The sequence below is a fragment of the Myxococcus sp. SDU36 genome, assembly GCF_030168875.1.
GTDB classification, from domain to species: domain Bacteria; phylum Myxococcota; class Myxococcia; order Myxococcales; family Myxococcaceae; genus Myxococcus; species Myxococcus vastator.
This window is the reverse complement of record NZ_CP077414.1, coordinates 171342-229012: the sequence shown is the minus strand read 5'-3', so window position 1 is coordinate 229012 and position 57671 is coordinate 171342. Positions and strand designations below refer to the sequence as shown.

The window sequence follows — 57671 nt, the reverse complement described above, 5'->3', positions numbered from 1 at the left end:
ACTTCAGCGCCTTCGCGGCCCGGCTCATCACCATGCCGTTCCATGAGCTGGGCCACGCCCTGACGGCCTGGTTCTGTGGCCGGTCCGCGTTCCCCTCGCTGTGGGTGACGGCCATCTTCGGCCGCTCCCATGTCCTGGCGCTGATGCTCGCCGCGGCGCTGGGAGCGTGGGTGTGGTGGGGGTGGAGGCGCCGTCAGTGGCTGTGGGTGGCCTGCGGCGCCATCCTGCTGGTGCTTCAAGCCGTCGGCACGCTGCTGCTGTCGCCGCAGACGGTGGACATGCTCATCACCTTCAACGGCGATGGCGGGATGATGGTGCTGGGCACGGTGATGATGCTGACCCTCTACGCCCCGGCGGGCAGCTACCTCCACAAGCAGGCCCTGCGCTGGGGCTTCCTGGGGCTCGGCGCGTTGTCGCTCATGGACGGCTTCCTGACGTGGTGGAAGTCGAAGAAGGACTTCAGCGCCATTCCCTTCGGCAGGATGGAGGGCGTGGGCCTGAGCGACGCCAGCAAGCTGGTGGGGATGCCCCACGACTGGGGAGAGCATCAGCTCATCGGCAGATACCTGACGCTGGCCACCGTGTGCTTCGCGGTGGTCGCCGGGGTGTACGTGGTGCAGCTCGTGCGCGGCAGGGCCCGGCTCGCCGCGCGCTGAGTGCCCGCGCGGCGGACACATCACGCCGCGTCGCCGAAAGGCCACACGAAGCCGGGGTGGCGCACCACCTCCGGCGTCCGAGCTCCCTTCCAGCGCAGCGACTCTCCCGGCCGCAGCACCAGGGGCTTGGGAGCGGCCTTCATCGTCCGCCGGACCTCGGCGAGCCGCTCCGGATAGGGGTCGGCGTCCGGGTTCTCATCCAGGTGGCTGGCGCCGCTCACGGGCTCGCCGGGGTAGCCCGCGTAGCGAGGCCCCATGCCCTCGCGCCAGTACCAGGGCGCCCCACCATCCGCGCAGGGCACCACGTAGCGGGCGCCCAGCAAGGCGCCATAACGCAGCGCCTCCTCCGGCCCGGCCATGAGCCGCTGCGGCGCCTTCAGCATCGCGCGGGGGACGTTGACCAGGAACGCCTCCAGCGTGGTGAAGCCGAAGAAGATGGGCGCCAGCCGGAAGCCGCGGACGCCGCAGAAGAGCACGTCCACCGGAGCCTCGCGGAGCACGCGCCGGCACACCGCCGCCATGTCCCCACGCACGTCATGCCCTGAGTCCGCGAAGAACGCCGCGGAGAAGCCGGGCGCCCGCACCAGCCACGCGTTGCCCTCGTTGAAGAGGTCCGGGTACGGGCCTTCACCGTCCGTGGGCTGCTCGCCGTAGAACGGCAGCGCGCGCACGGTGACGTCGCCGACCTGCCGGGACTCGCCCCAGCGCAGGGGCTCCACGCGCGTGAAGCCCAGCTGCGACAGCCGCAGGGCACAGTCCGTGGAGAAGAGACTCTCACGCGCCACCGCCGGCACGAAGATGCGCGTGTCGCGAGGCAACTGCAGCAACGAGCCCAGGTGGAAGTGGTCCCCATGTGAATGGGTGATGACCACCGCGTCCACCCGCCCCACGTCGCGCGGCTGCATCGCCGCATAGCCCGGCAAGTCCACCGCGCCCTCGGGCCGGAAGTACGGGTCCACCAGCACGCGTCCCTCGCGGCCAGTGACGAGCACCGTGTTGTGCCCCACGAAGAGCGCGCCGGGCGAGGGCACGTCCACGGGCGCTTCATGGCGCACGAGCCAGCCCGCCTGCCCCAGGTCCGCCACCAACTCCGCCAACACGGGCAGCGCCGCGAAGGTCCGGAGCTCCGCGCGTGTGGCGCCGCGCGCGAGCGCCGCGAAGAAGTCCGCCACGGCGGGCCACTCGGACGCACGCACGGGCACGTCCAGGCCCAGCGCTTCCTGGCGAAGGTGCAGCACCCGCGGCCGGTGTCGCGTGGCCTCCGGGAACAGCACGTCGGGACGCAACACGCGGCGTCCCATGCGCCGCTGCTTTCCCACGCACAGCGCGGCATAGCGTGGGGTGTCCTCCAGCCAGCGCACCAGCGCCTCCGCGTCGTGCAGCGCGCCCTCGCGTCCCAGCGTGGCGACGTGCCGCTTCAGCGGGAGGAAGGCACGGCGGACAGGCCGGGCGGTGGGCCCCTGGATGCTGCAGCCCAGGTCCTCATGGTGGTCGGCCTCCGTCCGGGCCGAGGCGAGCACGGCCAGGCTGACGCCCCGGTGCAGGGTGAATCGCATGGCGGCGGATGTTGCCACGCGTCACGCGCGGCGCGGCGTTTCTCCAACGTCCGGGCGAGCCCGCGGACCGTCCCCCTCACCCGACGGCCCAGGTTGTGACAGGAGCGTGGAAGGCCGGTACCCTTCGGCGCCGAATGTCATTATCAGCCCCCTCGCTCCCTCCGGAGCCCCCTTCCCCGTCCTCGGGTGGCGCCCTCGCGGAGCCCGCCCAACGTCGCTTCCACTGGTTGCCCCCCGTGGGGACGTGGAAGTACCACCTGCTGCTGAGCGCGGTGGCCCTGTTCGTCCTGGGGCCCCTGGGCGGCATCGCCGCCTCGTACATGAACTTCAGCGTGGGCTTCTTCGTCGGCGGCCAGGTGCTGGCCGGCATCCTCGGCAGCGCCGTCACCTACGGGTACGGCGCGGAGGGCAAGCACGGCGCCAACTACATGCAGACGATGGCCGCGTCGGTGGCCTCGCTGTGCGCCATGTCCGTGCTCATCCAGTCCATGGTGTGGCTGGGCATGGAGATGCCCGCCGACTGGAAGCTGATGCTCTTCGTCGGCTGCGTGGGCATGTTCGCGGTGGGCGTGGGCATGCTCTACACGCCGCTGCTCGTGGACAAGCTCCAGCTCGACTATCCGTCCGGGCTGGCGGTGGCCAACATCCTGCGCGCCCTCACGGACAAGCGCCTGCTCAAGGCGTCCATCTCCAAGCTGGGCGGCGGCACCCTGCTGGGCGCCCTGGCGGCGTGGATGACGGAGAAGGTGGCCTTCGTCGCCTCCATCGGCACCAGCGCGGCGACGCTGGGCGCGGGCATGATTGTCGGCAGCCGCATCACCGTGCCCGCCATCGTGATGGCCGTCATCGGCGCGCTGATGCTGCCCACGCTGCGTGAGATGGGGTGGCTGGGTCCTCAGGACCCGTTCCGTAAAATCGGCTTCGTCATTGGCCTGGGGATGATTTGCGGCGCGGCCGTGGTGGACCTGTCGCTGCTGGCGGTCCAGGCGGCGAAGCGCATCCGCGAGCGGGCCTCAGCGGCGGACGAAGCGGCGGAGGAGTCCTGGAAGAAGGTCAACATCCCCCGGCTGCTGGCCTGGGTGGCTGTCTGGGGCGGCGCGACGCTGGTGGTGGGCACGCAGGTGCTGAATCAGCCCGTCGGCTGGCTCCTCTTCGGCATGGGGCTGGCCCTGCTGTTCGTGCTCATCAACGGCATCTCGTTCGGCATCACCGACCAGAACCCCATCTCCAGCGCCTTCGTCATCTCCGTGCTGATGATGTCCATGATGGGCCTGCGCGTCCCGCTGGTGGGCATGATGGCCGCCACCATCCTGCTCATCTCCACCTCGGTGGGCTGCGACATGCAGCAGGACCGCTCCACAGGTTGGCGCCTGGGCACCAACCGCGTCACCCAGTTCCGCTACCAGGTGCTGGGCGTCATCATGGGCGCGCTGCTGTGCGTGGGCCTGGCGCGCGTGTTCATGACCGCCTACCCGGCGCTCACCATCAACCAGTTGGACAACCCCAACGCCGAGGTGGGCCAGTGGGGCTCCGCGATGACGTACAAGCTGGTGGGCGCCATCCGCGACCTCGGCTCGCTGTCGCAGGCCGTCGTGAGTGCCCTGCTCCTCGGGCTGGCCATCGGCTTCACCTACGAGCTGCTGCGCAAGGTGGTGCGAGGCAACGCGCGCTACCAGCGGTACGTGAAGGGTTCCCGTCAGGGCTTCGCCGTCGGCTGGACGGTGGACGCCCTCCTGCTGCCCAGTCCCTACGCGTCGTCGTTCGGCGGCTTCGTGGCGTTCCCGGTGTCGCTGTGGTTCGGCGCGGGAGGCATCGTGACGTCCGTCTGGAACACGTTCTCCAAGCGCGGGCAACCGGCGGTGAGTGGCAGCCCGGGTGAAGGCGAGGCCCTCCCGGAGGACATGAGCACCATGTCCCTGATGGGCGGCGGCCTCATCGCTGGTGAGTCGCTGTTCTTCCTCATCGCCGGCCTCATCGGGCTCGCGTCGCTGTTGGCGTAGCAACACCTGCACGGGCCCTCGCGGCGGCGCGGGGGCCGAGTTGACAATTCCCCGCGCCGCTCGCATCTTCTTCGCCGTGAGCTTCGTCATCACCACCACGACCACCGGCACCACGACTCGCTTCGGCGGGCGTGGAGCCGTGCGCGTCATGGGGTGAGCTGACGAACGCACGGTTCCCTGCCCCGCCTTCTCCGGCCGGGGCAACCGTGCGCTCGCTCAGCGCTCCGACCGGATGGCGTTTCACCCTTCCGAATCGGAGACGAAGCCATGCTCGACGAACACGACCACCGCGCGCTGGGCCAGCGCCTGGACCTCTTCCACCTGCAGGAAGAGGCCCCCGGCATGGTGTTCTGGCACCCGCGTGGACTGCTGCTGTACCGGCTGCTGGAGGAGCACGTCCGCCAGCGCATGCGGCGCGAGGGCTACCAGGAAGTCCGCACCCCACAGCTCTACGCGCAGCCCTTGTGGGAGCGCAGCGGCCACTGGGACAACTTCCGGGAGAACATGTTCCTGGTGGAGGACGGCGCGCGGCACCTGGGCGTGAAGCCGGTGAGCTGCCCCGGCCACATCGAGCTGGTGCAGCGCATGGCGCCCAGCTACCGGGACTTGCCGCTGCGCCTGGGTGAGTTCGGGCTGGTGCACCGCGCGGAGCCCGGCGGCGCGCTCCACGGCCTGTTCCGCCTGCGGCAGTTCACCCAGGATGACGGCCACATCTTCTGCGCCGAGCCGCAGGTGGTGCCGGAGGTCGTCCGCTTCGCCCGCTCGCTGAAGGACTTCTACGCGGGCTTCGGCTTCGACGACGTCCAGGTGGCCTTCTCCGGCCGGCCCGCGGCGCGCGCGGGGCGCGATGCGCTCTGGGACAAGGCCGAGTCCTGGCTCCTCCTGGCCGCGAAGGAAGCGGGGCTCCACTGCCACATGCAGCCGGGCGAGGGCGCCTTCTACGGACCCAAGCTGGAGTTCGTCTTGAAGGACCGGCTGGGGCGCGCGTGGCAGTGCGGCACCATCCAGTTGGACCTCGTGCTGCCGGAGCGCTTCGACCTCCACTACATCGACGCCTCCGGGGCCCGCGTCCGTCCGGTGATGCTTCACCGCGCGCTGCTCGGCAGCCTGGAGCGCTTCATCGGCGTCCTGCTGGAGCACCACGGCGGCGCGCTGCCGCCCTGGTTGGCGCCGCAGCAGGTGGTGGTGGCCGCCGTGGGTGAAGGCGCGGGCGACTACGCCGAGCGCTTCGCCGCGAAGCTCCAGGCGGCGGGCTGCCGCGTCAGCGTGGACCGGCGGGGCGAGTCCCTGTCCCGCAAGGTCCTGGATGCCCACGCGGCGGGCGTCCCGTGGCTGGTGGTGGCGGGCGCACGCGAGCTGGCCGCGGGCAAGGTCCGCTTGCGGCAGCGAGGCGGCGCGCAGCGGGACGTCCCGTGGGAGGACGCGGCGGCGGAGCTCGTCGCGTCGTGCCGTCCGGCCCCAGACGCCTGAGGGTGACACCGGGGCGCGGGCGGTGAAGCGTGCCGCTCGCGCCCCAAGGCCTCAGCCCTGTTGGAGCCGCTCCAGCACCTCGCCCGCGTGCAGGACCTCCTCCGGCACCGTGGCCAGGTCATCCAGGCTCAGGAGCCCCACCGGCCGCCGCTCGCCGTCCACCACCACGAGGCGACGCACCATCTTCTCCTCCATCGTCCGTTCCGCCACCTCGAGCGTCGCGTCCATGTCGCAGGTGATGACCGTAGCCGTCATCACCTCGCGCACGGGCGTGGTGTTCGGGTCCTGCCCCAGCGCCGCGGACCGCACCGCGATGTCCCGGTCCGTCAGCATGCCCACCAACTGCCCCCCTTCCAGCACAGGCAGGGAGCCGATGTTGCACGTGCGCATCCTCAGCGCCGCGGCCCGGATGGGCTCGCCTGCTTCGATGGTCTCCAGGTTCTTGGTCATCAGCTCGCCAATACGCATTGCACGCTCCTTGCCTGGCATGACGCGTCTACCCACTCCCGTTGAAACCCCGGCGCCCCGCCGCTGCCTCCCGGATTGCGCCTGGCGCTGAAGCGAGGAGCCGGACAGGCCTTCTAACACCTTGCCGCCCACCAGGCGCGACGCTGGGGCAGGATGCGCATCTGAAGTGCGCGTGGGTCCCGGTCCGGGCCCGGACAAGGAGCAGGAAGGAATGGTCGACAAGCTCACCCTTAGCGACGACGAGTGGCGCAAGCGCTTGAGCCCCCAGGAGTATGAAGTCCTCCGCCGCCACGGCACCGAGCGGCCTGGCTCCGGGTGCTTCCTGGGCACGAAGACGCCGGGCACCTACGTGTGCGCGGGCTGCGGCAATCCCCTGTTCAAGGCGGGCACGAAGTTCGAGTCCGGCACGGGCTGGCCGTCCTTCACGCAGCCGGTGGCGGCCGACGCGGTGACGGAAATCCAGGACGTCTCACACGGAATGGTTCGCACCGAAGTCCGCTGTGCGCGCTGCGACGGGCACCTGGGCCACGTCTTCCCCGACGGCCCTCCGCCCACCGGCTTGCGCTACTGCATGAACTCGGTGTCCATGAAGCACGTCCCCGATGGCCAGCCGCTGGAGTTGGTGAAGGCGTAGCCTGCAGCCATGCAGCCCCGCCCTGGCGCATGACGTCATGCGCCGGGGCGCTTGAACTCAGCCCCTGCGTCCAAGCCTGTAGGCCGAATCCCAGCGTTCGCGGTTCGTTCGGCTGCAGCCAGGCTCATGAGCGGTGCCGCTCCGCCTCCCGGAAGAACTGGGTGAGCGAGTAGTCGAGCAGCGCCTGGCGGGACTGCATGTAGCGACGGGCGCGGAGGAAGGGCAGCCAGACCCGATTGCCGACACACACCTGGGACTCCTCCAGTTTCGACCGCGGCACCCATGTCCCGCCCAACCGCCGCACCAGCACGCCACCCAGGTAGGCCCCTAACGCCGGGGCGGTGTGACTGTCGATGAGTTCGCGCGTGTACCTCTCCGGGAAGTTCTCCCTCCAGAAGTAGAAGTCCAGGTCCGTGAGGGACTCGGGCGTCTCCTCCGTGATGCCAGGCACCTTGGTATGCAGCGCCGCCATCAGGCCTTCCGCCAGGTCGTCATAGTGGCTGCGAGTTCGTTCGGCATTCTCCACGTCTGATGGCAGAGCGGCCGGAAGCCACTCCTCCGGAGCAGGTGGTCGGAAGGCGTTGAGCTCGGCGATTCTCCGCTGCCGCTCGCTGTTGGCGAATTCGTCCGGAAGCCGGGAGAGGAGTGGCGCCAGGTCAGGGAGGAAGTGCGGCTCCACGGGAGCGAGCGCGGCGCTGCGCTCTCGCAGCGAGTTCAGCACCGTGTCGAAGTCGAGGTCGGGCCGCAGATGGACATGGGCACGGGTCTGCTCCGCGCGCGCTTCCTCACTGGCGAAGTCGGCGGCGGTGGGCCGTACCACCAGAAGAACGGAGCCGTTGGGGAGTTCCTCCACGAGGTGTGCAGGGGTCGAGAGCATCCGCTCGCGGCCTACACCTTCCACGAGCCTGGGGCCGAAGATGTTCAGCCAACACACCTCGTAGACCTTGTCGAAGCCATCCCGCCGAGACACCTCCGCTTCGCGACCGAAATGGGGGAAGCCCGCCAACTCACGGTCAGCCATGCTGTGGGCGGAGGCGTATGGAACGGGGTAGTGGATGGCCCACGCCCGGACCATGTCGATGAACCTTCTACACTCCCCTGCCTCCCCAAAGAGAGAGAGGGGCTTCACGTCGATCCAAATTCGTAACTTCGGGGCGAGCGGGGGGAATCCAAGACGGAGCGACATATCCAACTCAGGCGAGTGCGCACGATAGAGCCCAATGGACGTGCCGTTCTCGTCGCGACGCTCCTTCAGCGCTTCCCAAACAGCCTCGCGGGAGAACTTCCGCCTGCGCTTTCCCCTGACAATATCCGGCATCCATTGACCCGCGCAGGCATCGAGAGCCTGAAGGAAAGGCTCCACCTCACGCTCGACTTCGGCCATCTGATCGAAGGCGCCTTCGAATGAGAGCAGGAGATTGTCGTCAACACTTGAGCCGTGAGCATCCAGCATCTTCATTGGACCATCACCTCCACCCCAACGACCTTTTCCTGCGCGTCGCTCATCGCGGCCTCCAGCGTCTCTGCCTTCTTCGGCTTGAGCCCTCCGCCCTCATATACGAGGCGGACCCTTTGGACCTGCGCGCGCTGCCGAATCTCTTTCCGCAGGACCTCCAGAGTCCCGCCGTAGAACCTCAGCGCGCTCCTCGCATCCGTAGTCATTTGCGCGACGAGCGCATCATTATCCAGTCTCTGTAGGTCCCGGCTCTTGAAGCTGAACGTCTCCACGCGCGGCCTTGGGCCTGCGGCGGGCCCCTCCTCGATGACGAGCACGTCCGCGAAGCGCAGGTCCGCCTTCGCCACGCCCACGTGCGTCTCGATGCGGGGCCGGTCGAAGTCCCTGAGCCACCGCCGCTGCGCCCGAGGGAGCGCCGCGTCCGCCTCCAGAATGGCGACCATCTTCTGCTCGAAGGCCAGCCCCCGTGCGTACCTGGCGCGCACAAGCTGGTATCCGGCCCACTTCAGCGGCCCCTGCTCCGCAATCCCCTGCTTGAGTTCAGCCGCCCTCGTCTCCAGGTAGGCCACGTAGTCGGCCCAGAGAGGCTCGGCCTTGAGCTCGACGGGAGCCGCCTTCCGCAGGGCCTGGCGGTGCCGCGTCAACTCCGCCACGTCCATCGACAGGCGCGCTCCCGGGAACTCCGCCTCCCACTGCTTGAACTTCGCCTCCGCCACCGCCGCGGGGAGTCCGGCTGGCTCGGGTGGCACGGAGGGCCTGCTGCCACTGCTTCTCCCTGCGCCTCCGCCGGTGGACGCGGCGCGCGGAGGCTCGCGATACCGCACCGCCAACGTCGCCTGCGCTTGAGCGACGTTGCCGCGCGCCTCATGCAGCGCCAGCGCGCCGGCCTCGCCCCACTCCGCCACCAGAATGGCCGCGTCCCGGCGCTGCTGGAGGTGCCGGGCCAACTCCCCCACGGCGCTCTCCCCAAGTCGCGCCTCCAACCGCTCCAGCACGGCCTTCAGCGCCTCCACGCGGGGCACCACCACCTGGAGCCGCGCACCCTCCTGCCTGGAGAGGCCGACTTCACGGAAGGAACGTGCGCCCTTCCCTCCCGCGTACAGGCCCACCATGAGGGCCGCCGGCGCCAACTGCCGCGTGGCCTCCTCGTACTCCCCCTTGGCGAGGGAGGCCCCGCCCTGCGCCGTCCCTGCCGCCAGGTGGTAGAAGCCCAGCGGCACGCCGAAGGTGAGGGTGTCGAAGGATGCCAGGGCCACGTTGCCCGGCGCGAAGGCCCCCAGGTACTGCGCCCTCTCCACCTCCTCGTACGCGGCCCGGTAGGGCAGAGGAAGCCGCGGGGGCAGCGCGGACGCGTCCACGCTCCGGCTCCCGCTGACGAGCGGAATGGAGGCGGCGACGTCGTCCGCGGCCCGTCCCAGCCCGCGCGCGATGTCGCCCGCGCGGAAGTCTCGCTCCGGGAAGTCAGCGAGGGCCAGGCCTCGCTGCTTCAGCTCCTCGCACACCACCTCCATGGCCCCCAGCGTGCGCGTCAGCAGCTTGTCCTCGGCCAGCAGGCGCAGCAGGTGTCGCACCTCGTCGTCGTGGGTGGTGTGGAGGACGAAGAGGGCGAGGACTTCCGCCTTGGCCAGGCCGTGCTTCTGGGCGGCGGTAGCGAGGAAGGCCGCGCGCTTTTTGAGGAGGACGCGGGCCGCTTCGGCCTCCAGGGGGCCCAGGGCGCCAAGCCGGACGGCATTCCAGTCCGAGAGGGCCTCCACCAGCCGGGGCATGTCCGCCCGGCGCTGCAAGGCCAGGAAGGCCGCTGGCGTGGTGCACGCAAGGAAGGGTGCCAGCACCTCCTCCTCCGAGTCCAGGTGCGGCCAGCCCGAAGGCACCTCCCCGCACGCGCCCACCACTCGCAGGGGCGTCGTCTCGCCTCCGCCGGGGCTCGAGGGCGACGACATGACTCGGCGGCGGTGAAGGAGCGGCCCGGCGTCGGCCTCCTCGTCGGAGAAGTCCTCGGGCACGGCGGCCTCGGGAGGACTCACGACGGCACCGCGCCCAGGGGCCGCCAAAGGCGTCGGGCCCGCTCCGGCAGCCAGGGTGCCTCCAGGGCTGGTCCGAGATGGCAGCGAGGCACAGCCCGACGTGAGGAGCGCCAGGGCCAGCACCAGGCAGCCACCACCGCGCGGCAGTCGCTCAGCGCGCAGTGTCCACCCCCAGGCCCCTGGCCGCGAAGGCCCCCGGCCGCGTCGTCCCCTCTGGCGTGGGATACAGCAGCGTGCAGCCCTGCCCCAACGGATGAACATCAACGCCTCCTGCCAAAGGCCCGAGCGTCTCTCTCAATCAAGGAGATGAGCGCCAGGCGATTTTACGACAGGACCATGCGAGGTGAATGGGCGCGGAGCATGGACAGACGCCATGCTGAGACGCAAGGTGGCCCTCAACGGGCCTCCCGTCGAACGCCTTCCAAGAGGGTCTGGATTTACATGAGGGAAGGGCTCATCCCAGCCAGACGCGGGCGTTGCGGAACATGCGCATCCAGGGGCCGTCGTCGCCCCACTCGCGAGGCCGCCACGAGTGCTGCACGGAGCGGTGCACGCGCTCCGGATGCGGCATGGTGATGGTGAAGCGCCCATCCCGCGTCGTCAGGCCGGCGATGCCGTGGGGCGAGCCATTGGGGTTGGCCGGATACGTCTCCGCCACCCGCCCGTGGTTGTCCACCCAGCGCGTCGTCACCAGGCCCTCCCCGTTGACGCGGGCGGCGTCCTCCGCGCTGGGGAACTCCGCGCGGCCCTCGCCGTGCGAGGTGACGATGAGCATCCGGCTGCCTTCCATGCCCTGATAGAAGAGCGACGGCGTCTTCGACACCTCCACCAGGGACAGACGCGCCTCGTACTGCTCGGAGGCGTTGCGCACGAAGCGGGGGAAGTGCTCCGCGCCCGGGATGATGTCCTTGAGCTGCGACATCATCTGGCAGCCGTTGCACACGCCCAGGCCGAAGCTGTCCGGCCGCGCGAAGAAGGCGGCGAAGGCGTCCCGCGCGCGCGGGTTGAAGAGGATGGACTTCGCCCACCCGCCGCCCGCGCCCAGCACGTCGCCGTAGGAGAAGCCGCCGCACGCCATCACGCCCTTGAAGCCTTCGAGCGACACCCGCCCCGACAGGATGTCACTCATGTGGACATCCACCGCGGCGAAGCCCGCCCGCGTGAAAACCGCGGCCATCTCCTGCTGGCTGTTGACGCCCTGCTCCCGCAGCACGGCCACGCGAGGACGGGCCCCCTTCGAGATGAACGGCGCGGCCACGTCCTGGGCCGGGTCGAACGTCAGCTTCGGCGACAGGCCCGGGTCTGCCGGGTCACACCGTGCGGCGGCCTCCTGGTCCGCGCAGGTGGGATTGTCGCGCAGCTTCTGCAGCTCATGGCTGACACGGGACCACGTACGGCGCAGGGCCAACGTCTCCTCCGCCAGCAACGTGTCGCCCCCGTGGCGCACGCGCACCTGCAACGCCGTCACCGGGCGGCCCAGTTCGTGGACCTCCCGCGACAGACCGTGCTGCGCCAGCACCTCGCGCACACGCGCCACGTCCGAGGCGCGCACCTGCACCACCGCGCCCAGCTCCTCGTTGAAGAGGGCCGCCGTCACGTCACCGCCCAGCGGCGCCATGTCCACGTCCAGGCCGCAGCGTCCGGCGAAGGCCATCTCGCACAGCGTCGCCCACAGGCCGCCGTCGGAGCGGTCGTGGTACGCCAACAGCGCGCCGTCCTCGCTCAGCGCCTGCACCGCGGCGAAGAAGCCGCGCAGCAGCGCGGGGTCCTCCACGTCCGGGCTCTCCGGCCCCACCTGCCCGTGGACATGCGCCACCACGGAGCCGCCCAGGCGCTGCTTCCCGCGCGCCAGGTCGATGAAGAGCAGCCGCGTGTCGTCCGCCACGTCCACGAGCTGCGGCGTCAGGGACTTGCGCACGTCCAGCACCGGCGCGAACGCGGAGATGATGAGCGACACCGGCGACGTCACGGCCTTACGGGCGCCGCCCTCCTCCCAGACGGTGCGCATGGACATGGAGTCCTTGCCCACGGGGATGGTGAGGCCCAGCGCGGGGCACAGCTCCATGCCCACCGTGTGGACGGCGGCGTAGAGGCTGGCGTCCTCGCCCGGGCTTCCCGCCGCGGCCATCCAGTTGGCGGACAGCTTCACGTCGGACAGCTTGCCGATGCGAGCCGCGGCGATGTTGGTGAGCGCCTCGCCCACCGCCATGCGCGCCGAGGCCGCCGCGTCGATGAGGGCCAGCGGCGTGCGCTCGCCCATGGCCATGGCCTCACCCGTGGTGCTCGTCACGGTGGACAGCGTCACCGCGCAGTCCGCCACCGGCACCTGCCAGGGACCCACCATCTGGTCCCGGCTGCTGAGCCCGGACACGGTGCGGTCGCCGATGGTGATGAGGAAGCTCTTGTCCGCCACCGTGGGGTGGCTCAGCACGCGCTCCGCCAGCACCGCCAGCGAGCCCTCCAGCGACAGCGGCGCGAACGACACCGGGCGCGACGTCACGTCGCGGTGCATGCGCGGCGCCTTGCCGAACAGCACGTCCATGGGCAGGTCGATGGGCGCGTTGCCGAACTGCGTATCCGTCAGCGTCAGCGTCTGCTCGGCGGTGGCGTCTCCCAGCACGGAGAAGGGCGCGCGCTCCCGCTCGCACAGCGCGGCGAAGCGGGCCAGGTCCTCCGGCGCCACGCCCAGTACGTAGCGCTCCTGCGCCTCGTTGCACCAGATTTCCACCGGCGACATGCCCGGCTCGGCGTTGGGCACCGCGCGCAGCGCCAGGCGTCCGCCCAGGTCGTTGTCGTGCGCCAGCTCCGGCACCGCGTTGGACAAGCCGCCGGCGCCCACGTCGTGGATGGAGCGGATGGGGTTCTTGTCGCCCAGCGCCCAGCAACTGTCGATGACCTCCTGACAGCGCCGCTCCATCTCCGCGTTGTCCCGCTGCACGGAGGCGAAGTCGAGGTCCGCCGCGCTCGCGCCCTGCGCCATGGAGGACGCCGCGCCACCGCCCAGGCCGATGAGCATCGCGGGCCCGCCCAGGACGATGAGCTTGTCGCCCGGCTGCAGGCGCCCCTTCTTCACGTGCGGCGCGCGGATGTTGCCCAGGCCGCCGGCAATCATGATGGGCTTGTGGTAGCCGCGCACCTCCACGCCAGCGGGCGTGGGGACCTGCACCTCATAGCTGCGGAAGTAGCCCGTGAGGTTCGGCCGGCCGAACTCGTTGTTGAAGGCCGCGCCGCCCAAGGGACCGTCCACCATGATGTCCAGCGCGGAGACGATGCGGTCCGGCTTGCCGTAGGGCTGCTCCCAGGGCTGCTCGAAGCCAGGGATGCGCAGGTGGCTCACGCTGAAGCCGGTGAGGCCCGCCTTGGGACGGGCGCCACGGCCAGTGGCCCCCTCATCGCGAATCTCGCCGCCCGCGCCCGTGGCGGCGCCCGGGTATGGGGAGATGGCCGTCGGGTGGTTGTGCGTCTCCACCTTGATCATGATGTGGGCTGGCTCGCGCACGGAGCCCCACTCACCGGTTTCAGGGGACGGGAAGAAGCGGTCCACCTCGAAGCCTTCGATGACGGCCGCGTTGTCCTTGTACGCGCCGAGCACGCCTTCCGGGTGCTGGACGTAGGTGTTCTTGATGGCCTGGAAGAGCGAACGCTCCTGAGGCTTGCCGTCAATGCTCCAGCTCGCGTTGAAGATCTTGTGCCGGCAGTGCTCGCTGTTGGCCTGCGCGAACATCATCAGCTCGACGTCGGTGGGGTTGCGCTTCAGCTCGGTGAATCGCGCCACCAGGTAGTCCATCTCGTCGTCGGCCAGGGCCAGGCCCAGCTCGCGGTTGGCGGTCACCAGCGCCGCGCGGCCTCCACCCAGCACATCCACCGTCGTGAAGGGCCGGGGCGTGTGCCCGGCGAACAGGATGGCCGCGTCCTCCAGACGCCCCACCACCGCCTGCGTCATCCGGTCATGCAGCACCGGCTTCAGGTGCTCCAGCTCCGCGGCCCGCAGCGCCTGCCCGTCGGGGCCCGCGATGAAGAAGGCGGTGCCGCGCTCCATGCGCCGCACGCGCTCGCCCAGGCCACAGTTGTGGGCAATGTCCGTGGCCTTGGAGGACCACGGGGAGATGGTGCCCGGCCGAGGCAGCACCAGCAGCAGGCCGCCGGTGCGCGTGCCCGTGGCCACGCGGGGCCCGTAGTCGAGCAGGCGGCCCAGGGTGGCCAGGTCCGCCTCGGAGAGGGGCACCGGCGCGTCGATGAGGTGCACGAACTCCGCATAGACGGACGAAACGGAGGGCACCCGCTCGCGGCACTGGGCCAGGAGCTTGGCGAGCCTGAAGTCAGAGAGGGCCGGAGCCCCACGCAGGGTGTGCATGCTGGACATGGGTCGAATTCGTGGCTCTGGGTAACAGCGGGGCCGTCCTTATCACCGTGCGTCGGCCCGGCGCGTGAAGAGTTCACGCCGGGACGCCTGCCGGACGTGCGGCCAGGAGCCACGGTAGGTGTCAGCCGCACGTCAGAGCCTGCGCGGCGCTCGCGACAAAGCGGGAAGCACCGCCAACGGCCTCATCGAGCAGGCAGGTCGTCCCACCAGGGGAGGCAACCGCCGCGCGCGATGCTCCCTCACCAGGGGTGCGCGCGCGCCGCTATGCGGCCTCGCGCTCCGGGGCCTCCGGGGGCGGCGCTTCCAAGGTCGCCAGATGGGCCCTGGCCAGCGCGAGGTTGTCGTTGTCCAGCGGGTGGAAGGAGGGACGCAGGTACTCCCGCAAGCCCCGCCCCAGCACGCGGAACAGCACCGGGTCCTTCCGGTGGGCGCGCCACAGCTCGCGCAGCAGGCCCGTCCACCCCAGCCCGCGCTCCTGCCGCAGCAGCGTCACCGTGGCGGCGAACCACAGGACGAAGAGGGACACCCCGCCCAGCACCATGCCCAGCACGCGCAGCCCATAGCCCGGTGCCACCTTCCGCAGCACGTCGAAGGCCACCGCCTTGTGCTCAATCTCCTCCGCGGCGTGCCACTCGATGAGGCTGCGCATCGCCGGGTGGCCGTCCGCGAACACGCCCAGCGTCAGCGTGTTCTCGCCCATCAGCGCCGTGTAGTGCTCCAGCGCGGCGGTGATGGACAGCCGCAGCGACGGCGGGAGCTTCGCGTCGATGACGCCCCACAGGAATGAGTCGTACCACCGCATGAAGCGGTGGACGTCGTAGCCCTGGGACTCCAGCAGCTCGATGTAGTCCTGGTGCTCGCGCGCGTGCTGGCCTTCCTGCGCGAAGAAGGCCTTCACCTGCGCGCGCAGCGCGGGCGTGTCCGCCAGCCGCGGCATGTAGTGGTTGACGCTGCGCACGAAGAACCGCTCGCCCTGGGGGAAGAGCAGGTTGAGCCCGTTCCACAGGTGCGTGGTGCCAGGGCCGTTGGGGTGCCAGATACGCGGGAAGCTCGCGTCGAAGGGGAACTGGAGGTGCGGTCGCGGCCGGATGCGTCCGGGGTCGAGGGGGGAGACCATGGGGAGCTCTCGTGACGGAAGACCAGGAAGGTTCAAGGAAGTGCCGGACGTCGCGGCTGGAGCCTGCTGACGGCCTCCGCGACGAGCACGTCCCGGAAGGACAGCAGCTTTTCGCGCGTGCCCAGGGCACCACTGCCCGCGAGCGCCGCGAAGTAGCGCTTGCGCACGCCCGAGGGCGTCGCGTGGAGGACCTCCGTCACGCAGAGGGCCACCCCGCCCCCCACGGCACACAGCGGCCGCATCGTGTTGAAGAAGAGCGGGGAGTGCCGCGCCAGCGCTTCATCATCGTCGACCTCCAAGGTGATTTTGGACAGCAGGGCATTGCCGCCCAGGGCGGCGGGCACCTGCCGCAGCAAGGGCGTGAAGGCGAAGCCGTGCGTGGTGAGCGAGGGCATCCACCACGGCAGCGCCGGCGAGTACAGCGTGGAGAAGATGTCCTCCAGCACGCCGCCGCCCCGCCGCGTCTGCTCCAGCAGGTGCGCGACGTGCGCGGGCGTCATCGGCCCCGTGCGCGTCCGCGAGGGCACCACCGCGATACCAATGCGCCGCCACTTCCGCGCCACGGCGTGCGGCGACGCGGGCAGCACCGGCACCAGCAGCGTGGGATTGTCGACGGGGAACACGCCCTCGCCGGCCCGCTGCACCGCCTGGAGCATCGCGCAGGTGAGGTTCCGGAAGTCGAGCCCCTCCGGAAGCTCCACTCGCAGCAGCGGCGACGGCTCCTCGGGGCCGGTGAGCCACTCGCCCGGCGCCGCGCGGACGTCCCGGCGCGGCAACCCCTCCGAGGCGGCCAGCGAGAGCTCGGCCATCGCGGTGCCATCCATCACCAGGTGGTCGAAGCTCAGCTCCAGGGCGCCCGTCGCCGCGTCCACGCGCGCACCGAACCAGGCGCTCGACGTCAGCAGGTGGGACGTCCAGGCGCTGTCGCCTCGCGAGGCGCGGTCCACCAGCACCTGCGGGAACAAGCCATCCCGGCGTGCCTCGGCCAGCGAGCGGCTGAGCGTGCGCGCCAGCAACGCCGCCACCGCCTCGGGCGTCAGCGCCGCGTCGTCCAGGGACATCCGCACCACCTGGACCCCTCCGTCCTCGCAGGTGACGGCGGCGGTGAGGACGTCCGCGTCCTGGGCGCGTTGGCGTGCATCAGCGCCTTCCCGGCCCAGGCGCGCCACCCAGACGTCCAGGGGCTGGTTCTGCCGGCGCACGCCGCGGCTGTCGCGGTACCAGCGCGCCACACGCGCCAGCAGCACCGGCGCCCACGTCCCGCCTTCCGTGTCCACGCCCAGCGGCTGCACCGTCACCATGATGCGGCGCGAGCGGGGCTCGGTCGTCAGGAACTGCTCCCACGTCGTCAGCGCGGGCACCACTTGCGTCGGCTGGCGCGCCGGGAACGCACGCCGCCACCCGTCGCAGAAACGCACGAGCCCGCTGATAGCGTGACGCGCCACCGGATGCAGGTGCGGAAATTGATGCGTCAACGCCGCATTCACGCGTCCGACGACGCCAACGTCCTGGGCTTCAACCGGAAACGGGAGGGGACCGGATCCGTCCATGGCACACCTCCGAGTGGTCAACGGGGGGATGACCCACGGCATCGGCTCCGTAGCCTACCGGACATGCCACCTGTCCCGTCAGGTCATCACGCGATTTCACTGACAGCCATGCTTTTTGGCCTGCCTGCGCGGGGGAAACACGACTCACGACCGCGCCCCTCACGGAGCGCGTGAGGAGGTCACGCAGCGGGCGTGGGACGCAGCGCAGCAGTCGGAACGGAATCTTCGCGCGACGTGCCACGTCGGTCGGAAAAAATGTCTGACATTGAATGCAAGCGAGCAAGCGCGCCTGCATTCATCCCAGACGTCTCCTTGCATTATTTGACAGTCCAGTATTCCCGTGCGCTGGCGCGGCGATGTCCGTGCGGCGACCGTCAGGGCTACTGCGGCGTCGACTCCATCTGCTACTTCTAGGCCGCTCGACGCGTCGTTCCGCGTCCCTGCGCTGCGGCTACTACTCCGCGGACAGCGGCGGCTGCACCATCTGGCCCTACCGCGAAGCCGTCTGCTCCACCTTCTTCTGCAAGTACGTGGCGGGCGCGGACGGCCGCAAGTTCTGGATGTCCCTCAAGACGTACCTGGCGCTGGCCGAAGTCCAGCTGTCGCGCTGGACGGCGCTCCAGCTCCTCCCCGACTACGTGCTGTCCGGCAGGGACCGCGCGCAGACGCAGCCCGGGCCGCTCACCGTGGAGGATCTGGATGACACCGCGCCGCCCGCCAGGGCCTACGCGGCGCTGTGGCAGGGTTACGAAGGCCTCGAGCTCGACTACTTCCGGGAGTGCTACCGCCTGGTGAAGGCGCTGCCCCCGGACGGCGTGGAGAAGCTGCTGGGCCTGGATGGCACCATCGAGCTGAAGACGCTGGAGAAGCTCCACCACACCGCCGTGGCGCCCCAGTTGCCGCGCACGCTCAAGCTCAACCCCGATGCCACCGTGCAGTGGATGCAGGACGGCAGCGTGGCCCTGGGCGCCTACAGCGGATATGACGCCGTGGCCCTGCCCGGCGAGGCCTATGGCCTGCTGGTCGACTTCACCGGACGCGAGCCCGTGGACGCCGTGCGCCAGCACCTGCGCGAGCACAAGCAGGCGGACCTGTCCGAGGACGTCCTGCTGGAGCTGTACCGGCACCGCATCCTCGTGGAGCCGTGAGGCCGGCGTCTGGCTACGACTGCCGGGACAGCGCTCCCAGCTCGCGCAGCATGCGGACGGAGACCTGGGCGTTGCGCCACGCGAAGACCGTCTCGGACAGGTGGTCCGCCATCCACGAGCAGAAGCCCGGGTCTCCGGCGCCCAGCCACGCGGCGGACTCGGACAGCTCCGTCTCGGCGGCTTCCCACGCGCGGCGGTAGGCGCTGGCCGCGGTCATCAGCTCGGACAGGGAGTGGGTGAAGGCGTCCAGGGCCGCGCGCAGCTCCAGCGGCGCGCCCGGCTCACCCCGACGGGAATCACGCAGCCGCCCCAGGTGGACCAGGAGCCCCTGCTCCAGCGCGGCGGCCGTCCCCAGCCGCGCCTGGGCGCCATTGAGCAGGACCTGGAGGTCCTCGCCCAGCTCATGCAGCAGCTCCTCGTTGGAGCGCGCCACCGGGCGTCCCAGCCGCGTACACACCGCCTGCCACAGGCTGCTGTACCCCAGGAGCTCCGCCACGCCGCGGCGCACGTGAGGCGGGACGCGGTCCAGGAACTCGAGCGCGCATTGACGGGCGGACGTGGCCAGGGGGCCCGCGCCTGGGCCCGCCTTCGCGCACTTCAGCACCCGCCAGGCCCACTGGAGCGTCGTCTCGGTGGAGCGGAAGAGGGCTTCACAGCCCGCGCTCAGCGTCCCCGCGTGGCTGGCGTCCATCAGCGAGGAGGAGGTCGCGGGCACGGTCCGGGCTTCCTCGCCGGAGACCTGCTCCGGGCGAGAATCACGTTCCGATGAACCGCGGTCCGGCGACATGCTCCGCCTCCCCAAACGCGACGAGCCAACCCCAGGTATCGCATGCCATGCGCGCAAGCTCCAGCACCCCGCCAGGGGAGGGTTCAGGGCGCCGCGCGAGGCTTGAGGCCGTCGCGATTTCCGGAGCTGCGAGCCGGTGTCGTGTCGCACGGTTTGAGAAAAGTCCGGCCGGGCGCCTGGAACGAGGCACCCGGCCGGCGTGCATTCACGCGGCGCGCCCTCAGTGAAGGGTGCGCTTGAGACGACTGAGCCGCTCATGCGTCCGCTTCTGCGCGGGAATCAACTCCGTCCGCACGAAGCGGCGGGCCTCGCCATGCACCTGGTCCGCGTCGCGCTGATAGTCGGCGAGGCCATGGTCCTCGCCCTCCTCCAGCGCCTGGATGGCGGCCTTCTCGCCCAGGATGTCCGCGCCGCCTTGGACCAGCTTGGCGAAGGTGCCCCAGATGCCAGAGCCCTCCGCGGGCTCACCGCCCATCCTCAGGATGCGCTCTCGAATCTCCTCGACCCGGTGCTCGTGGTCTTGCTGGCAGTACTCCAGCGCGTCTCGGGCCAGTCCGTCCGAGACGTGCCCGATTGCCTGACGATAGGTCTCCACGGCGGAGATTTCGCCGCGCAGGAACGAGTTGAGCGTCTCGACGTCCTTGTTGGTGCTCGCCATCAATGACCTCCATGGGTGACAGGTGAATGCGGCTTGCCGCAAAGGTGATGCCCGCTGCCGCAGGGGCAACGAGCGCCCGCCTCCCCGCCTCCTCCCAACGTCCACGCGGACGTTCACCCCACGGCGCCCGGCCACGCTCCCCAGACGGGCAGACGAGCGACCGTCGCCCTCGGGCAGGCCGAGGCCCGCACACCTCCTGGAGGAGGGCCGGTTGACGCGCGCATGAGACAGCCGCTAGCGTAGGTCCTCGCGATGACGCACTCCCACACACCGACCGCCGCGCCGTTTGCCAGCCGCTGCTGTCTGTCGTGTGCTTGTTGTCGTCAGCCGGCCCTGGGTTGTTGACGCGCAGACGGGAAGCCCTTCCAAGCCTCCCTCCTCGCGCTCCTCCCGGCCCGGTCTCCTCTTCCAGGAACCGGGCCGTTTTCGTTTCCGCTCCCAGCCCCGCACCACTCGCCCATGACCTTTACCGCCGCCGACGCCCGTGTCCCCCGCGCTCCCGCGCTCCCCGCCGGGTGTGATGACGCCTGCGCCACGGGCGGCGCGTGCTGTCTGTGCTGTGCGTGTCCCGAGTGTCCGCCTTCAGGCGGGTGCCGAGCATCGAGAAGCGTGTAGCGCGTCCTTCTCGAACCTTCTTGCTCGTGCGGCCCGCCCTCGAAAGAGGCGGGCCTTTTCTTTTTCCGGAGTCACCATGTCCCTCCCGCAGCAGCCCCATGCCTCGGCCCTGCTCGCCGAAGCCTCCGATGTGAAGGACGCCCCCGCGCAGGACCTCCTCGCCTGGGCCGAGCGCCGCTTCGGCGCGCGCGCGGCCATCGCCACCAGCTTCGGCGTGGAGGACATGGTCCTCATCGACCTGGCGCGCCAGCACGCGCCCAGCCTGCGCCTCTTCACGCTCGACACCGGACGCCTTCCCCCGGAGACCTACGAGCTCATGGAGGTGGTCCGTAAGCGCTACGGCGTCACCGTGGAGACGTACTTTCCGGAGCGCGAGCGCGTGGAGGCGCTGGAGTCCACGCAGGGCTACTTCTCCTTCCGCCAGAGCCTGGAGGCGCGCAAGGCGTGCTGCGCCATCCGCAAGGTGGAGCCCCTGGCGCGCGCGCTCGCGGGCCAACAGGCGTGGGTGACGGGGCTGCGCCGCGAGCAGTCCGTCACCCGCACCGACGTGGCGACGCTGGAGGTGGACAGCGCGCATGGGCTGCTCAAGCTCAACCCGCTGGCCACGTGGAGCAGCCGGGACATCTGGGACTACGTCCGGGCGAACGGCGTGCCCTACAACGCGCTCCATGACCGTGGCTACCCGTCCATCGGCTGCGCGCCCTGCACGCGCGCGGTGAAGCCCTACGAAGACGAGCGCGCGGGCCGCTGGTGGTGGGAGTCCGCGGAGAACCGCGAGTGCGGCCTCCACCCGGTCCGATGACGCGCGCCATGCCTTCACACGCCATGGACTATCCCGTGTGCCTTCGACTCGAGGGCCGCTCCGTCCTGCTGGTGGGCGGCGGCGCCATCGCGGAGGGCCGTGCCATCGCGGTGCTCGACGCCGGCGCGCGGCTGCGCGTCATCGCGCCGGAGACCACCGCCACGCTGCGCCGGCTCGCGGCCGATGGGCGCCTGGAGTGGCTGCCCCGTCCCTACGAGGCCGGCGACGTGCGCGGCCATCACCTGGTGCTCGCGGCCACGGACGACGCGGCCGTGGGCCGACAGGTGGCCACCGAAGCCCGGGCCCTGGGCCTGTGGGTCAACACCGCGGACGAACCGCCGCTGTGTGACTTCACCCTGCCCTCCGTCGGCAGGCGCGGCCCCATCACCGTGGCCGTGTCCTCCGCGGGGCGGGCCCCCGCGCTCGCCAGCCACCTGCGCAAGACGCTCACCGCCCAGGTGACGCGACACCACGTCTGGCTGGCGCGACTCAGCGGCTGGCTTCGCGAGCAGTTGCCCCGAGGCCCAGCGCGCCAGCGGCTGCTGAAGCAGGTGGCGGTGGGAGACATCGGCGCGCTGCTGCAGCGGGGCGAGCGCAAGGCCGCCTGGACGCAGCTCCGCGCGGAGCTGAAGCACTTGAAGATTCCTGGAGAGACACCATGAGAGAGCAGATGAGAGGCCGCGTGTTCCTGGTCGGCGCGGGCCCGGGAGACCCAGAGCTGTTGACCTTGCGCGCCGCGCGCGTGCTCAGAGAGGCGGACACCGTCGTCCATGACCGGCTGGTCCACCCCGGGGTGCTCGAGCATGCGCGGCCCCACGCCCGGCTCATCTACGTGGGCAAGGAGGGCGGCGGCGACTCCGTGGGCCAGGAGGAGATTCACGTCATCCTCATCGCCCAGGCGCTCCTGGGGCGCCGCGTGGTGCGGCTCAAGGGTGGTGACTCCTTCGTCTTCGGCCGCGGCGGCGAGGAGGCGCTCGCGCTGGAAGAAGCGGGCATCCCCTATGAAGTCGTGCCGGGCCTCACCGCCGGGACGGCCGTGCCCGCGGCGGCGGCCATCCCCGTCACGCACCGGGGCATCTCCGGCGCGGTGACGTTCGCCACCGCGTACCGGGGCGGCAGCGCGCCGGACTGGGACTTCCTGGCGAAGGCCCAGACGCTGGTCCTCTACATGGCGGGGAGCCGGCTGGAGGAGACGGTGCGCGCGCTGGTCGGCGCGGGGCGCTCCGCGGCCACCCCGGCCGCCGTGGTGGAGGCGGGGACGTGGGAGCATCAACGGGTGGTGGAGGCGCCGCTGAGCCACATCGCCCAGGCGGTGACGCGGGACGGGCTCGGCTCGCCGTCGCTGCTCATCGTGGGCGAGGTCGTCGCGTTGCGCGCGCGCCTGCCTTCACTGGTGGCGCAGGGAACCTTGGAGCATGGACACGCGCCAGCGCGCGTGGCGGAGGGCGGTCATGAGTGAGCACACGTTCGCACGGGCGTCCCACCTGTCGGAGCTGGAAGCGGAGAGCATCCACATCCTCCGGGAGACGGTGGCCGAGTTCGCCAACCCGGTGATGCTCTACAGCATCGGCAAGGACTCCCAGGTCCTGCTGCACCTGGCGCGCAAGGCCTTCCACCCCGCGCCCCTGCCCTTCCCGCTGCTCCACGTGGACACCACCTGGAAGTTCCGGGAGATGTATGCGTTCCGGGACGCCTTCGTGGCGCGCCACGGCCTGCGCCTCATCGTCCACCAGAACCAGCGCGCGCTGGCCGAGGGCATCAACCCCTTCGACCACGGCAGCCAGAAGTACACCCATGCGATGAAGACGCAGTCGCTGCTGGAGGCGCTGACGAAGCATGGCTTCGACGCGGCCTTCGGCGGCGCGCGGCGCGACGAGGAGAAGTCCCGCGCCAAGGAGCGGGTGTTCTCCTTCCGGGACAGGCATGGCCAGTGGGACCCGCGCCGCCAGCGGCCGGAGGTGTGGAACCTCTTCAACGGCCGCGTCGACGCGGGCGAAAGCATGCGCGTCTTCCCGCTGTCCAACTGGACGGAGCTGGACGTGTGGCACTACGTGCTGCGCGAGCGCATCCCCGTGGTGCCGCTCTACTTCGCGGCGGAGCGCCCGGTGATTGACCGGGGCGGCACGCTGCTCATGGTGGACGACGAGCGCATGCGGCTGCGGCCCGGGGAGAAGCCCGAGCTCCGGCGCGTGCGGTTCCGAACGCTGGGCTGCTACCCGCTCAGCGGCGCCATCGAGTCCTCCGCCACCACGGTGGAGACCGTCATCCACGAGATGGTGAACGCCCGCCAGTCCGAACGGCAGGGCCGGCTCATCGACCACGACGAAGAGGGCTCCATGGAGCTCAAGAAGCGCGAGGGGTACTTCTAATGGACACCGGCTTGCAGCAGATGCTCGACCAGCACTCCGCCCGGGAGCTGCTCCGGCTCGTCGTGGTCGGCTCCGTGGATGACGGGAAGTCCACCCTCATCGGCAGGCTCCTCTACGAGTGCGACGGGCTCTTCGAGGACCAGATTTCCGCCGTGCGGAAGGCCAGCGCGAAGCGGGCCGCCGCCGCCGTGTCCGTGCCCTCCGAGGTGCTGGCCCAGGGCCTGAAGGCCGCGGCCGGCGCCGACGAGGAGGAGCTGGACTTCTCCCTCTTCACGGACGGCCTGCGCGCCGAGCGCGAGCAGGGCATCACCATCGACGTCGCCTACCGCTACCTGAGCACCGCGCGGCGCAAGGTCATCGTCGCGGACACGCCGGGCCACATCCAGTACACGCGCAACATGGCCACCGGCGCCTCCACGGCGGACGCGGCGGTCATCCTGGTGGACGCGCGGCTGGGCGTGCTGCCGCAGACGCGCCGCCACGCGTACATCGCCTCGCTGCTGGGCATCCCCTTCCTGGCCGTGGTGGTGAACAAGATGGACCTCACGGGCTTCGACCGGGACGCCTTCGAGCGCATCGGCACCGAGCTGGTGGACTTCGCCCACGCGCTCGGCTTCGAGGGCGTGCGGCTCTTCCCCGTCAGCGCCAGCCGCGGGGACAACATCACCCGGCCCAGCGCCCGCACGCCCTGGCACGAAGGCGGCACGCTGCTCGCGTGGCTGGAGTCGCTGCCCCACCAGCGACGGCAGGACGACGCGCCCTTCCGCTTCCCCGTCCAGTACGTGCTCCGGCCCCACCAGGACTACCGGGGGCTGGCGGGACAGATTGCCTCCGGCACCGTCCGCGTCGGCGATGAAATCCAGGTCCATCCCTCCGGGCGGCGCACGCGCGTGGCGGGCATCGACACCTTTGATGGACCGCTGGAGGAGGCCGCGTCCCCCGCGTCCGTCACGCTGAGGCTCGCGGACGAGGTGGACGCCAGCCGAGGCGACATGCTGGCCCACGTGGCTCAGCCGCCGCTGTCGCTCCACCAGCTCGACGCGATGCTCGTGTGGTTCGGTGAGCAGCCGCTGGACTGCTCGCGCCGCTACCTGGTGAAGCAGGCCTCGCGCACCGCGCCCGCGCACATCGAACGGGTGCTGTGGCGCAAGGAGCTGGCGGACCTGTCCGAGCAACCCGCCGAGTCCCTGTCCCTCAACGACATCGGCCGGGTGCGGGTGGTGTGCCGTCGGCCGCTGCTGACGGACGCGTACCGCGACAACCGCCGCACGGGCGCCTTCATCGTCATCGACGCGCTCACCCACGACACGGTGGGCGCGGGCATGGTCCTGGGGCCGGTGGAGGACTCCGCGCGGGGCGATGTCGCCGCGTCGCTCGTCACCCAGCCCGAGCGGCGGGGACGACTGGGCCAGCCCGGCGCCATCGTCCTGCTGCCCGCCACGCCGGACGCGGGCTCACGCGCATTCCAGTTGGAGCGCCGGCTGTTCGACCTGGGCTGGCATGTCGCCACCGCCCCCGGTGACGTGGAGGTGGCGCTGGCGCTCGCGGCAGCGGGACTGGTGGCCCTGGTCCACAGCGACACGCCCCAGACACGCCGGGCCCTGCGCGAGGAGGCCCGCGATGCCGGCGCCGCGTGGCTGGAGCTGGAAGCCAGCGCAGACGTGGAGCAACACCTCGGCCACATCCTCACCCTCTGGGAGGCCGCACGATGAGCGCATCCCCTGCCCCCCATGCGCCCCCGTTCATCAACGCGCTGCTGGGTGAGGACAAGAGCGCCCTGCTGCTCAAGCTCGTGGAGGGGCTGGACACCTCCGCCCTGCACTGGCTGAGCGGCTACACCGCGGGGCTGGCCGTCCGTGCGCCCCAGGCCACCGTCATCCCCGTGACGCCCGCGCCCGTGGCCGCGCCCGCCGCTCCCCTCACCATCATCTACGGGACGCAGACGGGAAACAGCCGCCTCCTGGCCGAGCGCCTCAAGCACCAGGTGGAGTCCGCCGGCTTCGCCGCGCGGCTGTTCCGGGCCAGCGACTATCCGGTGCGGGAGCTGGCCAAGGAAAAGCTGCTCTGCGTGGTCATCAGCACCCAGGGAGATGGCGACCCGCCGGACGATGCACGGGGCTTCTGTGAGTTCATCCTCGGCAAGCGCGCGCCTCGCGTGGAGGGGCTGCGCTACGCCGTGCTCGGGCTGGGAGACTCCAGCTACCCGCGCTTCTGCGAAGTGGGCCGGCTGCTCGACGTCCGCTTCGCGGAGCTGGGCGCCAGCCGGCTGCTGGAGCGCGCCGACTGCGACGTGGACTTCGAGCCCGTGGCCAAGGGCTGGCTCGACCAGGCCTTCACCCTGGCGCGCGAAGCACTGACTCCGCGAGCGGCGGTGACGGCCACCGTCGTGCCGCTGCGGGAGCCGCACGCCGCGTCCGCGTTCACCAAGGAAGCGCCCTACACCGCGGAGGTGCTGCTCAACCAGCGCATCACCGCGCGCGGCGCGCTCAAGGACGTGCGGCACCTGGAGCTGTCGCTCGCGGGCTCCGGGTTGGAGTACGCCCCTGGCGACGCGCTGGGGGTGTGGCCCCACAATCCGCCGGAGCTGGTGGCGTCCTTCCTGTCCGAGCTGCGTCTCGACGGCGAAGCGCCTGTCACTCGCGAGGGCCGCACGCTCCCGCTGGCGCGCTGGCTGAGCGATGAGCTGGAAATCACCCGGCTCAACCGCCCCTTCCTGGAGCGACACGCCAGGCTGTCCGGCAGTTCGGCGCTGCGCGAAGCGCTCGAACCGGGCCGCGCCGAGTCCTTCCGCGCGCTGCTGGCGGGACATCAGGTCATCGACGTGCTCCGCGCCCACAAGGGAACCTGGGACGCCGCCGAGCTGGTCCAGGCCCTTCGCCGGCTCACGCCCCGGCTGTACTCGATTGCCTCCAGCGCCAGGCGCGTGGGTGAAGAGGCGCACCTCACGGTGGCGGTGGTGGACTACACGGCCTTCGACCTGCGGCACTTCGGCGCGGCGTCGTACCACCTGGCCACGCGCACGGCCGGCACCGACGCGGTCCGCGTCTTCATCGAGCCGAACGAGCGCTTCCGGCTGCCGGAGGACGGCGACAAGGACGTGCTGATGATTGGCCCAGGCACCGGCGTGGCGCCCTTCCGGGCCTTCGTCCAGGAGCGCGCCGAGGCTGGGGCGAAGGGCCGCAACTGGCTCTTCTTCGGTGAGCAGCACTTCCGCACCCAGTTCCTCTACCAGACGGAGTGGCAGGAGGCGCTGAAGAAGCAGACGCTGCACCGGCTGTCGCTCGCCTTCTCGCGGGACCGCGCGCAGAAGGTCTACGTGCAGCACCGGCTGCGTGAGTCCGGACGTGACGTCTACGAATGGCTCGAAGGCGGCGCCCACCTCTACGTGTGCGGCGACGCCCAGCGCATGGCCCCCGATGTCCACGAGGCGCTGGTGGACGTCGTCTCCACCCACGGCGACAAGAGCCGCGAGGACGCGCACGCCTGGCTGGAGTCCCTGCGTGAGCAGCGGCGCTACCTGCGCGACGTCTACTGACCCGTTTGCGATTGCGAGCAACGACATGAGCCATCAGCCCAAGCCGCTCTCCGAAGTGGAGCACATCAAGACCCAGAGCCGACTGCTCCGGGGAAGTCTGGAGGAGAGCCTGGAGGACCCCGTGACGGGCGGCCTCGCCACGCCGGACACCAGCCTCATCAAGTTCCACGGCAGCTATCAGCAGGACGACCGCGACCTGCGCGAGGAGCGGCGTCAGCAGAAGCTGGAGCCCAACTACAGCTTCATGCTCCGCACCCGCCTGCCTGGAGGCGTGTGCACGCCGGCCCAGTGGCTGGCGATGGACGCCCTGGCGCGCGAGCACGCCAACCACACGCTGCGCATCACCACGCGGCAGGCCTTCCAACTGCACGGCATCATCAAGGACGACCTCCGGCCCACCATCGCCCGCATCAACGACGCGATGATGGACACGCTGGCCGCCTGCGGCGATGTGAATCGCAACGTGCTGTGCAACCCCAACCCGGTGGACTCGCGCGTCCACGAGACGGTGTACCAGTGGGCGGTGCGCCTCTCCGAGCACCTGCTGCCGAAGACGCGCGCCTACTACGAAATCTGGCTGGGGAAGGAGAAGGTGGCCGGCGGCGAGGACGAGCCCATCTACGGCCCCACCTACCTGCCCCGGAAGTTCAAGGCCGCGGTGGCCGTGCCGCCCCTCAATGACGTGGATGTCTTCGCGCAGGACCTGGGCTTCATCGCCATCATCGAGGGCGACGCGCTCGTGGGCTTCAACGTCTCCGTGGGAGGCGGCATGGGCGCCACGCATGGTGACGCGGCCACCTATCCCCGGCTGGCGGACGTCGTCGGCTTCATCTCGCCGGAGCAGACGCTCGCCGTCGCCGAGGAGGTGGTGAAGATTCATCGCGACTTCGGGGACCGCGCCAACCGCAAGCACGCGCGCCTGAAGTACGTCCTGGAGGAGCGCGGCGTGCCCTGGTTCACGGCGGAGCTGGAGAAGCGGCTCGGCTTCGCGCTCCAGCCTGCGCGCCCGTTCGCCTTCGAGCACAACGGAGACCGCTTCGGGTGGACGGAGGGCCATGGCGGCCAGTGGCACCTGACGCTGCACCTGGACAGCGGCCGCGTGGCGGACCGGCCCGGCGCCACGCACCTGACGGGCCTGCGGGAGATCGCGCGCATCCACACCGGGGACTTCCGCCTCACGGCGAACCAGAACCTCGTCATCGCTGGCGTGACACCTGAGGCCCGCGAGGCCATCGACGCGCTGGTGACGACGCACGCGCTGGACAGCTTCCGCAGCGCCAGCCCCGTGCGGCGCAACGCGCTGGCCTGCGTGGCGCTGCCGACGTGCGGGCTCGCCATGGCGGAGGCGGAGCGCTACCTGCCCGCCTTCGTGGGACGGCTGGAGGACCGGCTGCGGGTGCATGGCCTGCAGGACGCCAACCTGCTGCTCCGCATCACCGGGTGCCCCAATGGGTGCGCGAGGCCGTACCTGGCGGAGGTGGGGCTCGTGGGCAAGGCGCCCGGTCGCTACAACCTGCACCTGGGCGGCGATGCGCGAGGCCAGCGCCTCAACCGCCTCTACCGGGAGAACATCGACGAGGACGCCATCCTCGCCGCGCTGGAGCCCTTGTTGGAAGGCTACGCGCGCGAGCGCCAGCCCGGTGAAGGCTTCGGTGACTTCGTGGTGCGCGCGGGCCACGTCCCCAGCCCCTCCGCCCAGGCTCGGCCGTCCTGAGCCAGCGCGGGCGGCGAGCCGTGCTCAGCCGCCCGCGTCCCGCACCGCAGTGAGGAGCAGGTCGTACTTGCCGCCCAGGAACGTGCGGAAGCCGTGCTGGTGCAGGTAGCGGCGGTAGAAGGACAGGTCCTTCACCAGCAGCGACAGGTCGGGCTCGCGCAGGTTCCGCACCCGCGCGCCATAGACGACCTCGCCATCCCGGAAGCGGGAGTTGGGAAAGCCCAGCAGCAGCGCCGAGCGTGGCTCCAGATGCGCCTGCACGAGCTTGCGCAGCAGCGCATGGTCATCCACCCCGGGGCTCTGCAGCGTGCCAACGGACACCACCAGGTGGAAGCGCCCCAGCTCCTCCGGCAGCGCGTTGAGGTCCGCGACGACGAAGCGGTGCCGCGCATCGGGGAAGCGGGCGCGTGCCTCTGCAAGGGCGCTGGCGCTGTGGTCCACTCCCACGAAGCGCACGTCCGGGCTCTCTTCGAGCCACGAGAACGCCGCCAGCTCATCCCCGCGATTGACGCCCAGGTCGAGCACGCGAGCGGACGCCGGCAACCGGATGCGCCCGAGCGCTTCGAGCCAGGGCAACAAGAAGCCCGCGTCCTCCAGCTTGCGCAGGCGAGCGAACGCGGAGGCCGCGCCGTAGCGCTCTTGCGGTGACGCCGCTTCCTCCGCCACGCTTCCCGCGTGCCAGGGCGCCTCGGGTCCCAGCCGCTCGAAGGTCAGCGCGATGTGCGTCGCATCCACCTCGCGGGGCGTGAGCAGCCGGCACGCGAGCCCCTCCGCCAGGTCGCACCAGCTGCGCAGGGGCCGATGGAGCAGCGCGCCAGACGGTCCCACGCGCTCGCCGGGGTAGCAGCCCCTGCCCAAGTCCGGGTCTGGCACCTCGATGGTGACGGGCCCGGCACCGAGCGACGCCAGCAAATGCCGATGGATGTGGATCAGGGACTCGGCATGGAAGCGGCGAGGGTGCGCGGCGGACTCGGTGGGGCTCGACATGATGGCGCGGAGCCTATCGCGGCATCTGTCCTGTTCCGTGGCTTCCGAGCCGTGCACAATCTCCCCCCAATCGAAGGCCCGCTCCGCCGAGGTATTCCATGCATCGGTTCCGCACCCCTTCCGCCCTGCTCGCCGCCCTCACCCTCCTGGGCTGTCAGTCCAACAAAGAGGACAAGCCGGCCGCGCCCCCGGCCCCTGCGGCAGCGCCCCGAGCGGAGGCCGTGCCCGCACCTCCGCCCAAGCCCGCTCCGCCCCCCGCCGAGGCACAGCCGGAGCTCGGCTACCTCAAGCCCACCGAGGACGCCGAACACTGCGAATGGATGCGCCAGCCCTTGAAGGGCACGGCCACCCGCGTCTTCCGCTTCGACGCCTATTGCGACAGGTCCTCGGTGTCCTGGAGTCCGGATGGCAAGCAGGGACTCCTCTTCACGTGGCCCTCGGGCGAAGGGGAAGTCCCTCGCGCCTGGCGCGTGGACGTCGCCGCGAAGTCCGGGCAGCCGCTGGACCTGAAGTCCCTGCCCGGAGGAACCAGCGCCGGAAACCCCAACGAGCCTTACGTGTCGCGCGTCGGCTTCGACACGCGGGGCCGGCCGGTGGCGCTCGTCGTCCTGGCCTCCGAGTCGAAGGGCCCCCTCACCTTCGAGGGCGAAACCTTCCCCGTGCCGAAGGGCAAGGGCGTGCCGGGGCTGGCCATGGCCTATCGCCTGGAGGACGGCGGCTGGCAGCGCATCGAAATCAAGGCGGCACGCTTCCAGGAGGACACGCCTTCCGAGCACGGCCTGCTTGAAGCGGCGGCGACCCTCACGCCGACGTGGACGGCCTCACTGCCCACCCGGCTTCCTGGCGGAAAGACCGCGCCGGCCCTGGCGAAGGAGCTGGATGCCCAGACGCCGGTGAGCGAGGGAGCGGGCTGGTGGATGGAGCTGCCCGGCCCCGGCGGCACGCTCTACTACCGGGCACGCCAGGAGGGCCCCATGCGCGTGCTCGGCCAGCCCCTGCTCTGGGCCCATGGAGACCAGCGCCTGTCCTTGAAGGACCTCACGGAGCCGGACGCGTACCTGGGCTTCCAGTTCGACCGGGGGCTCCTGCTCGTCACGTCCTACGGCGGTTATGCGGCGGCCACCGTCTGGGACCCGAAGACGCAGCAGCGCGTGGTGTCCGTGCCGGACGTCTACGCGCCCGCCTTCTGGCCCACGCCCTGAGCGCCGGAAAGACGACGGCCCGGCGCCCACGAAGGGAACCGGGCCGAAGTCGCGGCGCGTCGCGGTGAGCTACGCGGGGCCGGTGCCGTTGTACCAGCCGGTGATCTTCCGCACGTAGTCCTGCGTCTCCTTGAACGGAGGCACGCCGCCGTACTTGTTCACGTTGCCCGCGCCCGCGTTGTAGGCGGCGAGCGCCAGCCGCACGTCACCGTTGAAGCGCTTGAGCTGCTGAGAGAGGTACTTGGTGCCGCCCTCGATGCTCTGGCGCGGGTCCGTGCGGTTGGTGACGCCCAGCTCGCGCGCGGTGGCCGGCATGAGCTGCATCAGGCCCACCGCGCCCGCGCCCGACTGCGCGTTCGGGTTGAAGGTGGACTCCTGCTGGATGACCGCCTTGATGAGGCGCGCGGGCACGTTGTACTTCTGCGACATCTCGTTGATGAGGTTGTCGTACTTGTTCGACGAGAAGCCGCTCAGGTCGTTGTTGCCCTTCGCGGGGCCCGCGTTGCCCGTGCCCTGCGTACCGCCCGTGCCGCTGGTGGCGCCGCCGCCGCTGGCCACGGTGGCGCCCAGCTTCGAGAACGCCGCGCGCGTCAGCGGGCCGTAGTAGCCCGTGTTCTTCACGTTGTTGGCGGCCTGGAACTCCTTGAGCGCCGACTCCGTGCGCGGACCGAAGACGCCCGGGCCCGTGTTCATCTCGGCCTGGGTCATGTAGCCGCCCTTCACCAGCGCCTCCTGGAGCTGCTTCACGGCAGGGCCGCTCGCGCCCTTCTCCAGGTCACCCGCGGGCAGCTTCATGCCCTTCACCGAGCCGCCCGAGGTCGGCGGCGGCTGGGAGCCCACGCCGCCCGTGCCACCACCGCCGTTCGTGTTGCCCGGACGCGGGTTGCCACCCGAGAAGGTCACCAGCTCACCCGTCGTCTTGTAGCCCTGGGGGCCGCCCGACAGACGGTTGCCCTGGACGTTGAGGGTGATCTCCTTCCCCGTGGCCGGGTCGTTCGCGTAGTAGACGGGCTTGCCGTTCTGCGTGCCACGGCCGGTGATGGTGATCCAGTGGTCGGTGCCGTTCGCGCCACCGCCGCTGCCCGCCTTGTAATCCACGCCCACAACCACCGGCCGGCCCGCGTCAATCTGATTGTTGATGGTGTTCAGGTTCCACGCCTGCTTCGCGGCGCCCAGGCCGCCCATGGCCGCCGCCGAGCCCCACTTGAGCGCGTTGCCCGAGTAGCCGTTGTTGCGGTCCAGGTACGCGTCCATCTCCCCGGGGTTGATGGTCTTCCCGGTGATCTTGCTCACCGCCATGGCGGTGGCCGTCATGGCACAACCCGCCGCGGACAGGCTCGAGCTGGTGCCCAGCCGGCGCGAGCCCCACTGCGCGTCACCCTGCTTGTAGAGCGGCGTGCCGTCACGGGACGTGGGGAACTGCCGGCCGTCGTCGTCGCGGACCTGACCGTTGGCGGCGCGCGTCGTCGTCGCCGCGGGGGTGAAGTTGTCACCGCTCGCCGGAGTGGCCGTGCCGGAACCCGTGGTGCCACCCCCCCGCGTGGGCGCGCTCTCGAACGTGTCCGGGATGGTCAGCTTCTGGCCCGCGCGAATCTTGTTCGGGTCAGCGATGTTGTTGGCCTTCGCGAGCGCGGAGACGGACGTGTTGTACTGGCGGGCCAGCGCGCTCAGCGTGTCGCCACTGCGAACGGAATGGGTCTTCAAGGCCAAAACCTTTCGTCACCCGATGCGGCGTTGGGCGGGGGGATATTCACGATTCTCGGCCGTGATGAAGTGAAGTTGCCTCATCCCCAGACAAACACTGGCAACGAAATTGTCAAACCTGACAGGACACCCGCGTCCGCTTCCACTGCTAATTTACACGAATACCCAACAACACGCGACGCACCGCGCAACGTGTGACACTTCTGTCAAAGGGCCCCGTGACAGCCTGTCACAGACACGTCGCGCCTCCGTGACAGCGCTGGCTGGGTGAGTCCCGTGCGGGCAAGGCCCCCAGAGCAAGCGCGGACTCGCGCAGGCCCTGGCCTCGTACTTGCTCATGGGCCGCGTGTCACTCCCGAACGCAAAGGCACTCGGCCATGGCCACCCCACTCCGGAAGCACTTCTGGCTCGTCACCACGACCTTCATCGCACTCGCCATGCTGCTCCTGGCGAGCACATCCAACCTGTTCGTAGAGTTCGCATTCTCTCCACGCATCCCAGGCATGCGGGATGAGCCAGCCTTGTCGGCAGAGGCTGCCTCACGCTCCCGCACTGCACTGGAAGGCAGTCGTCTGGCAACGCTCACGGGACTGACTCTCGACAAATCGCCGGAGGAGGCCCCTCCGTCCGGTGGCAGCGCGGCCATGAACACCTCCCTGCGGCTGAAGCTGCTTGGCACCCTGGTGGCGCATGACTCGAAGTGGTCGCTCGCCTCGCTCGAGGACCTCGACGCGAAGCGCATCCGCAGCGTAATGACCGGTGACGACCTGCAGGGCGCCCGCGTCGTCTCCATCGAGCGCGAGCGCATCACCTTTCTGGTGGACGGCCGGGAGGAGTCCATCCGCGCCGACCGCCATGGCGGCGTCTCATCCGCGTCCTTCCTGACGAACGCCGCGCCCGTGCCCACCGGCGTCCGAGCGGTGGGTGAGCACACCTATGAAGTGTCCCGCCGCGCTGTCGAAGACGCGCTCACCAACACGGACGGCCTGCTCACCCAGGCCCGTGTGGTGCCGGCCTTCCGCGACGGCAAGCCTCAGGGCTTCAAGGTCTTCTCCATCAAGAAGGGCTCCCTCTACGAACAGCTCGGCATCCAGTCTGGTGACGTGCTCCGGCGCATCAATGGTGTCTCGCTCGACACGCCCGACGGGGCCCTGGAGGCCTTCACGCTGCTGCGGGGCACGCCGCACCTCGAGCTCGACATCGAGCGAGGAGGGAGTCCGGTCCGCAAGGTCTACGACGTGAGGTGACAGCCGCGCGGCGCGTCAACTCCGGGCCAGGGCCGCCGCGAGCCGGGGGAGCGCATCCCCCGCACGGGCCTCCAGGTGTACGTCCGCGAGCTCCACGCCCCGGCACTCCCCCAGGTTGAGGATGGCGATGGGCATGCGGCGCTCGGACGCGCGCACCAGGAAGCGGTAGCCGGAGAAGATGGCCAGCGAAGAGCCCACCACCAGCAGCGCGTCGCCCTCCTCCAACAGGGCGAACGCCGACGCCACGGTGGGAACCGGCACGTTGTCGCCGAAGAAGACGACGTCCGGCTTGAGCGTGCCAGCACACCTCAGGCACGCCGGGACTTGGAAGGACGACAGCTGCTCGGAGGTCAGGTCCGCGTCACCGTCCGGACGCAGCGCCTGCACCTCGTGGGAGAAGCCGGGGTTGAGCGACAGCAGCCGCGCCTGCAACCCGTCACGAGCCTCCTGCGCGCCGCACGCCAGACAGCGGACCTGGGCCAGCGCGCCATGCAGCTCAATCACCCGCGAGCTGCCCGCGGCGTGGTGCAGCCGGTCCACGTTCTGGGTGATGAGGCCTCGGACGTGGCCCGCCTGCTCCAGCTCCGCCAGCGCCGCGTGCGCCGCGTTGGGCCGGGCCGAGGAGAAGCGCGGCCAGCCCATCAGGCTTCGCGCCCAGTAGCGCGCCCGGACCTCGGGGCGCGTGAGGAACTCGCGATGCTGGATGGGGTTGCGCGCCCGCGCCCGCGTCCCGGGCCCCCGATAGTCAGGGATGCCTGACTCGGTGCTGCACCCCGCCCCGGTGAGCACCACCGTGCTGCGGCGCGTGAGCAATGAGACCAGCGCCTCCATGCTCGGAGCGAGGCTGGGGGCAGGCAGGGCATCGTGCGGGGCAGTCATCGCGGCCTGCATATTAACCGCCCGTCCCTGGCCGCGCCGGAGGTCCGCCCTCGCCTGGACCTTCCCGAGCGCACACCTGCACCTGCCCGCTCGGGCGAGCACGCCTGCCAGCCTGCCAGCGCGCCCCTCCTGGCATCGACCGCGCCGCCATCGTCAGCGCCATGCAGCACGTACCTCCGTGCTAGACGCCCTCCTCATGCGAAGCTGGCAATGGAAGTCCTTCCAAGCGCTGTCCCTCGACGAGCTGCACGACGTGCTCGCCCTGCGGCAGGAAGTCTTCGTGGTGGAGCAGCGCTCCATCTACCAGGACGTGGACGGGTTCGACCGGAGCGCGGAGCACCTGCTGCTCCACACGGAGTCGCGGGGGGCCCGGCTGCTCGCCGCGTACTTGAGGGTGCTGCCTCCCGGTGTGAAGTACCCCCAGGAGAGCAGCCTGGGCCGCGTGGTGACGTCGCCCCGCGCGCGGGCCCAGGGGCTGGGGCGCGAGCTGGTGGCGCGTGGCATTGCCCGGCTGGACAGCCTGTACCCACAGGCCGCCATCCACATCGGGGCCCAGCACTACCTCCAGCGCTTCTACGAAGGCTTCGGCTTCCAGACGCAGGGCGACGTCTACGACGAGGACGGCATCCCCCACATCGACATGGTGCGGCCCGCTCGCGGGACGCGGTGACGCCGGGCCACGGCTGACGCCCGCCGCTATGTGCCGGGTCGGCAGACGTTACACTGGCCGTGCGCCGGGGACCGCGCCCCGGCCGAGGAGACGACCCGACTTGCGCCACGGCCTCGCGATGGGGGCACTGCTCGCCCTGCTCTCCACCACCCAGCTCGCGTGCGTCGTGGGCCCGCGCTTCACCACGTGTCCGGGCGAAGGCGGCCGGCCTTGGGTACGCCTGGACAGCGACCACTACACGCTGCACACGGACCTTGCCGCCGAGGACGCACGCGAGGCCATGCGGACCTTGGAGCGGACCCGGGCCGCCATCCTCACGTCGATGTGGCCGCAGGCCCTGAGCCAGCAGATGACGAAGCTGGACGTCTACGTGCTCCAGGATCCGCGCGAGTTCGAAGGCCTCTACCCACGCCGCGTGCGCGCCTTCTTCTTCCGCTCCGACAGCGAGGCGCTCATCGTCCTGTCGGGACGGCCCGACAAGTGGGAGCGGACGTTCTCCGGCATGTCCCTGGCGTCCTCATCCCCGCTGAACCACGAACTGGCCCACTCCCTGAGTGCCTATCCGCTCTCCCGTCAGCCTCGCTGGTTGTCCGAAGGCCTGGCCGAATACCTGGAGACGCTGCGCCTTTCCCAGGATGGACAGACGGCGGTCGTCGGCGTGCCGCACTGGACGGCCATCGCGCTCATGACGTCCTGGCTCGACGGAGTCAGGAGGGGATTGGCACGAGGCTGGACCATTCAGCGGGTCCTCCAGTGGGACCGAACCCTGGAGGCGCGCGAGCAGGACAAGGAAGTCGGCGCGAACTACGCGGGGAGCTGGCTGCTGGTGCATTGGCTGCTGAATGAGCGGCCCCAACCCTTCGCCGAATACCTGGCGTTGCTCAACCAGGGAGCCGCCCCCGAGCAGGCACTGGCGCGGACGCTGCCCGAGCTGACGTCCCCCTCCCTCGACAGCGTGCTCTACGAATACCTGCGAAACCGCCGCTTCGTGCAGCGCACCGTCTCCGTGCCGCCCGTGGGGACAGCGTTCATCGAGGAACCCCTCGATGATGGGCAGGTCCACGCCATCCGCTCGAAGCTCGCCGCACTGGGGGCGCACCTGGCGCACCGGGAGCCCTTCATCACCAACCGCCGGAAGGTGGCGAAGGACGAGCTCGACGAGGCGCTCCGGCTGAATCCCACGGGACTCCTGGCGCTGTCGGTGAAGCTGCGCGCCGCGCCCGCGCACGAACACGTGGCCATTGGCCGGAGCGCCGTGGAGGCCCACCCGCACGAGAGCGAGGCCTGGGAACTGCTGGGCGCGGCGCTGCGGAATGAGCCCACCGCGACAGAGGAGCGCAAGGCCGCCTATCGCGAGGCCTTGCGGCTGGACCCGCGCAACGCCAATGCGGCGCGAGAGCTGGCGTGGCTGTTCGTCACCCAGGGCCGCCACGCGGAGGCCCTGCCCCTGGCGCGCTGGGCGGTGTCGCTCGCGCCGTGGAGCCCCAACGCCCTGGACACGCTGGCCATGGCCCTGGCCGGCAGCGGCGCGTGCGAAGAGGCGCGGCAGGCGGAACATCGGGCCCTGGAGTTCATTGAGGAAGAAGGCTCGCCGGAGCTGGAGCAACTGCTCCGCCAGCGCATCGCCGGGCTTGAGGATGGCACCCTCTGCGTGACATCCCCACCCGACGCCTGAAGCCGGCGGGCGATGGGCTGACAACACTTCCCGGACGCCATCTGTCACGTACCGCACGCGCCGGGGCGGCCCGGGCGGCCGGCGACTTCGCGGGCCCATGACGCAATGCGCGTCCATGGCTTTCCTGCGAGTCCATGAGCCAGAGCACTCACCTCGTCGACAATCCCTTCACCGGCGACGTCGCCGCTTCGGTGGAGCCCACGTCGCCCGCGAAGCTGGACACCGTGCTGGAGCGGGCCCGCGCCGCGGCGCGCGCGCTGCGCGCCTTGAGCGTGGCGGAGCGCGTGAAACTGGTGCTGCGCGCGTGCGAGGCGATGGAGAAGAACACCGAAGCCATCGCACGGGACATCACCCGGCAGATGGGCAAGCCGTTGTCCCAAGCCCGGGGCGAGGTGGGTGGCATGGCGGGACGCCTGCGCCACATGGCCGCCATCGCCGAGGAGTCCCTCGCGGACCTCGTCCTGCCGCCCAAGGACGGCTTCGAGCGAAGAGTGGCGAAGGAGCCGCTGGGCGTGGTGCTGGACCTGCCCGCGTGGAACTACCCGCTCCTCACCGCGGTGAATGCCATCGCGCCCGCCGTGCTCGCGGGCAACGCGGTCATCGTGAAGCACTCGCCGCGCACGCCCCTGTGCGGTGGCCACTTCGCGCGCGCCTTCGCCGAAGCCGGCGCGCCCGATGGCGCGGTGCAGGCCATCTTCCTGGACTACCCGGGGACGGAGCAGCTCGTCGGTGACGCGCGCGTGGACCACGTGCTGTTCACCGGCTCGGTGCTCGGCGGCCACAAGATGCAGGCGGCCGCGCGCGAGCGCTTCCTGCACATTGGCCTGGAGCTGGGAGGCAACGACCCGGCCTACGTCGCGCCGGACTGTGACTTCGACAAGGCGGTGGAGAACATTGTCGACGGCGCCATGTACAACGCGGGGCAGAGCTGCTGCGCCGTGGAGCGGGTGTACGTGCACCGCTCGCTGTACGAGCGCTTCGTCGCCGCCGCGGAGCCGCTCGTGCGCGCCTACGTGCTGGGCGACCCGGAGTCCGAGCAGACGACGATGGGCCCCATCGCCCAGCCCTGGCACCCCGCCGAGCTGCAGTCCTTCGTCCAGGACGCCACGAGCCTGGGCGCACGACTCGTCACCGGTGGCCGCGCGACACAGGTGGAGGGACGGGGCCGGTTCTTCGAGCCCACCCTGCTTCGCGACGTGAGTCCCCAGGCCCGGCTGATGCGTGAAGAGTCCTTCGGGCCGCTGCTGCCCATCGCGCCGGTGGACTCGGACGAGGAGGCCCTGGCGCTGATGAATGCCTCGCGACTGGGCCTCACCGCCAGCGTGTGGACGTCCGACCGGGAGCGCGCGGACCGGCTGGCGCGGCAATTGGAAGCGGGCACCGTCTACATGAACCGCTGCGACGCGCTGGACCCCGCGCTGCCCTGGAGCGGCGTGAAGGACTCCGGACGCGGCGTGACGCTGAGCGCGCTGGGCTTCGACGCCCTGACGCGGCCCAAGGCGCTCCACTACCGCCTGCGCTTCTGACGCGCGGCTACAGCTTGCGCAGCCTCACCCGCTTCACCTTGTGGTCGGGGCCCTTGAGGAGGATGAGGCGCGCGCGCGAGCGGGTGGGCGCGATGTTCTGGGCCAGGTTGGGCCCGTTGATTTCGCCCCACACCGACTCGGCGAGCTGAAGCGCCTGCTCGTGGTTCAGCTCGGAGAAGCGGCGGAAGTAGCTGCGCTCGTCACGGAACGCCGTCTGCTGGAGCTTGAGGAAGCGGTCCACGTACCAGCGGCGGATGTCGTGCTCGTGCGCGTCCACGTAGATGGAGAAGTCGAAGAAGTCGGAGAGGAACGTCGCCGGCATCTGCTTGCCCTCCTGCGCCCCGGCCTGGAGGACGTTGAGCCCTTCCAGGATGAGGATGTCGGGCTGGCGGATCACCTGCGCCTCACCGGGCACCACGTCGTAGACGAGGTGCGAATACACCGGCGCCGCCACCTCCGCGCGTCCGGCCTTCAGCTCCGCCAGGAAGCGCACCAGGCCGCGCCGGTCATAGCTCTCCGGGAAGCCCTTGCGCTTCATCAAGTCGCGCTCGGTGAGGACCCCGTTGGGGAAGAGGAACCCGTCCGTCGTCACCAACTCCACGCGCGGGTGGTCCGGCCACCGCTTCAGCAGCGCCTGGAGGATGCGCGCCGTCGTGCTCTTGCCCACCGCCACGCTCCCGGCGATGGCGATGATGTACGGCACCTTCTGCGCCGAGCCGCCCAGGAAGGCTTGCTGCTCCGCCCACAGCCGCTGCGCCGCGGCCACCTGCAGGTTCAGCAACCGGGACAAGGGCAGGTAGACGTCCACCACCTCGTCCAGGTCCAGGTGCTCTCCCAGGCCCCGCAGCCCATCAATCTCCGAGGACTCCAGCGGCAGCGGCGTGGCGGCACGCAGCGCACGCCAGGACTCCCGTTCCAGGTCGATGAACATGGATGCGGACGGGCTGGTGGCTGAGGCCATGGATTCCACTCCAGGAGATGAACATCCAGGCCGCCGCGTAGCACAGCCGGGACCTTCGCGCTCGGACGTTCAGGCGCCAGCCGCGGGATCCCACCCATAGAAGCGCTTCAGCTCCGCATAGAGCTCCGGCGTCTTCTCCCGCATTTGCCGGGGTTTCTCGAAAAACGATTCGGTGGCCACCGCGAAGAACTCGGCCTCGTTGAGCCCGCCATAGTCATCCAGGACCTGTCGTTCCCGCCGCTGGCCCTTCTGAAGCTTGTGGAAGTGCTCGCTCATCACCGCGCTCCAGGCCCGGTAATGCGAATACGCGCGCAGGTTGGGCGTGCCATCGAAGGCGCCATCGGCCCGGTCCAACACGTGGGCGAACTCATGTGTGGCGGTGTCGTGGCCGTCGTCCGGGTTGCGCAGCCCCGCGAGCACCGACTCCCACGAGAGGATGACGGAGCCCCAGTTCTTCGCCTCGCCCAGCACCACGCCCGTGCGGTCCGGGATGCGGAAGGCGCCGGGATAGACGATGACCTCTCGCAGCCGGTCGTAATACGACAGGCCCAGGTGCACCACGAGCTGCACCGCCGTGGCGGAGATGACCACGCGCATCTCCTCGGTGACCTCCAGGCCGCCGGCGCCGATGAACTCCTTCTCCCACGCGAACACCTTGAGCTTGTCCAGGAAGGGCTGCCGCAGCTCCGGGGAGAGGGTGCGGAAGAAGGGCACGCGCGCGTCAAGGTAGCCCAGCCAGGCCTCCGGAAAAGGGCGGCGAAGCAGGCGCCGACGCCGGAGCTGGTGGATGAAGGAGAGCATGCGCACTGGCATAGCAGACGGGCATGGCGCGCGGAGCACCTCCCGGGACGAAACTGGAGGTAGATTGTGCCTCGCGGGCGCTGGCCGGCAGCCCCTTTCACGGACGTGCAACGAGCAATGAGCAGACGCGTGTGGGTTCGATGCGCGGCGCTGGGGCTGAGCCTCCTGGCGCCCCTGGCACCGGCGCAAATCACGGAGTCAGACCCGGTCGTCGAGGAAGTGGTGGTCCGCGGCCCGAAGAAGACCCAGCCGGACACGGTGCGCGCCTACGCGCGCGTGGGGGAAGGAGACCCGCTCGCGCTCGAGGACCTGGCCACGGTCGAGCGGCGGCTGGTCGCCACGGGCCTCTTCCAGGAGGTGAAGGTCCACTACGAGCCGTCCGGGCCCGGCCGGGTGCGGCTGATTCTGGAGGTGGAGGACAAGGCGTCCTGGGTGGTGGCGCCCACCTTCGTGCTGCAATCCGACAACGTCGGCGGCGGCGTGCTGTACGCGGAGAACAACCTCTGGGGCCGCAGCAAGAAGTTCGCGACAGCGGCCCAGGTGAGCACGGCGGAGAGCGGCCTCTTCGCGGGCTTCCTGGACCCGAACCTCTTCGGGCTGCCCCAGCTCCGCTTCAGCCTGGAAGGCCAGCTTCGCAGCGACCGGGTGGACGAGTACCTGCCCGGCTCCGGCCAGCGGCGTCCGGAGGTGGTGCGACGCACGCGGATGAACTCCGCGTCCATCGCCGGAGAGCTGGGCTTCCTGCTGTTCGAGCGCGTGCGCGCGGCGGCCAAGTACCGGCTGATGTCCATCGACGCGAAGTCCCCCGACTCCTCCGAGGAGGTGACGACGCCCGCCTTCTCCCTGGGCCCGTCGCAGCAGGACGCATCCCTGCGGCTGATGGTGGGCATCGACACGCGGCAGAACCTGCACGCGGTGATGGAGGGCCTCAACCTGGAGGCCTCCTACGAGCGCTCCAAGCCCGGCGTCGGCAGTGACTTCCGCTACGAGCGCTTCGGCCTGCTGTACCGCCATGGCCTGCGGCTGCTGGGTGAACACAACCTGGTGCTGCGCGGCGAGGCCGTGGCCGGCGTGGACCTGCCGTTCCATCAGGAGCTCGTCATGGGCGGCAATTCCCTGCGCGGCTTCGTCTACCGCCAGTTCCGGGGCGACACGCGCCTGTCCTTCACCGCCGAGTACCACTTCCCCCTCTTCACGGTGAACCCGCTGTCCTTCCGCGGTGTCGCCTTCTCCGACACGGGGATGATGATGTGGCGCAAGCTGCCCGGGGACCGGGAGCTGCGGGACGTCAACGGGCGCGTGGTGCGCAGCTACCTGCCGGACGCGGCGGGCGGGCTGGGGAACGCCACGGTGGCCCAGGGCGTGGGCGCCGGCCTGCGGCTGTACCTGCGCAACATCGTGCTGCCCCTGGTGGGCGTGGACGCGGCCTACAGCGTCAACTCGGGCGAGTTCCGCTTCTATCTGGTGGCGGGCGTGAGTCCGTCCTAGGGACGACACGTCACGGGTGTCCCCCGAAGTTCCTCCGCCGCAGGTCCAGCATCCACGCCTCCAACGCGGCCACGGCCTCGGCGGGCGGTGACTCGGGAAGCACCGAGTCCGCCCGCGCGGCTTCGAGCACCTCGAACGCGCGCGACACCTCGCCGCGCCACCGCTCGCTCAGGGCCTCCGGGAGCTCGCTCTTCTCCCCGCGCAGCTTCTGCTCCACCAGGGCATGGGCCTCCGCGAAGCCGTACCGCGACAGCAGCTCCGTGACGTCCGTCTCCACCTCGCCGGTCCGCAGCGCATGGGCCCCCGTCAGCGTGGTGCGCAGCACGTAGAGCAGCCGCTTCGCTGAACGGAACCCGCTCTTCTCCCACTCGCGCAGCTGTCCCTGGGCAAAGCCGTTGTAGTGGCGGTGCAGCTTGCGCGACAGCACCGCGCGCACCAGCGGACGCAGCGACTCCAGCTCCGGAGACACGCGCAGGGGGATGGCCCCCAGCACCCGCTCCAGGTAGTTCCCATTGCCTTGCAGGATGCCCTGGAGCACCGGCAGCAGCTCGTTGGACGAGTAGTCCACCTCCACGCCCTCCAGCACCTCCAGCCGCTCCGTGGGGACGTGTACGGGCTGCAGCGTCAGCAGCGCCGCGGTCCACGCGACGTGGATGGACTTCAGGTCCAGGTCGCTGTCGGGCGAGGGGAAGCCATAGGCGTGCGCTCCGGACAGGGAGACGACCAGATGCGCGCGGTGCCGGGACTCCTCGTCCAGCACCCGGTCCGCCATGGCCCGTTGATGTTCCGTCAGGGTGCCCTTCATTCCGAATCCCTCCACGCCATGGCCGGGGCCTCCGGCGCGTCACGTCCCAGCGGCCCGGGCTCCTTCAGCACCCAGCGCCGCGCCAACTCCTCGCCCACGCGCCGCAGCAACCGGTCCGCGCGTTCGTAGTCCGGATGCTCCGGCAGACGGCTCTCCCGGTGCGCTGCCTCCAGGTCCGGCGCCATTGCCTCCGCGTCCCGCAGCACGTCCTCCAGCGGCACGCGGCCCGCCTTGATGTCGAGCAGCCGCGCCTTCAGCGCGCCAGAGGCCTCGAAGACGGGCGCCCCCTCGCGCAGCCACCCTGTCGCCGTGGCCACCAGGCGCAGCAGGTTGTAGGCGTTCTTCGGGCGCAGCTCGCGCGCGGAGGGAGGCCGCTGGCCGCCGCTCCGTGCATAGGCGGTGAGCGCCTTGAAGTCGTTGGTCGCCAGCAGCCCCTGGTCCCAGAGCGAGCGGTAGAGCTGCTTCACGTACGTCTTCGCCGCCAGCAGCGCATCCTGCGCCGTCGGCGCCGCGCGAGGCGACACGGCCGACAGCCGACGCGCCACCTCGTCCAGGTCCGGCGCGGGCTCCTCGCACAACCATTCGAGCAGCAGGTCCCGATGCTCCGCCAGCCGCTGGCTGCGCGTGAGCTTGTCAAGCTGGCTCATGGCATAACGCCCGAAGCTGCCGAACAGGGCCTTGGACACGAAGGCGTCGCGCTCCTCCAGGAGCCACCCGCCTACCGGGTCCAACGCCTTCGCGCCCGGCACGAAGAGCGTCTCCAGCGTGTTCGGATCCGCGCGGAGCGCCTGCTCCACCGCCTTGTGGACCTCCCAGTATGTGGTGCTGCCATCCGCGCTCACCAGGTCCCGGGGCGCTTCGACCAGTCCAAATCGCCAGGGGAGCGGCAAGGCGAACACGCCGCGCACATCCACGTCCGAGCGCTCGTCGGCCAGCCCCCAGGCATGGCTGCCCACGCGCGTCTCCAGCACCACACACGGTGTCAGCGCGCTCCAGGCCGCCTCGCGGCGCTGGGCGAACTGCACCTGCCCCGGGCGCCGGGGCACCAGCTCATCCCTCGCGAACCACACCTCCCCCACGCCGACAATCTGCACGTCGAAGCCGCCGTCATGCGCGCGGACCACACGGCCCACCACGCCCTGCGGGATGCGGCGGCCTCCGGAGGCCAGGCGCTCCACGCGCGTCGTCACCTCGGTGCCGTGGGGCAGCGGCACCGACAACCGGTCCACCTGCTCCATGCCCCGGATGCGCGCGCCGCCTGGGGAGGAGGACTCCGTCGATGAATCACTCATGGGGTCGTCACCTCTCGAATCGGTGCGAAAGCCGCCCTGACCTGCCCCGGGCCTCAGCGCCAGATGGACGCCGGCGCATCATGCCTCACCTCCACCGCCATGCCCTCATCAAGGGGCCTCGGCGCTCCTGGAGGTTGGCCTTGCCCTCCTCCAGCATCAGTTCCACCATCTCGGCCTTGAAGTCCGCCGGGAACGCATTGAGCGCCCTGCGGGGCTTCATCGACTTCTCGCCGGGCGAGGACATTCCGTGCTCCTTCCATACCTCTCGGGTGTCACGGAATCGGGGCAGGCTCACGGCCGGGAGCCTTCGCCTCGGTGGGCCAAGGGGCGGACACTGCGCGCCAACAACGTCCTGCTCGGGTGCGTGGCCCTCCTCTTCACCGGCTGCGTTTCGTTACCTGCCGGGCCCGGAAGGACGCTGAGCGACACGTCCCGCACGGCCACGAACGCCTCTGGAGCGCGGGCGTCGAACGACGAGGCGCCGCGTACATCCGCACCGGTGCCGAGTGCCACGCCTCGCGAGGAAGCGCCTCCCCTGTACCGCCGCAAGGCGGTGCGCGAAGTGGTGACGGCGGCAAGCCCCGTTCGCGCGGTGGCCATGGCAGGCGACATCCGTCCCGATGACGTGCAACCGAACGCCTGGGGGCAGTTGCTGACAAACGCGGGGCTGGCGGCTCAGGACGCACATCCCCTGGGAGGCGCGCTGACGCCCACGCAGCCGCGCGGCTGATGGAAGTGCTTCTGGGCAAGCCCGTCACATTGAGGACCTTCCCGCCTCGCATGGCCGCAGGCTTCATCCTGCGCGAGGTGATGGAGGGAGGCGAAGTCACGCGGCAGGAGCTGGTGCGGCGGGTGGAGCGCTTCGCCCGGGAGCAGATCGCGGTGCTGCGACCCGACGGCTATCTGGCGTGGGCCCTCACCGGGCGAACCCAGCAGAGAGTGGCAACGGTCGAGTGGAAGGACGGCGCCTTCCGAGCGCATGGCTTCGAGCTGGGGCGCTTCTTCAGCGGCAAGGGCGGTGTCTTCCGGACCGTGGACGCGCAGCTCCAGGTTTCGGATTGGCGGCCCCTGGCCGAGGTGTACGACGACGCGGACGTCATCAGCCGCACCCTGGATGGAGCGGAGGACGCGTTTGTGGAGTTGTACCACGCGCTGGGCCAGTTGCTCACGCGTCCCGTGGACAGTCTCGCGGGGCTGAGCCACCTGCCAGCGGGCGTGGTGGCGCTCATCGCGTCCTCGCCCATGTACTGGGAGCGCTTTCAGTCCATGACCCGTGGCGAGCAGATCCGCGAAGTATCGCGGCTCACAACGAGCATGCTCATCACCAGGGGAGCTGCCTCGGCCACGACGCGGACGTTGAAGGGGATGGCGGTAGGCGCGGAAGTCTCGGTGCCAGTGCTCTCGCTGTCGGCGAAGGGAGCACTGGCACTGGAGCGTGTCTCAGTGCCAGCAGGGCGCGCGGCTGCGGTACTCAGCGGCGGGCCCGGGGCGGCCATCATCCTCCAGCGGGCGAGCACCGCCTCGAAGGGAGGAGCACCTTCCCAGGGACCAGGGCAGTGGGGGCCAGCAAAGGAGTCGATGTCCACCCGTGCCCGGCGCTATCAGGAGCAGATCTCCGGGCATCCGGCAGATGAAGCATATTGGGTCGGTGGCACGAGCACGCAAGCCGGAGGCGTGAAGTTCGACGGCTTCAAGGATGGAGTGCTACTGGAGGCGAAGGGGCCTGGCTACGCGAGGTTCTTCGAGGGACTGAAGCCCAAGGAATGGTTCCGCCACTCGGGGGCTGTGGACCTCGTAGAGCAAGCTCGGCGGCAGACGCAGACGGTCCAGGGGACAGGTATACGGATTGAGTGGCATGTGGCCGAAGCGGCTGCAGTCAATCCAATCCGCCGACTCTTGGATGGAGCGGACATTGAAGGCATCAAGGTTGTCCACACCCCAGCACAGTGAGAGGAGGTCATCGTGGCTGAACAACCTGAAGCAGAAGAATACTACGTGGGTGCCTACTGGGGGCCGCGCAAGGAGTCCCCCGAAGACTGCGCGCGTCGCACCGCGGAGTTGCTCATGGCCCTGGCCGCATGTGATCCACTCCTGGCCCAATGGTACAAGCCCGCGCGCTCACGCAAGGACGCTCGGAAGTATCCCTTGATGCCGCCGGATCTGGCCACGCTCACGGAGTCTTTTCGGCGCGGCGTCAACCGCGAGAAAGGTGGGCCGGCCATTGAGCAGCTCGGCTTCACGTTCTGGTTCGGCAATGGAGGCGCCAGAGGGGAAGACGTGGATCTGCGCATCACCTGTGGTGACCATGGTGGCGCCAACCCCAACTCCTGCGTGATGACGCTACCGAGCGGCGGGGCGGAAGCGGAGCGGCTCATCACCACCCCGATGCTGGCGGGCGTGCTCCGCGGCATGGCTCAGGCATGGGACCCTGATTGGGCCGTGGCCACATCGTGGGAGCACCGTGCGTTGATGACCGAAACGCCCCGGGCTGGCGGGTTCGTGGGTTGGGTCACGTACCTGTCGCGCCGCCGGGGAACAGTGCCCCCATTGCCAGCTCCCGTCCGTATCGAGCCGGTCGAGAACCGGGGAACCGTCATCGTCCTGACCCCAGAGCGGCTGACCGCGAAGAACATCGAGCATGTCGAAAGGGGAAAGCGCGTAGGGGAGCTGCTGGCGAGGTCAGGCGTGTTGGAGCCCGTCATCCCTCGCTGATTCGCCTGTGGTTTTCGAGCCGTTCGCCTCACCCGCGCGTCCCCTTCGGAGGCGCCCCCGCGTCGTGCCCCAGCTCCGCCGCCATGCGCGCGTCGGGGTCCGGCCGCTTGTCTCGCAGCGTGACGAACTCCTCGGCCGCGGTGGGGTGGATGCCCACGGTGGCGTCGAGCTGCTTCTTGGTGACGCCACACTTCACCGCCACCGCCAGCCCCTGGATGATTTCCGGTGCGTCCGTCCCCACCATGTGACAGCCGAGCACGCGGTTGGACTCGTGCTCCACCACCACCTTCATCATGGTGCGCTCGTTGCGTCCGCTCAGGGTGTGCTTCATGGGCCGGAAGCTGGTGACGTAGACGTCCAGCTTTCCGTGGCGCTCGCGCGCCTCCACCTCCGTCAGTCCCACGGAGGCCACGGGCGGCTGGCTGAAGACGGCCGACGGCACGTCGGTGTGGTCCATCTGCATCGGGTTGTCGTTGAAGAGCGTCTCCGCCAGGGCGCGCCCCTCCGCGATGGCCACCGGCGTGAGGTTGATGCGGTCGGTGATGTCGCCCACCGCGTAGATGCTCTCCACCGAGGTGCGGGACCACGCGTCCACCACCACCGCGCCGCGCGCGTCCAGCACCACCCCCGCTTCCTCCAGCCCCAGTCCCCCCGAGTTGGGGACGCGCCCGGTGGCGAACAGCACCGCGTCCGCCTCCACCGTCTCCCCTCCGCCCGTCAGCAGGCTCACCCCGCCCTCGGCGCGCTTCTCGATGTCCCGGATGAAGGTGTCCGTCATCAGCTCGATGCCCTTCTTCCGCATCTCCTCCGTGAGGAAGGAGCGCACGTCTTCATCGAACCCGCCCAGCACGCTGGCGCCGCGAATCAACATCGTCACCTGGGAGCCCAGCCCGTGGAAGACGCCCGCCAGCTCCACGCCGATGTACCCGGCCCCGATGACGGCCAGCCGCTTGGGCAGCTCCGGAAAGGACAGCGCCTCATCGGAGGTGACGGCGTGCTCGATGCCGGTGATGTCGGCCGGAAGATAGGGCCGCGAGCCCGTGGCAATCAGGATGCGCTCGGCCGTGTACCGCTTGCCGGCCACCTCCACCGTGTGCGGGTCCACTACGCGCCCGCGCCCCTCCAGCAGCGTCACCCCCGAGTCGCGCAGCAGGCGCGCATACACGCCGCGCAGCCGGTCCAACTCCTTGTCCTTCGCGGCCAGCAGCTTGCTCCAGTTGAACTGCGGCGCCTGGACCGTCCAGCCGTAGCCCTCCGCGTCCTCGAACTCCTCCCGGAAGTGCGCGCCATACACCAGGAGCTTCTTGGGCACGCAGCCACGGTGGACACACGTGCCGCCCAAGTCGCGGTCCTCACACACCGCCACCCGGGCCCCGTGAGCCCCGGCCCTGCGGCTGGCCGCAACACCGCCAGAGCCGCCGCCAATGGTGAAAAGGTCGAAGTCGTATCGGGCCATGTGCTTTGCATCTCCTCGGTGGCATTCGCGAATGAACCTCAAGAGATAGCGCTCGGAGGGGGCGTCGCGCACCGCCGACGTGCGCCTCCGCCGCGCAATCCGGGCCGCCCTCCCCATCCGTGTCAGGCGCCGGACAGGGCCAGGACGCTGTCACGCAGGCGGCCCAGCAGCAGCCGCGTCACTTCCAGCTCCGTCTGGCACCGCTCGAGCCGCTCGGGCATGTCCTCCAACCGGCCGGCGTCCGCCTGCAACTCGATGTCGCGGGCCTGCGACTCCAGCGCGCTGGCGCCAAACCAGGCCGCGTTCGACTTGAGGGTGTGCGCCGCCCGGCCCAGGTCGTCCGCGTGTCCACGCACCAGGGCCGAGTACGCGTCCGCCAGGAGCGCCGGCATGCTGTGCAGCGCGGTGTCGATGAGCTCGGGGAGAATCTGCGCCGCCTGCGCCCCCAGCTCCGCCCACAGCCGGGCGAGCGCGGCGGACTCCAGGCCTGGGATGCGCGCCGCGTCCGGAAGGCCCTCCAGGACCGTTTGCAGCGGCGTCAGCGCGACCCTGTCGCTCGCGACCCGCCGCTCCGGCGCCACGTCCGAACGCCGGGGCTGGCAGCGCAGCAGCGCCGCCGTCAGCGCCTCCACGCGGATGGGCTTGCCCAGGAAGTCGTCCATGCCCGCCGAGAAGCACTGCTCCCGGTCGGAGTCCATGGCGTTGGCCGTCATGGCGATGACCCAGGGCTGCGCCTTGGGCGGTAGCTCCTGGCGGATGCGGCGCGTGGCCTCCAGGCCGTCCATCTCCGGCATCTGCAGGTCCATGAGGACCGCGTCGTAGCGCTTCTGGGACAACGCCTGCAGCGCCTGACGTCCGTTGAGCGCCACGTCCGCGCGGTAGCCGAGCCGCTCCAGCACGAGCAGCGCCAGCTTCTGGTTGGTGGCGTTGTCCTCCACCAGGAGGATGTCCAGCGGCACGGTGTCCCCCGGCCGCTCCCCCGGAAAGGGCCCCGCGCGCGAGGGCCGCGTCTGCCGGGGCTCCGGAAGCTGGGGAAGGTGCTGCGAGAAGCACGACACCAGCGCGTCGTAGAGCTGCGAGTCCTTCAGCGGACGCGACAACACGCCCGCGAACAGGCCCTCGGGGGGATTGCCCCGCCGGCCCGGCGTCGACACCAGCACCAGGGGAAGGGCCCGCGTCTCCTCGCGCTGCCGGATGCGCTCGGCCAGCGTGGTGCCATCCAGCCCCGGCATGTGGTGGTCGATGAGCACCGCGTCGAACGCAGCCCCCGCCTCCAACTGGCCGAGCGCCTCCAGCCCCGACGCGGACTCCACGGGCACCAGGCCCCACGACTGGAGCTGCCGGCCCAGCAACCTCCGGAACAGGGCGTTGTCGTCCACGATGAGCACGCGCCGGCCCAGGAGCAGCCCCTGCTCCTGGCGCGGCTGCACCGCATAGGCCTGTGGCGCCGCCTGGACGCGCAGGGTGAAGCGGAAGGTGGTGCCTTGTCCGGGCACGCCCTCGCTCTCCACCCAGAGCGTGCCGCCCATGGCCTCCACCAGCCGCTTGGAGATGGCCAGCCCCAGCCCCGTGCCACCGAAGCGCCGCGACACGGAGGCATCCAGTTGGTTGAACGGCTGGAACAGCCCCGTGCGCCGGTCCTCGGGGATGCCGGGGCCGGTGTCCTGCACGCTGAAGGTCAGCTCCCAGTCCGCCGCGCCCTCCGCGCCGCCCAGGGCCGAGCCCTCCACGCTCACCACCGCGCCGCCGTGCTCGGTGAACTTGAGCGCGTTGCCCACCAGGTTGAGCAGCACCTGCCGGAGGCGCGACGCATCCCCCACCAGCATCTGCGGCAGCCGCGGCGCGAGGTCACACCCCAGGTCCAGCCCCTTCTCGCTGGCGCGCACGGCCATCAGGTCCAGCACGGACTCCACGCACTGGCGCAGGTCGAAGGGCCGCAGCTCCGCCTCGAAGCGGCCGGCTTCAATCTTGGAGAAGTCCAGCACGTCGTTGAGCAACGTCAGCAGCGCCTCGCTGCTCTGCCGGATGGTGGCGACGAAGTCGCGCTGCTCCTCCGTCAGCGTCCGGTCCAGGAGCAGGCCCGTCATGCCGATGATGGCGTTCATCGGCGTGCGGATTTCGTGGCTCATGGTGGCCAGGAACAGGCTCTTGGCCTGGTTGGCCGCCTCCGCCGCCTTGCGCGCCCGTTCGAGGTCGGTGATGTCGTGGTAGATGGCGATGAAGCCGAGCTGCCGTCCGCCCACCGACACCGGCAGGGCCCGAAGCTCCACGTCCACCACGCTGCCATCCTTGCGGACCCGCCGGGTGACGGAGCGCAGCCGCCCGCGCTGCACGACCTCGCGCGACGCCTGCTCCGCTTCCGGGAGGACGCTGGGCTCGGTGGCCACCAGCTCGAAGATGTGCTTGCCGAGCGCTTCGGCTGGCGAGTACCCGAACAGGCGCGTGGCCTCGGGGTTCCACGACAGCACGCGGAACTGACGGGTGATGGTGATGATGGCCACCGGGCTGTTGATGACCACCGCCTCGAAGAACTCCTTCTGCTGCCGGAGCGAGGCCTCCACCTCCAGGCGGGCCGTCATGTCATGGAGCTGCAGGACCCAGCCCCCGTCGCCATCTCCGGCCAGCGGCAGCGTCACCACTCGCAGGTAGTGCGCGGGGCCGGTGCCGCCTGGACGCTGTCCAGCCAGCTCCGTCTCGCGCAGGGCGGCATCGGCGGGAGCGCGTGGCTCTGGAGGACGCCAGCCAGGCAGGAGCAGCCCCACCGGCTGCCCCACGAGTCCAGCACGCGGCCCGAAGATGCGCTCCGCGGCGCGGTTGACCTCCACGATGCGCTGCCCAGCATCCAGCACGAGCACCCCATCCCGCGAGTGCTCGAAAACCGCTGCATGTGCGCTTGACGCCAGGTCAGCCACCCTTCCCCCTGCCACGAGAATGAAGGTCCGCTCGGAGCGCATCATGCCAGACGCGCTCGCGGACCAGGACGGTGTTGCGACGCGCCGTCAGCGGCTGTTCCACCAGGCCTTGAACTCGTTCCAGGAAATCTTCCCGGTGCGGTCCGTGTCGACGATGTCGACGGCGATTTCCAGCTCCTCGTCGGAGATGTTCTGCCCCAGCGCCTCCAGCAAGCGCGCGAACTCGGCACGGTCGATGGTGCCGGTCCGGTCGCGGTCATACCGCTGGAAGATGTCGAGCACCTCGTTGCCGGAGCTGGTGAACTCGTCCACCGCGGCGTGGACGGGCGCCAGGGGCTGGAACCCCGCGGACGTCGTCTCCACCTGCTCGACGAAGGGCGACCCTGTCGCGGGCCGCTCACGCCGAGACGCGGACGTCCGCCGCGTCGCCACCTTGCGCGCGGAGGTCTTCTTCGCGGTGGCCTTCTTCGCCGTCGTCTTCTTCGCGGGTGCCTTCTTCGCGGTGCGCTTCTTCGTCGCCGCCTTCTTCGCGGTGGCCTTCTTCGCCGTCGTCTTCTTCGCGGTGGTCTTTTTCGCGCCGCGCGACTTGCCGGCGGCCTTCTTCGGCGTGGCCTTCTTCACTGTCGCGCTACGCCGGGATGACTTCTTCGCAACAGCCGTCTTGCGTGACTTCGTCGCCATGATGAACCCCTCCCTGGACGGCGCGCATCGTAGCGCTCCCTCGTTCGGGTCCAAGCATCAGCACGCGCCCCACCCCACCCGCCACGACGTGCGGACTCCGTCCCCTGGCGAACGCGGACGGTGGGGATGGCCTGGAATCAGGCCCAGGGCATGGTCCAAGATGACCCACCCGGGGCATTTAAAGCCCTGGCTACCCTGGAACCCCAGGAGGCAAACTGCTGGCGGGCCTTCCGCCAGCCTTCTTGGCTGCTTGCCGTACCGTGTTGGTAGCAAGAAGGGCCCGCGAGATGTTCACATACTGCCGTGCGCCGCGAACAGGGCCGCCCGCACGCTTGCGACTACGCCGCCAATCCCGCCCGGCCCCCACTGGAACCCCGCGTCGGAATGAATGACTCGCTAGAGACCCTCCTGGCCGATGGCATCATCGAAGCCATCATCGGCCAGTTGAAGACGGGCAAGGAGGCCGAGGTATGGCTGGTCCAGCATGCCGGCCAGGTGGTCGCGGCCAAGCTGTACAAGGAGCGCCACGAGCGCAACTTCCGCAACAACGTGGGCTACCGGGAAGGCCGCGAGGTGCGCAACTCGCGCACGCGCCGCGCCATGGAGAAGGGCAGCCGCTTCGGCCAGAACGCCGCCGAGGACGCCTGGAAGAGCGCGGAGGCTGACTCGCTCTACAAGCTGCACGCCCAGGGTGTGCGCGTGCCCACGCCGGTGCTGTTCTACGAGGGCATCCTCCTCATGGAGCTGGTGCTCGACGCGGAAGGGCACACCGCTCCGCGCATGGTGGAGGCCCCGCCCGCCACCCCCGAGGACGCGCACGCCCTCTACGTGGACCTGCGGGCGCAGGTCGTCAACATGCTGTGCGCCGACCTCATCCACGGCGACCTGTCCCCCTACAACATCCTCATGAGCTACGCGGGGCCGGTCATCATCGACTTCCCGCAGACGGTGGCGGCCGCTCGCAACAACCGCGCGGAGTTCTATTTCCGGCGCGACCTGGACAGCGTCCGCAACTTCCTCGCGAGCACCGCGCCCTGGCTGTATGACGCCGCGGGCGACACGAGCGAAATCTGGAATGCCTATGTGCGCCGGGAGCTCACCACGGACTTCGTGCCGTCGGGCAGCTTCCGGGACGGGCCTCGTCAGAACAGGCGTGGAGGCCCTCGGAACCAGGGGTTCCGGCCCCAGGGTGACGAGCACCGAGGCGAGTTCCGTCCGTCGCCGGCCCCGCCAGTCGAGCAAGCCGCCGCCCCCCAGCGCGACATGACGCCCGAAGAGGCCGCCGAGGCCGAGCTTCGGGAACTGGAGGCGCTGGTCCTCAGGCAGGGTGGCGGTGAGCGAGGCAAGCCCGCGGTGGCGGCACCTCCGCCCCGGCGCGGGCGCAACCGGGGCGGTGGAGGAGGCCGCCCCCCGCCGAGGAGCGGAGGCAACGGCAATAGCGCTCGGCCGCCGCAGAATGGGCAGCGGACAGGCGGCGGTGCGCCTGGGCGCTCGGGCTCGAACGAGCCGCGTGCGAGTGGTGGTGCCCAGAGCGGCCCGCGTTCGACTGGGCCGCGTGCGAGTGGTGGTGTCCAGAGCGGCCCGCGCTCGACTGAGCCTCGTGCGAGTGGTGGCGCCCAGAGCGGCCCGCGCTCGACTGGGCCGCGTGCGAGTGGTGGCTCTCGCTCGAACGAGCCGCGTGCGAACGGCAGGTTCCAGGACGGCCCGCGCCAGAATGAGCAACGCGCGGATGGCGCCAACGCAGACGGCGCGCGTCCATCCGGGCGGCGTGAAAATGGAGGCCCGCACCAGAACGCGCCGCGGGCGAACGGCAGAGGCCCAGGCGGTTCCCCGCCGAATGAGCGGTTCGTGGACAGCGCGCCCGGAAGCCCGCGCCAGAACGAACAACGCAATGGGAGGCCGCCCCGTGCCAACCCGCGCGGTGGCAATCCGGGCACGCCCACCGCGGAGCAGCGTGCGTCCGACACCGCCCGTCCGTCACGAAACGAGCCTCGCGGCGACGCCTTCGCTTCACCAAGGAACCAGGGGGGGCCTGGCGGCGGGGTTCGCCCCGACCGGACCGAGCGGCGCGGCAATGGCAGGCCGGAACCTGTCGTCGAGACCCGGTCCGTCCCCGGCGCCCCGGCGCAGAACACCGTCCGGGAATCCCGTCCGGGCACCGGCGGCAACGAGGGTGGCCCTCGACAGCCGCGCCAGTCCCAGGGCCGCGGTGGTCCGCGTTCACAACGGGCTGGCGGGCCCCAGGTCTCCTACGTGGCCCGCCCGGCCTCCTCGTCCGACCCAGGCTCGCACGAAGCGGGTTCCTGAGCCGTCATTCAGGGCTCCCGAAGCGACCTCCAGGGCCCGACTTCAATAACCTCGCGTCTGGCACCGGCCCTGAGAAGACCGGTGCCCGGACGAGGCGCCGCGTCACGGCTTGGTACGTGGCCCCGCCTTGGGCATCTTGCCCGGTGGCCGATTGGCCTCCGGAGGCTTCGGCCGGGTCGGCGCGGGCTGCGGTGAAGGGCGCTTGTTCGGGTCATGCCCCTCCCAGACCTTGTCGGCGACCGCCTTCGCGCCTTCCTTGATGGCGTCGTAAGCCACGCCGCTACCAATGACCTTGACGACCTCTTTGATGACCTTGCCTGCGACCATGTGGACTCCCCCTCTGTCGCTGAAGCGACACTGAAACAATACAGGAGCATCCACAAAAAGTGAACCTGCACACACGGTGGGGATGAGCAGGGCTGGCCGCGAGCGCTGTTTCACTCGACCCGGATGACCACCTTCCCGAAGTGCGCCCCGCTCTTGAGGTGCTCGAAAGCGGCGCGTGCCTCGGAGAACTCGAAGACGCGGTCCACCACGGGGCGCACGGTGTGCAACGCGAAGGCCCGGTTGAGCGCGTCGAAGCTCTGGCGGTGGCCCACGAAGATGCCCTGCACCCGCAGGTTCTGCATGAGGATGGGCGTCAGCGGCACCGAACCCGCGCCGCCGCTGAGCACGCCAATCACAGACACTGTTCCGCCGGGCCGGACCGCGCGCAGCGACTGCTCGAAGGTCCCCGCCCCACCCACTTCCACCACGTGGTCCACGCCCACGCCGCCCGTCAGCGCGCGCGTCGCCTTCTCCCAGTCCGGCGTCGTCCCGTAGTTGATGCCCTCATGCGCGCCGAGCATCCGGGCCCGGGCCAGCTTGGCGTCACTGCTGGAGGTGATGATGATTCGCGCGCCCAGCAGCCGGGCAATCTGCAACGCGAAGATGGACACGCCACCGGTGCCCTGCAGCAAGACGGTGTCTCCCGCCTTGAGCGCCCCATGGGTGACCAGCGCGCTCCACGCCGTCACGGCCGCGCACGGCAGCGTCGCCGCCTCTTCATCGGAGAGATAGGCGGGCGTGGGCACCGCGCCGTCCTCGTGCAGCAGCACCGTGTCCGCGAGGCCTCCGTCCAGCGGTCCTCCCAGCGTGCTCCCCTGCGCCGCCCGCGTGGGCTCCCCGGCGCTCCAGGCCTGGGAAAAGAGGCTCATCACCCGGTCCCCGGGCTTCACCCGCGTCACACCCGGGCCTACCGCATCCACCACGCCCGCCGCGTCCGAGTTGGGAATGAGGGGCAGCTTCTGCCGGGGGTTGTAGCGCCCCTCCACCATCATCAAGTCACGGGAGTTGAGGCTCGTGGCCTTCACGCGCACCCGCACCTGCATGGGGCCGGGCGTCGGGTCCGGCCGCTCGACCTGAACCAGCTTGTCCAACCCAAACCCCGCTTGGATTTCATAGGCTCTCATGGATGAGGGGTTGTACCGCGCGCCTCCCAATCACGCCTACAGTGCGGAGCCACCGTGTCCGTGCTCTTCCTCGTCACCTGTTCGCTGCTGGCCACGGCGCCCACGCCGCGTTTTCCCAAGGGCACCGCGCGCATGGACGTGGGGCCCGCGCCGCATGGCCTGCCGGACTGGCGTGTCCAGCGCTGCGCGGAGTGCCACGCCGCCCAGGTGGACGCCTGGCGACACAGCGGGCACGCCACGGCCCGCACGGATGACGTCTTCCAGGTCGCCTTGACGGAGGACCGGCCCGCCTGGTGTGTGCAGTGTCACGCGCCGCTCGCCCGGAACCTGGAGCGAGGCCCGCTCCCCAAGGACAGCCCTCCCGAGGAACACGGTGTCACCTGCGCCGGCTGCCATGCGCCCACGGGCAACGAAGGCCAGGCGCCCGGAATGCCCTGCGCGGGCTGTCACCAGTTCGGCTTCCCCGTGGTGACGAGCGCGGGCCAGCGAGTGCGGCTGTCACCCACGCAGCTTCAACAGGACACGGTGGGAGAGTGGCGCCGCTGGCAGACCCAGAGCGGCGACACGCGCCATTGCACGTCCTGCCACATGCCCCAGGGCAACCACGGCTTCGGCGGCACGCGACGCACCGAGTCCCTCAAGGCCGCGCTCCAGGTGGAGCAGGCGGGCGCGTCGCTCCGTGTCTCCACACGCGAGGTGGGCCATGCGTTTCCCTCGGGTGACGTCATGCGCTGGGTGAGCGTGGACGTCTCCGAGGACCCGCTCTTCGAATCCTCCCGCACGGTGGCCACGTTCGGCCGCCGCCTGGAGGTCCGGCAGTGGCCCCACGAGCCCCTGCCCCACCTGGGCGCGGTGGAGGACACACGCCTGCTGCCAGGAGAGACACGCCGCGTACCGCTCCCCGCGGGGGCCCGGTACGCGCGCGTCATCTACCACCTCGTGTCCCGCGAGCAGGAAGACTCAGGGCTCTACCCGCCGGGCCTGTCCCAGCTCGTACTCTGGGCCTCGCCCCTCCAACCCTTCCCGCCATCCCCCACTCCGAAGGAACGCACGCCATGATTCTCCTGTCGCTCCTCCTCGCCGCGACACCGCCCGTCATGCTCGAACCCGACGCGGGCTCGGCGAACCGGCTGCATCCCCGCCGCGTGACGGCCTCCTCCTTCCTGAAGAGCGGAGGGAAGGACCACCTGCCGCTCTACGTCGCGGATGACGACCCGGCCACCGCCTGGGTGGAAGGCGCCAAGGGCCGGGGCGAAGGCGAAGCCCTGGAGTGGTGGGGACCGGAGCTCACCCGCGCGAAGACGTACCGCCTGTTCATTCGCAATGGCTTCCAGCAGTCCGCGGAGCGCTTCCGCGCCAATGCCCGGCCGCGCAAGGTGAAGCTGGAGCCGCTCGTCCAGGGCGAGACAGGGCCCCAGGTGACGGGCACCCCGCTGGAGACAGAGCTCAAGGACGTGCTCGGGTGGCAGGAGGTCCGCCTGCCCGTCCCGAACCGGGTCCACGGGGTGCGGCTCACGCTCGTCTCGACCTATCCGGGCGCGTCGCACGCCGACACCAGCCTCAGTGACTTGCGCGTGTACGTGGAAGGTGACGACCCCTACAAGCCGGAGGCAGAGTCCGCGGCCTTCGAGCAGGTCCGCGCGTCCGTCCTCGAGCGCAAGCAGGCCGCCGCGCCTGACGGCAACGAGGCCCGGATTGAGTGGGCGCCCCGCTATGAGGGGGAGGTGCTGTTCACGCTGGACCGCTCCCGCGAGGAGGGCGAATACGCGAGAGGGCTGACCTACGCCGTCGGACTGTTCTCCACGATTCCCGTGAAGGACAGCTACAAGCCGGCGCTGGAGCGCGCGAAGAAGCTGGCCGCGCTCTTCGACCGGGTGAACCTCGACTACGAGGGCCAGGACTCCGAGGCGCGCGCGAAGTGGAGACGCGTCAGCCCCGCGCAACCCTGGGCCCAGAAGGTCGTGGCGCGAGCGGCGCTCTCCAGCATGGAGAG

The 57671-nt window shown here is 70.3% G+C and carries 45 protein-coding genes and 1 pseudogene (2 of these 46 cut by a window edge); 24 read left to right on the top strand and 22 right to left on the bottom strand.

The genetic code is table 11. The features are described from left to right. Positions 1–656, top strand: partial view of a hypothetical protein gene (locus KGD87_RS00910; RefSeq protein WP_284665703.1) — the 3' portion only. It extends 325 nt beyond the left edge of the window; the window shows 656 of its 981 coding nt (coding positions 326–981); the start codon falls outside the window, past its left edge; its stop codon occupies positions 654–656. Between the two features lie 20 nt (positions 657–676). Here the strand turns inward: KGD87_RS00910 and KGD87_RS00905 are convergent, their stop codons facing one another. Further along, on the bottom strand, positions 677–2212 hold the full coding sequence (locus tag KGD87_RS00905; RefSeq protein WP_284665702.1) for an MBL fold metallo-hydrolase: 1536 nt from the start codon (positions 2210–2212) through the stop codon (positions 677–679). A 134-nt stretch (positions 2213–2346) separates the two neighbouring features. Here KGD87_RS00905 and KGD87_RS00900 point away from each other — a divergent pair, with 134 nt between their 5' ends. Next, entirely contained in the window at positions 2347–4212 is a 1866-nt protein-coding gene (locus KGD87_RS00900; RefSeq protein ID WP_502887992.1) for an OPT/YSL family transporter, read from the top strand. Between the two features lie 267 nt (positions 4213–4479). After that, on the top strand, positions 4480–5682 hold the full coding sequence (gene thrS / locus KGD87_RS00895) for a threonine--tRNA ligase (protein WP_284665700.1): 1203 nt from the start codon (positions 4480–4482) through the stop codon (positions 5680–5682). 51 nt (positions 5683–5733) lie between these two features. On the opposite strand, the gene KGD87_RS00890 is transcribed toward thrS, so the two are convergent. Further along, the gene (locus KGD87_RS00890; protein WP_163786998.1) at positions 5734–6150 is read right to left on the bottom strand and encodes a CBS domain-containing protein; all 417 of its coding nucleotides are present in this window, start codon (positions 6148–6150) and stop codon (positions 5734–5736) included. A 211-nt stretch (positions 6151–6361) separates the two neighbouring features. On the opposite strand from KGD87_RS00890, the gene msrB reads away from it, so the two are divergent. Further along, on the top strand, positions 6362–6784 hold the full coding sequence (gene msrB / locus KGD87_RS00885) for a peptide-methionine (R)-S-oxide reductase MsrB (protein WP_163787326.1): 423 nt from the start codon (positions 6362–6364) through the stop codon (positions 6782–6784). A gap of 124 nt (positions 6785–6908) precedes the next feature. On the opposite strand, the gene KGD87_RS00880 is transcribed toward msrB, so the two are convergent. From KGD87_RS00880 to KGD87_RS00860, 5 genes are all read right to left on the bottom strand, one after another. Further along, positions 6909–8243, bottom strand: coding sequence for a hypothetical protein (locus KGD87_RS00880; protein WP_284665699.1), 1335 nt, complete (start codon positions 8241–8243; stop codon positions 6909–6911). Next, complete coding sequence (locus tag KGD87_RS00875; protein ID WP_284668746.1) at positions 8240–10426, bottom strand: hypothetical protein; 2187 nt, start codon at positions 10424–10426, stop codon at positions 8240–8242. The genes KGD87_RS00880 and KGD87_RS00875 overlap by 4 nt, the downstream gene beginning before the upstream one ends. A gap of 292 nt (positions 10427–10718) precedes the next feature. Beyond that, positions 10719–14627 carry a phosphoribosylformylglycinamidine synthase gene (gene purL, locus KGD87_RS00870; RefSeq protein ID WP_284665698.1) on the bottom strand — a complete coding sequence of 1303 codons (3909 nt, stop codon included), beginning with the start codon at positions 14625–14627 and terminating at the stop codon, positions 10719–10721. Between the two features lie 262 nt (positions 14628–14889). Then, complete coding sequence (locus KGD87_RS00865; protein ID WP_284665697.1) at positions 14890–15744, bottom strand: metal-dependent hydrolase; 855 nt, start codon at positions 15742–15744, stop codon at positions 14890–14892. Positions 15745–15776: 32 nt separating this feature from the next. After that, positions 15777–17162, bottom strand: coding sequence for a hypothetical protein (locus tag KGD87_RS00860; RefSeq protein WP_284665696.1), 1386 nt, complete (start codon positions 17160–17162; stop codon positions 15777–15779). 560 nt (positions 17163–17722) lie between these two features. Between KGD87_RS00860 and KGD87_RS00855 the strand changes: the two are divergent. Next, positions 17723–18442 (top strand): annotated as a pseudogene (locus KGD87_RS00855) (hypothetical protein); the annotation flags it as partial. Positions 18443–18455: 13 nt separating this feature from the next. Here KGD87_RS00855 and KGD87_RS00850 read toward each other — a convergent pair. Together KGD87_RS00850 and KGD87_RS00845 are read right to left on the bottom strand one after the other, a co-directional pair. Beyond that, a complete protein-coding gene (locus tag KGD87_RS00850; RefSeq protein ID WP_284665695.1) occupies positions 18456–19157 on the bottom strand; it encodes a hypothetical protein in 702 nt (233 codons plus the stop codon). 292 nt (positions 19158–19449) lie between these two features. Then, positions 19450–19887 (bottom strand): DUF2383 domain-containing protein, encoded by a 438-nt coding sequence (locus KGD87_RS00845; protein WP_284665694.1) that lies wholly within the window; start codon positions 19885–19887, stop codon positions 19450–19452. Between the two features lie 691 nt (positions 19888–20578). On the opposite strand from KGD87_RS00845, the gene KGD87_RS00840 reads away from it, so the two are divergent. The 7 genes from KGD87_RS00840 to cysI are packed head-to-tail and all read left to right on the top strand — an operon-like array spanning position 20579 to position 28922. Then, positions 20579–21304 (top strand): phosphoadenylyl-sulfate reductase, encoded by a 726-nt coding sequence (locus KGD87_RS00840; protein ID WP_284665693.1) that lies wholly within the window; start codon positions 20579–20581, stop codon positions 21302–21304. Further along, entirely contained in the window at positions 21301–21966 is a 666-nt protein-coding gene (locus tag KGD87_RS00835) for a precorrin-2 dehydrogenase/sirohydrochlorin ferrochelatase family protein (RefSeq protein WP_284668745.1), read from the top strand. Before KGD87_RS00840 ends, KGD87_RS00835 begins: the two co-directional genes overlap by 4 nt. Beyond that, a complete protein-coding gene (gene cobA, locus KGD87_RS00830; RefSeq protein WP_284665692.1) occupies positions 21963–22763 on the top strand; it encodes a uroporphyrinogen-III C-methyltransferase in 801 nt (266 codons plus the stop codon). The genes KGD87_RS00835 and cobA overlap by 4 nt, the downstream gene beginning before the upstream one ends. After that, positions 22756–23673 (top strand): sulfate adenylyltransferase subunit CysD, encoded by a 918-nt coding sequence (gene cysD, locus KGD87_RS00825; RefSeq protein ID WP_284665691.1) that lies wholly within the window; start codon positions 22756–22758, stop codon positions 23671–23673. The genes cobA and cysD overlap by 8 nt, the downstream gene beginning before the upstream one ends. Beyond that, positions 23673–25385, top strand: coding sequence for a GTP-binding protein (locus tag KGD87_RS00820; RefSeq protein ID WP_284665690.1), 1713 nt, complete (start codon positions 23673–23675; stop codon positions 25383–25385). Before cysD ends, KGD87_RS00820 begins: the two co-directional genes overlap by 1 nt. After that, the gene (locus KGD87_RS00815) at positions 25382–27208 is read left to right on the top strand and encodes an assimilatory sulfite reductase (NADPH) flavoprotein subunit (protein ID WP_284665689.1); all 1827 of its coding nucleotides are present in this window, start codon (positions 25382–25384) and stop codon (positions 27206–27208) included. Before KGD87_RS00820 ends, KGD87_RS00815 begins: the two co-directional genes overlap by 4 nt. 25 nt (positions 27209–27233) lie before the next feature. After that, positions 27234–28922 (top strand): assimilatory sulfite reductase (NADPH) hemoprotein subunit, encoded by a 1689-nt coding sequence (cysI, locus tag KGD87_RS00810; protein WP_284665688.1) that lies wholly within the window; start codon positions 27234–27236, stop codon positions 28920–28922. A gap of 24 nt (positions 28923–28946) precedes the next feature. Here cysI and KGD87_RS00805 read toward each other — a convergent pair whose 3' ends face one another. After that, positions 28947–29909 carry a class I SAM-dependent methyltransferase gene (locus KGD87_RS00805; RefSeq protein WP_284665687.1) on the bottom strand — a complete coding sequence of 321 codons (963 nt, stop codon included), beginning with the start codon at positions 29907–29909 and terminating at the stop codon, positions 28947–28949. Positions 29910–30007: 98 nt separating this feature from the next. Here KGD87_RS00805 and KGD87_RS00800 point away from each other — a divergent pair, with 98 nt between their 5' ends. Continuing rightward, the gene (locus KGD87_RS00800; RefSeq protein ID WP_284665686.1) at positions 30008–31111 is read left to right on the top strand and encodes a hypothetical protein; all 1104 of its coding nucleotides are present in this window, start codon (positions 30008–30010) and stop codon (positions 31109–31111) included. A 69-nt stretch (positions 31112–31180) separates the two neighbouring features. Here the strand turns inward: KGD87_RS00800 and KGD87_RS00795 are convergent, their stop codons facing one another. Further along, positions 31181–32815: a transglycosylase SLT domain-containing protein gene (locus KGD87_RS00795; RefSeq protein WP_284665685.1), complete on the bottom strand. Its 1635-nt coding sequence runs from the start codon at positions 32813–32815 to the stop codon at positions 31181–31183. A 377-nt stretch (positions 32816–33192) separates the two neighbouring features. Here KGD87_RS00795 and gspC point away from each other — a divergent pair, with 377 nt between their 5' ends. Then, positions 33193–34062, top strand: a complete 870-nt coding sequence (gspC, locus tag KGD87_RS00790; RefSeq protein WP_284665684.1) for a type II secretion system protein GspC — start codon at positions 33193–33195, stop codon at positions 34060–34062. Positions 34063–34077: 15 nt separating this feature from the next. Here the strand turns inward: gspC and KGD87_RS00785 are convergent, their stop codons facing one another. Beyond that, positions 34078–34941 carry an NAD-dependent protein deacetylase gene (locus KGD87_RS00785; protein WP_284665683.1) on the bottom strand — a complete coding sequence of 288 codons (864 nt, stop codon included), beginning with the start codon at positions 34939–34941 and terminating at the stop codon, positions 34078–34080. A gap of 196 nt (positions 34942–35137) precedes the next feature. Here KGD87_RS00785 and KGD87_RS00780 point away from each other — a divergent pair, with 196 nt between their 5' ends. From KGD87_RS00780 to KGD87_RS00770, 3 genes are all read left to right on the top strand, one after another. Then, positions 35138–35611 (top strand): GNAT family N-acetyltransferase, encoded by a 474-nt coding sequence (locus KGD87_RS00780; protein ID WP_284665682.1) that lies wholly within the window; start codon positions 35138–35140, stop codon positions 35609–35611. 100 nt (positions 35612–35711) lie between these two features. Continuing rightward, on the top strand, positions 35712–37286 hold the full coding sequence (locus tag KGD87_RS00775; protein WP_284665681.1) for a DUF1570 domain-containing protein: 1575 nt from the start codon (positions 35712–35714) through the stop codon (positions 37284–37286). Between the two features lie 134 nt (positions 37287–37420). Next, positions 37421–38812, top strand: coding sequence for an aldehyde dehydrogenase family protein (locus KGD87_RS00770; protein WP_284665680.1), 1392 nt, complete (start codon positions 37421–37423; stop codon positions 38810–38812). A 7-nt stretch (positions 38813–38819) separates the two neighbouring features. On the opposite strand, the gene coaA is transcribed toward KGD87_RS00770, so the two are convergent. Then, on the bottom strand, positions 38820–39773 hold the full coding sequence (gene coaA, locus KGD87_RS00765; protein WP_284665679.1) for a type I pantothenate kinase: 954 nt from the start codon (positions 39771–39773) through the stop codon (positions 38820–38822). Between the two features lie 69 nt (positions 39774–39842). Beyond that, positions 39843–40574, bottom strand: a complete 732-nt coding sequence (locus KGD87_RS00760; protein ID WP_284665678.1) for a M90 family metallopeptidase — start codon at positions 40572–40574, stop codon at positions 39843–39845. Positions 40575–40691: 117 nt separating this feature from the next. Here KGD87_RS00760 and KGD87_RS00755 point away from each other — a divergent pair, with 117 nt between their 5' ends. Then, entirely contained in the window at positions 40692–42062 is a 1371-nt protein-coding gene (locus KGD87_RS00755) for a BamA/TamA family outer membrane protein (protein WP_284665677.1), read from the top strand. 10 nt (positions 42063–42072) lie between these two features. Here KGD87_RS00755 and KGD87_RS00750 read toward each other — a convergent pair whose 3' ends face one another. From KGD87_RS00750 to KGD87_RS00740, 3 genes are all read right to left on the bottom strand, one after another. Further along, positions 42073–42867 carry a nucleotidyltransferase domain-containing protein gene (locus KGD87_RS00750; protein ID WP_284665676.1) on the bottom strand — a complete coding sequence of 265 codons (795 nt, stop codon included), beginning with the start codon at positions 42865–42867 and terminating at the stop codon, positions 42073–42075. Beyond that, the gene (locus KGD87_RS00745) at positions 42864–44159 is read right to left on the bottom strand and encodes a DNA polymerase beta superfamily protein (protein ID WP_284665675.1); all 1296 of its coding nucleotides are present in this window, start codon (positions 44157–44159) and stop codon (positions 42864–42866) included. Before KGD87_RS00745 ends, KGD87_RS00750 begins: the two co-directional genes overlap by 4 nt. Before the next feature lie 85 nt (positions 44160–44244). After that, positions 44245–44403 (bottom strand): hypothetical protein, encoded by a 159-nt coding sequence (locus KGD87_RS00740; RefSeq protein WP_284665674.1) that lies wholly within the window; start codon positions 44401–44403, stop codon positions 44245–44247. 3 nt (positions 44404–44406) lie between these two features. Between KGD87_RS00740 and KGD87_RS00735 the strand changes: the two genes are divergently transcribed. The 3 genes from KGD87_RS00735 to KGD87_RS00725 are packed head-to-tail and all read left to right on the top strand — an operon-like array spanning position 44407 to position 46871. Continuing rightward, positions 44407–44889 (top strand): hypothetical protein, encoded by a 483-nt coding sequence (locus KGD87_RS00735; protein WP_284665673.1) that lies wholly within the window; start codon positions 44407–44409, stop codon positions 44887–44889. A 50-nt stretch (positions 44890–44939) separates the two neighbouring features. After that, complete coding sequence (locus KGD87_RS00730) at positions 44940–46109, top strand: Tox-REase-5 domain-containing protein (RefSeq protein WP_284665672.1); 1170 nt, start codon at positions 44940–44942, stop codon at positions 46107–46109. A 12-nt stretch (positions 46110–46121) separates the two neighbouring features. Then, a complete protein-coding gene (locus KGD87_RS00725; protein ID WP_350101124.1) occupies positions 46122–46871 on the top strand; it encodes an immunity 52 family protein in 750 nt (249 codons plus the stop codon). Positions 46872–46899: 28 nt separating this feature from the next. On the opposite strand, the gene gor is transcribed toward KGD87_RS00725, so the two are convergent. The 3 genes from gor to KGD87_RS00710 form a co-directional block, all read right to left on the bottom strand. Further along, positions 46900–48327, bottom strand: a complete 1428-nt coding sequence (gene gor / locus KGD87_RS00720) for a glutathione-disulfide reductase (RefSeq protein ID WP_284665670.1) — start codon at positions 48325–48327, stop codon at positions 46900–46902. A 122-nt stretch (positions 48328–48449) separates the two neighbouring features. Beyond that, positions 48450–51284, bottom strand: a complete 2835-nt coding sequence (locus tag KGD87_RS00715) for a response regulator (protein WP_350101122.1) — start codon at positions 51282–51284, stop codon at positions 48450–48452. 42 nt (positions 51285–51326) lie between these two features. Continuing rightward, the gene (locus KGD87_RS00710; protein ID WP_284665669.1) at positions 51327–51920 is read right to left on the bottom strand and encodes an EF-hand domain-containing protein; all 594 of its coding nucleotides are present in this window, start codon (positions 51918–51920) and stop codon (positions 51327–51329) included. A gap of 384 nt (positions 51921–52304) precedes the next feature. Between KGD87_RS00710 and KGD87_RS00705 the strand changes: the two genes are divergently transcribed. Then, positions 52305–54227 carry an RIO1 family regulatory kinase/ATPase domain-containing protein gene (locus tag KGD87_RS00705; RefSeq protein ID WP_284665668.1) on the top strand — a complete coding sequence of 641 codons (1923 nt, stop codon included), beginning with the start codon at positions 52305–52307 and terminating at the stop codon, positions 54225–54227. A 102-nt stretch (positions 54228–54329) separates the two neighbouring features. Here the strand turns inward: KGD87_RS00705 and KGD87_RS00700 are convergent, their stop codons facing one another. Together KGD87_RS00700 and KGD87_RS00695 are read right to left on the bottom strand one after the other, a co-directional pair. Further along, positions 54330–54554: a hypothetical protein gene (locus KGD87_RS00700; protein WP_284665667.1), complete on the bottom strand. Its 225-nt coding sequence runs from the start codon at positions 54552–54554 to the stop codon at positions 54330–54332. A gap of 110 nt (positions 54555–54664) precedes the next feature. Beyond that, on the bottom strand, positions 54665–55678 hold the full coding sequence (locus KGD87_RS00695) for a zinc-dependent alcohol dehydrogenase family protein (protein WP_284665666.1): 1014 nt from the start codon (positions 55676–55678) through the stop codon (positions 54665–54667). A gap of 54 nt (positions 55679–55732) precedes the next feature. Here KGD87_RS00695 and KGD87_RS00690 point away from each other — a divergent pair, with 54 nt between their 5' ends. Both KGD87_RS00690 and KGD87_RS00685 read left to right on the top strand, forming a co-directional pair. Beyond that, positions 55733–56737: a multiheme c-type cytochrome gene (locus KGD87_RS00690; RefSeq protein ID WP_284665665.1), complete on the top strand. Its 1005-nt coding sequence runs from the start codon at positions 55733–55735 to the stop codon at positions 56735–56737. After that, positions 56734–57671, top strand: the 5' portion of a protein-coding gene (locus KGD87_RS00685; RefSeq protein WP_284665664.1) for an NADase-type glycan-binding domain-containing protein. It continues 586 nt past the right edge of the window; 938 of the gene's 1524 nt are visible here — the first part of the coding sequence; its start codon is at positions 56734–56736; the stop codon falls past the right edge of the window. Before KGD87_RS00690 ends, KGD87_RS00685 begins: the two co-directional genes overlap by 4 nt.

Bases quoted from the DNA above. Each gene is read 5' to 3' on its own strand.
- KGD87_RS00905 (WP_284665702.1), bottom strand. From the start codon at position 2,212: ATGCGATTCACCCTGCACCGGGGCGTCAGCCTGGCCGTGCTCGCCTCG.
- KGD87_RS00900 (WP_502887992.1), top strand. From the start codon at position 2,347: ATGTCATTATCAGCCCCCTCGCTCCCTCCGGAGCCCCCTTCCCCGTCC.
- thrS (WP_284665700.1), top strand. From the start codon at position 4,480: ATGCTCGACGAACACGACCACCGCGCGCTGGGCCAGCGCCTGGACCTC.
- KGD87_RS00890 (WP_163786998.1), bottom strand. From the start codon at position 6,150: ATGCGTATTGGCGAGCTGATGACCAAGAACCTGGAGACCATCGAAGCA.
- msrB (WP_163787326.1), top strand. From the start codon at position 6,362: ATGGTCGACAAGCTCACCCTTAGCGACGACGAGTGGCGCAAGCGCTTG.
- KGD87_RS00880 (WP_284665699.1), bottom strand. From the start codon at position 8,243: ATGAAGATGCTGGATGCTCACGGCTCAAGTGTTGACGACAATCTCCTG.
- purL (WP_284665698.1), bottom strand. From the start codon at position 14,627: ATGTCCAGCATGCACACCCTGCGTGGGGCTCCGGCCCTCTCTGACTTC.
- KGD87_RS00865 (WP_284665697.1), bottom strand. From the start codon at position 15,744: ATGGTCTCCCCCCTCGACCCCGGACGCATCCGGCCGCGACCGCACCTC.
- KGD87_RS00845 (WP_284665694.1), bottom strand. From the start codon at position 19,887: ATGGCGAGCACCAACAAGGACGTCGAGACGCTCAACTCGTTCCTGCGC.
- KGD87_RS00840 (WP_284665693.1), top strand. From the start codon at position 20,579: ATGTCCCTCCCGCAGCAGCCCCATGCCTCGGCCCTGCTCGCCGAAGCC.
- KGD87_RS00835 (WP_284668745.1), top strand. From the start codon at position 21,301: ATGACGCGCGCCATGCCTTCACACGCCATGGACTATCCCGTGTGCCTT.
- cobA (WP_284665692.1), top strand. From the start codon at position 21,963: ATGAGAGAGCAGATGAGAGGCCGCGTGTTCCTGGTCGGCGCGGGCCCG.
- cysD (WP_284665691.1), top strand. From the start codon at position 22,756: ATGAGTGAGCACACGTTCGCACGGGCGTCCCACCTGTCGGAGCTGGAA.
- KGD87_RS00820 (WP_284665690.1), top strand. From the start codon at position 23,673: ATGGACACCGGCTTGCAGCAGATGCTCGACCAGCACTCCGCCCGGGAG.
- KGD87_RS00815 (WP_284665689.1), top strand. From the start codon at position 25,382: ATGAGCGCATCCCCTGCCCCCCATGCGCCCCCGTTCATCAACGCGCTG.
- cysI (WP_284665688.1), top strand. From the start codon at position 27,234: ATGAGCCATCAGCCCAAGCCGCTCTCCGAAGTGGAGCACATCAAGACC.
- KGD87_RS00805 (WP_284665687.1), bottom strand. From the start codon at position 29,909: ATGTCGAGCCCCACCGAGTCCGCCGCGCACCCTCGCCGCTTCCATGCC.
- KGD87_RS00800 (WP_284665686.1), top strand. From the start codon at position 30,008: ATGCATCGGTTCCGCACCCCTTCCGCCCTGCTCGCCGCCCTCACCCTC.
- gspC (WP_284665684.1), top strand. From the start codon at position 33,193: ATGGCCACCCCACTCCGGAAGCACTTCTGGCTCGTCACCACGACCTTC.
- KGD87_RS00785 (WP_284665683.1), bottom strand. From the start codon at position 34,941: ATGACTGCCCCGCACGATGCCCTGCCTGCCCCCAGCCTCGCTCCGAGC.
- KGD87_RS00780 (WP_284665682.1), top strand. From the start codon at position 35,138: ATGCGAAGCTGGCAATGGAAGTCCTTCCAAGCGCTGTCCCTCGACGAG.
- KGD87_RS00770 (WP_284665680.1), top strand. From the start codon at position 37,421: ATGAGCCAGAGCACTCACCTCGTCGACAATCCCTTCACCGGCGACGTC.
- coaA (WP_284665679.1), bottom strand. From the start codon at position 39,773: ATGGCCTCAGCCACCAGCCCGTCCGCATCCATGTTCATCGACCTGGAA.
- KGD87_RS00760 (WP_284665678.1), bottom strand. From the start codon at position 40,574: ATGCTCTCCTTCATCCACCAGCTCCGGCGTCGGCGCCTGCTTCGCCGC.
- KGD87_RS00755 (WP_284665677.1), top strand. From the start codon at position 40,692: ATGAGCAGACGCGTGTGGGTTCGATGCGCGGCGCTGGGGCTGAGCCTC.
- KGD87_RS00750 (WP_284665676.1), bottom strand. From the start codon at position 42,867: ATGAAGGGCACCCTGACGGAACATCAACGGGCCATGGCGGACCGGGTG.
- KGD87_RS00745 (WP_284665675.1), bottom strand. From the start codon at position 44,159: ATGAGTGATTCATCGACGGAGTCCTCCTCCCCAGGCGGCGCGCGCATC.
- KGD87_RS00740 (WP_284665674.1), bottom strand. From the start codon at position 44,403: ATGTCCTCGCCCGGCGAGAAGTCGATGAAGCCCCGCAGGGCGCTCAAT.
- KGD87_RS00730 (WP_284665672.1), top strand. From the start codon at position 44,940: ATGGCCGCAGGCTTCATCCTGCGCGAGGTGATGGAGGGAGGCGAAGTC.
- gor (WP_284665670.1), bottom strand. From the start codon at position 48,327: ATGGCCCGATACGACTTCGACCTTTTCACCATTGGCGGCGGCTCTGGC.
- KGD87_RS00715 (WP_350101122.1), bottom strand. From the start codon at position 51,284: ATGATGCGCTCCGAGCGGACCTTCATTCTCGTGGCAGGGGGAAGGGTG.
- KGD87_RS00710 (WP_284665669.1), bottom strand. From the start codon at position 51,920: ATGGCGACGAAGTCACGCAAGACGGCTGTTGCGAAGAAGTCATCCCGG.
- KGD87_RS00705 (WP_284665668.1), top strand. From the start codon at position 52,305: ATGAATGACTCGCTAGAGACCCTCCTGGCCGATGGCATCATCGAAGCC.
- KGD87_RS00700 (WP_284665667.1), bottom strand. From the start codon at position 54,554: ATGGTCGCAGGCAAGGTCATCAAAGAGGTCGTCAAGGTCATTGGTAGC.
- KGD87_RS00695 (WP_284665666.1), bottom strand. From the start codon at position 55,678: ATGAGAGCCTATGAAATCCAAGCGGGGTTTGGGTTGGACAAGCTGGTT.